The 47932-nt window shown below is 40.8% G+C and carries 46 protein-coding genes (1 of these 46 running past the window's edge); 10 read left to right on the top strand and 36 right to left on the bottom strand.

The genetic code is table 11. The annotated features are described in order from the left end of the window. Positions 1–79 precede the first annotated feature (79 nt). The 7 genes from PR725_RS20090 to PR725_RS20060 all read right to left on the bottom strand — a co-directional run bounded on the left by PR725_RS20090 (position 80) and on the right by PR725_RS20060 (position 7103). Positions 80–790, bottom strand: coding sequence for an ArsR/SmtB family transcription factor (locus PR725_RS20090; protein WP_109913266.1), 711 nt, complete (start codon positions 788–790; stop codon positions 80–82). Next, positions 771–1178 (bottom strand): amino acid-binding protein, encoded by a 408-nt coding sequence (locus PR725_RS20085; RefSeq protein ID WP_109913267.1) that lies wholly within the window; start codon positions 1176–1178, stop codon positions 771–773. Before PR725_RS20085 ends, PR725_RS20090 begins: the two co-directional genes overlap by 20 nt. After that, positions 1171–1494: an antibiotic biosynthesis monooxygenase family protein gene (locus PR725_RS20080; RefSeq protein WP_109913268.1), complete on the bottom strand. Its 324-nt coding sequence runs from the start codon at positions 1492–1494 to the stop codon at positions 1171–1173. The genes PR725_RS20085 and PR725_RS20080 overlap by 8 nt, the downstream gene beginning before the upstream one ends. A 118-nt stretch (positions 1495–1612) precedes the next feature. Continuing rightward, on the bottom strand, positions 1613–1945 hold the full coding sequence (locus PR725_RS20075) for a YfiM family lipoprotein (RefSeq protein WP_184957451.1): 333 nt from the start codon (positions 1943–1945) through the stop codon (positions 1613–1615). 67 nt (positions 1946–2012) lie between these two features. Beyond that, the gene (pssA, locus tag PR725_RS20070; RefSeq protein WP_109913270.1) at positions 2013–3368 is read right to left on the bottom strand and encodes a CDP-diacylglycerol--serine O-phosphatidyltransferase; all 1356 of its coding nucleotides are present in this window, start codon (positions 3366–3368) and stop codon (positions 2013–2015) included. 159 nt (positions 3369–3527) lie between these two features. Next, positions 3528–6173 (bottom strand): bifunctional acetate--CoA ligase family protein/GNAT family N-acetyltransferase, encoded by a 2646-nt coding sequence (locus PR725_RS20065; RefSeq protein ID WP_164529097.1) that lies wholly within the window; start codon positions 6171–6173, stop codon positions 3528–3530. Between the two features lie 228 nt (positions 6174–6401). After that, positions 6402–7103: a tRNA-uridine aminocarboxypropyltransferase gene (locus tag PR725_RS20060; RefSeq protein ID WP_109913272.1), complete on the bottom strand. Its 702-nt coding sequence runs from the start codon at positions 7101–7103 to the stop codon at positions 6402–6404. Between the two features lie 169 nt (positions 7104–7272). On the opposite strand from PR725_RS20060, the gene PR725_RS20055 reads away from it, so the two are divergent. Further along, a complete protein-coding gene (locus PR725_RS20055) occupies positions 7273–8367 on the top strand; it encodes a tRNA/rRNA methyltransferase (protein WP_272570206.1) in 1095 nt (364 codons plus the stop codon). 151 nt (positions 8368–8518) lie between these two features. On the opposite strand, the gene emrB is transcribed toward PR725_RS20055, so the two are convergent. From emrB to nrdH, 11 genes are all read right to left on the bottom strand, one after another. Continuing rightward, entirely contained in the window at positions 8519–10057 is a 1539-nt protein-coding gene (gene emrB, locus PR725_RS20050) for a multidrug efflux MFS transporter permease subunit EmrB (RefSeq protein WP_109913274.1), read from the bottom strand. Between the two features lie 14 nt (positions 10058–10071). Beyond that, a complete protein-coding gene (emrA, locus tag PR725_RS20045; RefSeq protein ID WP_109913275.1) occupies positions 10072–11253 on the bottom strand; it encodes a multidrug efflux MFS transporter periplasmic adaptor subunit EmrA in 1182 nt (393 codons plus the stop codon). Between the two features lie 216 nt (positions 11254–11469). Continuing rightward, positions 11470–11985: a transcriptional repressor MprA gene (mprA, locus tag PR725_RS20040; RefSeq protein WP_109913276.1), complete on the bottom strand. Its 516-nt coding sequence runs from the start codon at positions 11983–11985 to the stop codon at positions 11470–11472. Between the two features lie 662 nt (positions 11986–12647). Further along, on the bottom strand, positions 12648–13847 hold the full coding sequence (locus PR725_RS20035; protein ID WP_109913277.1) for an MFS transporter: 1200 nt from the start codon (positions 13845–13847) through the stop codon (positions 12648–12650). A gap of 130 nt (positions 13848–13977) precedes the next feature. Further along, on the bottom strand, positions 13978–14973 hold the full coding sequence (gene proX / locus PR725_RS20030; protein WP_109913278.1) for a glycine betaine/L-proline ABC transporter substrate-binding protein ProX: 996 nt from the start codon (positions 14971–14973) through the stop codon (positions 13978–13980). Between the two features lie 102 nt (positions 14974–15075). Then, a complete protein-coding gene (proW, locus tag PR725_RS20025) occupies positions 15076–16251 on the bottom strand; it encodes a glycine betaine/L-proline ABC transporter permease ProW (RefSeq protein ID WP_109913279.1) in 1176 nt (391 codons plus the stop codon). Further along, positions 16244–17443: a glycine betaine/L-proline ABC transporter ATP-binding protein ProV gene (proV, locus tag PR725_RS20020; protein WP_272570199.1), complete on the bottom strand. Its 1200-nt coding sequence runs from the start codon at positions 17441–17443 to the stop codon at positions 16244–16246. Before proV ends, proW begins: the two co-directional genes overlap by 8 nt. 728 nt (positions 17444–18171) lie before the next feature. Further along, positions 18172–19143: a class 1b ribonucleoside-diphosphate reductase subunit beta gene (nrdF, locus tag PR725_RS20015; protein WP_004908884.1), complete on the bottom strand. Its 972-nt coding sequence runs from the start codon at positions 19141–19143 to the stop codon at positions 18172–18174. Positions 19144–19155: 12 nt separating this feature from the next. Then, complete coding sequence (gene nrdE, locus PR725_RS20010; RefSeq protein ID WP_272570197.1) at positions 19156–21288, bottom strand: class 1b ribonucleoside-diphosphate reductase subunit alpha; 2133 nt, start codon at positions 21286–21288, stop codon at positions 19156–19158. Positions 21289–21299: 11 nt separating this feature from the next. Further along, the gene (gene nrdI / locus PR725_RS20005; RefSeq protein ID WP_115167758.1) at positions 21300–21713 is read right to left on the bottom strand and encodes a class Ib ribonucleoside-diphosphate reductase assembly flavoprotein NrdI; all 414 of its coding nucleotides are present in this window, start codon (positions 21711–21713) and stop codon (positions 21300–21302) included. An 8-nt stretch (positions 21714–21721) separates the two neighbouring features. Continuing rightward, positions 21722–21949, bottom strand: a complete 228-nt coding sequence (nrdH, locus tag PR725_RS20000; RefSeq protein ID WP_210840372.1) for a glutaredoxin-like protein NrdH — start codon at positions 21947–21949, stop codon at positions 21722–21724. Positions 21950–22237: 288 nt separating this feature from the next. Between nrdH and PR725_RS19995 the strand changes: the two genes are divergently transcribed. Further along, the gene (locus PR725_RS19995) at positions 22238–22696 is read left to right on the top strand and encodes a methylated-DNA--[protein]-cysteine S-methyltransferase (RefSeq protein WP_004908893.1); all 459 of its coding nucleotides are present in this window, start codon (positions 22238–22240) and stop codon (positions 22694–22696) included. A 216-nt stretch (positions 22697–22912) separates the two neighbouring features. Further along, a complete protein-coding gene (gene cspE / locus PR725_RS19990; protein ID WP_004257099.1) occupies positions 22913–23122 on the top strand; it encodes a transcription antiterminator/RNA stability regulator CspE in 210 nt (69 codons plus the stop codon). A gap of 133 nt (positions 23123–23255) precedes the next feature. On the opposite strand, the gene lipA is transcribed toward cspE, so the two are convergent. From lipA to rsfS, 9 genes are all read right to left on the bottom strand, one after another. Further along, a complete protein-coding gene (gene lipA / locus PR725_RS19985) occupies positions 23256–24221 on the bottom strand; it encodes a lipoyl synthase (RefSeq protein ID WP_004908904.1) in 966 nt (321 codons plus the stop codon). A gap of 123 nt (positions 24222–24344) precedes the next feature. After that, positions 24345–24908 carry a lipoyl(octanoyl) transferase LipB gene (lipB, locus tag PR725_RS19980; protein WP_442959443.1) on the bottom strand — a complete coding sequence of 188 codons (564 nt, stop codon included), beginning with the start codon at positions 24906–24908 and terminating at the stop codon, positions 24345–24347. Positions 24909–25299: 391 nt separating this feature from the next. Beyond that, entirely contained in the window at positions 25300–25563 is a 264-nt protein-coding gene (gene ybeD, locus PR725_RS19975) for a DUF493 family protein YbeD (protein ID WP_004908910.1), read from the bottom strand. A gap of 151 nt (positions 25564–25714) precedes the next feature. Then, positions 25715–26926, bottom strand: a complete 1212-nt coding sequence (gene dacA, locus PR725_RS19970; protein WP_109913210.1) for a D-alanyl-D-alanine carboxypeptidase DacA — start codon at positions 26924–26926, stop codon at positions 25715–25717. A 172-nt stretch (positions 26927–27098) separates the two neighbouring features. Next, positions 27099–28067, bottom strand: coding sequence for an endolytic peptidoglycan transglycosylase RlpA (gene rlpA, locus PR725_RS19965; protein WP_196723913.1), 969 nt, complete (start codon positions 28065–28067; stop codon positions 27099–27101). 13 nt (positions 28068–28080) lie between these two features. Continuing rightward, positions 28081–29193: a peptidoglycan glycosyltransferase MrdB gene (gene mrdB / locus PR725_RS19960; protein ID WP_109913209.1), complete on the bottom strand. Its 1113-nt coding sequence runs from the start codon at positions 29191–29193 to the stop codon at positions 28081–28083. Between the two features lie 37 nt (positions 29194–29230). Next, positions 29231–31120 (bottom strand): peptidoglycan DD-transpeptidase MrdA, encoded by a 1890-nt coding sequence (mrdA, locus tag PR725_RS19955; protein ID WP_004908921.1) that lies wholly within the window; start codon positions 31118–31120, stop codon positions 29231–29233. A gap of 32 nt (positions 31121–31152) precedes the next feature. Continuing rightward, a complete protein-coding gene (gene rlmH / locus PR725_RS19950; RefSeq protein ID WP_004908925.1) occupies positions 31153–31623 on the bottom strand; it encodes a 23S rRNA (pseudouridine(1915)-N(3))-methyltransferase RlmH in 471 nt (156 codons plus the stop codon). Positions 31624–31625: 2 nt separating this feature from the next. After that, complete coding sequence (gene rsfS, locus PR725_RS19945; RefSeq protein ID WP_080641496.1) at positions 31626–31952, bottom strand: ribosome silencing factor; 327 nt, start codon at positions 31950–31952, stop codon at positions 31626–31628. Between the two features lie 344 nt (positions 31953–32296). On the opposite strand from rsfS, the gene PR725_RS19940 reads away from it, so the two are divergent. Continuing rightward, positions 32297–32941 (top strand): DUF1722 domain-containing protein, encoded by a 645-nt coding sequence (locus PR725_RS19940; RefSeq protein WP_227024187.1) that lies wholly within the window; start codon positions 32297–32299, stop codon positions 32939–32941. Here the strand turns inward: PR725_RS19940 and nadD are convergent. The 8 genes from nadD to PR725_RS19900 all read right to left on the bottom strand — a co-directional run bounded on the left by nadD (position 32929) and on the right by PR725_RS19900 (position 41274). Beyond that, positions 32929–33594 carry a nicotinate-nucleotide adenylyltransferase gene (nadD, locus tag PR725_RS19935; protein ID WP_109913207.1) on the bottom strand — a complete coding sequence of 222 codons (666 nt, stop codon included), beginning with the start codon at positions 33592–33594 and terminating at the stop codon, positions 32929–32931. The two genes, PR725_RS19940 and nadD, sit on opposite strands and share 13 nt — an antisense overlap. Then, on the bottom strand, positions 33587–34618 hold the full coding sequence (gene holA / locus PR725_RS19930; protein ID WP_209101141.1) for a DNA polymerase III subunit delta: 1032 nt from the start codon (positions 34616–34618) through the stop codon (positions 33587–33589). The genes nadD and holA overlap by 8 nt, the downstream gene beginning before the upstream one ends. Beyond that, positions 34618–35157, bottom strand: coding sequence for an LPS assembly lipoprotein LptE (gene lptE, locus PR725_RS19925; RefSeq protein ID WP_004908937.1), 540 nt, complete (start codon positions 35155–35157; stop codon positions 34618–34620). The genes holA and lptE overlap by 1 nt, the downstream gene beginning before the upstream one ends. A gap of 30 nt (positions 35158–35187) precedes the next feature. After that, positions 35188–37770, bottom strand: coding sequence for a leucine--tRNA ligase (gene leuS, locus PR725_RS19920; RefSeq protein ID WP_004908941.1), 2583 nt, complete (start codon positions 37768–37770; stop codon positions 35188–35190). A 350-nt stretch (positions 37771–38120) separates the two neighbouring features. Continuing rightward, a complete protein-coding gene (locus tag PR725_RS19915; protein ID WP_004257041.1) occupies positions 38121–38846 on the bottom strand; it encodes an amino acid ABC transporter ATP-binding protein in 726 nt (241 codons plus the stop codon). Then, entirely contained in the window at positions 38843–39520 is a 678-nt protein-coding gene (gene gltK, locus PR725_RS19910; protein ID WP_109913215.1) for a glutamate/aspartate ABC transporter permease GltK, read from the bottom strand. Before gltK ends, PR725_RS19915 begins: the two co-directional genes overlap by 4 nt. A 4-nt stretch (positions 39521–39524) precedes the next feature. Beyond that, a complete protein-coding gene (locus PR725_RS19905) occupies positions 39525–40265 on the bottom strand; it encodes an amino acid ABC transporter permease (RefSeq protein WP_109913204.1) in 741 nt (246 codons plus the stop codon). A 115-nt stretch (positions 40266–40380) separates the two neighbouring features. Beyond that, complete coding sequence (locus PR725_RS19900; protein ID WP_004908948.1) at positions 40381–41274, bottom strand: amino acid ABC transporter substrate-binding protein; 894 nt, start codon at positions 41272–41274, stop codon at positions 40381–40383. Between the two features lie 582 nt (positions 41275–41856). Here PR725_RS19900 and PR725_RS19895 point away from each other — a divergent pair. From PR725_RS19895 to PR725_RS19875, 5 genes are all read left to right on the top strand, one after another. Beyond that, a complete protein-coding gene (locus PR725_RS19895) occupies positions 41857–42267 on the top strand; it encodes a hypothetical protein (RefSeq protein ID WP_042851762.1) in 411 nt (136 codons plus the stop codon). A 48-nt stretch (positions 42268–42315) separates the two neighbouring features. Next, positions 42316–44388 (top strand): protein-disulfide reductase DsbD family protein, encoded by a 2073-nt coding sequence (locus tag PR725_RS19890; RefSeq protein ID WP_109913203.1) that lies wholly within the window; start codon positions 42316–42318, stop codon positions 44386–44388. Then, on the top strand, positions 44385–45116 hold the full coding sequence (locus tag PR725_RS19885; RefSeq protein ID WP_004908958.1) for a DsbA family protein: 732 nt from the start codon (positions 44385–44387) through the stop codon (positions 45114–45116). Before PR725_RS19890 ends, PR725_RS19885 begins: the two co-directional genes overlap by 4 nt. Positions 45117–45502: 386 nt before the next feature. After that, positions 45503–46003, top strand: coding sequence for a protein disulfide oxidoreductase (locus PR725_RS19880; RefSeq protein ID WP_004908960.1), 501 nt, complete (start codon positions 45503–45505; stop codon positions 46001–46003). 110 nt (positions 46004–46113) lie between these two features. Beyond that, positions 46114–46641 carry a protein K gene (locus tag PR725_RS19875; RefSeq protein ID WP_117162198.1) on the top strand — a complete coding sequence of 176 codons (528 nt, stop codon included), beginning with the start codon at positions 46114–46116 and terminating at the stop codon, positions 46639–46641. A 48-nt stretch (positions 46642–46689) separates the two neighbouring features. Here PR725_RS19875 and PR725_RS19870 read toward each other — a convergent pair whose 3' ends face one another. Further along, positions 46690–47403: an NUDIX hydrolase gene (locus tag PR725_RS19870; RefSeq protein WP_004908966.1), complete on the bottom strand. Its 714-nt coding sequence runs from the start codon at positions 47401–47403 to the stop codon at positions 46690–46692. A gap of 151 nt (positions 47404–47554) precedes the next feature. Here PR725_RS19870 and PR725_RS19865 point away from each other — a divergent pair, with 151 nt between their 5' ends. Continuing rightward, positions 47555–47932: the beginning of an SPFH domain-containing protein gene (locus PR725_RS19865; RefSeq protein WP_272570191.1), read on the top strand. Its footprint extends 642 nt past the window's final position; only the first 378 of its 1020 coding nucleotides appear in the window; the start codon lies at positions 47555–47557; its stop codon lies off the right edge, out of view.

The raw sequence follows: 47932 nt of genomic DNA, 5'->3' as shown, positions 1-47932 counted from the left end.
TCGAAGCCTCGTGATGAAAATCGCGAGGCTTTTTTGTATTGATAACATACTGAATTTTATCGATAATGCCTATTTTAGGTTAACCGATATTAATATCAAAAATACGTTTTAAAGCTTTTTTACCATTGGAAGTAAAAGTAATTTCTCTATAGCCTTTTGCTTTATCTATCCATCTATTTTTTTCAAAGAATTGTAGTAGCAAGGCTCCTGCAAGTCCTCCTAGGTGCATACGCCTTTCACTCCAATCCAAGCAAGCGCATGCTATTTTTCGTTTTGTATGAGGAATAATATCTATCCCAAATTTTTTAAATTGCGCCATACCAATATCTGATAACTTGTTTTCTTTAGCGGTAAACCAACCATTTTTATCCATAAATTCGTAGATCTGAACAGCAACTTCCCCTGCTAAGTGATCATAGCAAGTACGTGCTTTTCGCAGATGAATAGGTGTTGCTATTGTTGGGGTATACTCTAATTTAATGGATACCCCCATTAATGTTTCTAATAATTCGGCAATATCTGAGCCTGCAAGTCGGTAATACCGGTGCCTTCCTTGAGATAGACAGCTAATTAAGTGGCTATTTAATAGCTTAGTGAGGTGTGCGCTCGTTGTTGATGGTGCTATATCTGCAACTGCACTTAATTCTGTTGCTGTCCATGCCCTACCATCCATTAATGCACACAAAATGCTGACTCTTGAAGGGTCAGCAATCGCAAATGCAACTTTTGCGATAGATTTCTCTAATGGTTCTTTTTCTTCAATGAGAATACTATTTTTGCTTGGTATCATATGGTAGGTTTTCCCACTTCTTTGTAACTTCAGTAGTTAATATATTATTGTCTGTTATTAATATTAGCCTGTTATTATGGTCGCTATATTGGACTAAGATATTAATTTGGTGGCGTGCAAGCAGAGAAACAATTTCTCCAAGTTCGCCTGGGCGTTCTTGTTTTAATTTGCGGATCACAGGTTTTGAAATACTTTCAATCTTCAGCCCTACTGTAGCCAGAGCATTGCTTGCTTTTTCTGGCTGGGTGACGAGAAAGTGAGCATGGCTTTTTCCTTCGATAGAAAAAACACCACCACCTTCAAGGCCAATACCATGTTTCCCTAATGTTGTCGCCAATAGTGCTAAAGCACCCACTTGGTTTTCAATAATCACATGAATATCATACATTAAAATTATCCTCTTTATTGAATGAGTAATCCTTTAGGGTATTAGCAATTCGAATTCTATAATGAGAAAAAATGGTTTGTTGTCCTTCAACTTGTGCTTCAATATGCATGAAATGTTTTTTCCAATTTTTTACGGCTTCTTCTGTTTCCCACCACGAAAGTGAGAGAATTTTTCCTTCAGTGGTTATACTTTGAAAACGTTCAACCGAAATAAACCCTTCTATGCGCATAAGTTCAGATTTTAGTTGACCGGCTAGTTCAAAATAACGATTTTTTTGTTCTGGTACTGGGATGGCTTCGAAAATCACTGCGATCATGAGTCTCTCCTTAATATTGAGAGCTCAACTATAAAGGGTTAATTAAGAGATACTTCGATGGTGAGCGAAATATTGAAAATAGCAGGGGAATTTAAAAGAATGGGAAGTAAGGAGAGGGTTACTTTAAGGACTGATATAAACTATAACCCGCTATTGACCCTGCAACATCATAGGCAAAATCATGCCAACTCCACCCCGTACCAGCAGGCCTGCTGTCATAAAGCTCTTTTGCTGCGCCAAGAGAAACTGAGAATAGAATACCGAATATGGCAGCATCGCGGTGTTGTATATTTTGTTTGTCTGCATAAGCGTTACCCGATGCAGCCATAGCGGCTGAAAATGCAAAATGTTGTGCTTTATCTTTGCCTTGCCAATTGTCATTGGACCAATGAAAACCACTGCATCCTGTGATGGAAAATATAAGTAAGCTAAAAATTAATGGCTTAAACATATTAGGTATCATTATCCAGATGATGAATGTAAAAAGCGTCACTTAAGTGACGCTAAATTGAGATGTATTATAAAATCCGACTAATTAACCGATCCACTCGTATTCGACGTAGACGTCGGATTAATTTTTTCACTTTAACAGGATAGGTTTGAATACTGTCTAATTCACGAAAATGGCTAACAACCTTAGTATGAGTTCGAATACACTCTAGCTCGTGATTGCGTTGCTCTTGCAACTGTTGTTTTGGGTCGTGAATTAATACTGCGTTTTCAAGATCTAACCCCCAAGCGCGTGGGTTTAAGTTGTTACCCGTGATCAATTGCCAGTGATTATCAACCCACATTCCCTTTAGATGATAGGTATTGTCTGCGTCTTTCCAGAGCCTAACTGTTAACTGCTGGCTATCAATAAAGCGTTGCAAGCGACTAACAAAACGGCGCAGATTGATCTCATAAAGGTATGGTAACGCACCAATTATTTTAAAGGGTTCTTCAGGTGGGATGTAGAAGTCATTGGCAGTTTTGTCGCCAATGATAATTTCTACTTGTTTGCCATCACGGAGTAACCGACTAATAACTCTGACTAACACCGCAGGTAAATTAAAATAAGGCGTGCAGATTGTTAGTTTATTATTTGTTGCACCCATTAAATGAGTGATAACACGGTTTAAATCGTTTTTCTTGCCGAGGCCAACAAAGGGAGTGACAGACAACTCATCATTTGATGCGTTTCCTGAAAATTGATAGGACGCTCCCCGTAAGCCCAAACGAAATTGCTTAATTAGGTGCTTAAACTCAGCTGTTTTTGGCCGATTCGGTGTATTTAATAGATGAATGGCATCAGACTGTAGTAATGCGTCATCAATAAATTTTTTCATTGATGCGGTAAGTTGGCTGTTTTTGATAAGGTGATAACGGTCATAACGGTATTTATTATGACGCTGTAAATAGACGTCATTAATACTTGCACCGCTATAGAGCAGAGTATCATCAAATAAAAAGCCTTTTAGGTGCAGAACACCTAGTGCTTCCCGTGTATTTACAGGAATACCGTAGATAGGAATTTCAATTTCAGGGTAATGTTTTGCAACATCGTAATACCAATCGGCGTTTGTGGCATTTGCAGCAGCCCCTATCCGGCCTCGTTGAGCACGGTGCCAGTCTACGAGAATTTTGATATCCAATGATGTATTAGCTTGTTTTGCAGCATATAGAGCATGAAGTACGTCTTTACCTGCATCGTCTTTCTCTAAATACAAAGCCGTTATGTAGATAGTATTTTGAGCCTGAGAGATTTGTTTAAGCAGTTCATCACGAAAATCTTCTGTCTTATATAGCGTTTTTACATCAGCAATTTCTTGAGATAGTTTTGGCAAACTGACCAAATATTGTTGATGTTTTGCTTGTTTTAATTTTGACAACATCACAGTGTGAATTTTCTCTTATTAGTCTAATAGCAACTCGCTTTGCGCACATTTTTAAGCGAATGATCTATGGATGATAGCATATTTAGCCAAACCATTTAGTATAAATTGACGACTTGTTTAATTACTATACAAGTTGAGCCGTATTCTTGGATATTTCTATAAGTGCAGTGTCAGATTAACTACTCCATCTTCAAACTGAACGTCAATTTCAAAGCCGAGTTTTTTCGCTAGGCTAATCATATTACGGTTTTCAGGCATGGTTATTGCCGTCAGTTTTTTAATGCCGTGGCTCCGAGTATAGTTAAGTAACTTTTGCATCAGTTGATAACCGAGCGTTTGCCCCTTCATGTCGGAACGAACCAGTACTGCAAATTCAGCTTCTTGGTTATCAGGATCCGCCATAGCCCGTGTTACACCTATAATTTCAGGAGCTGTATTGGGGTTTCTTACCGCAACAAAAGCCATTTCCCGATCATAATCAATCTGAGTCATATTGGCGAGATCATCATGGGTAAACTCACTAATTTCGCTAAAGTAACGATAATAAAGATCCTCTTTAGTAACTTGTTCTATAAAGGATTTTAGCAAAGGCTCATCTTCAGGGAGGATCGGACGTAGTAAACAGGTAAGGTCTTCTTTTAAATGAATCGTTTCTTCGAGTTCACTAGGGTAAGGGCGAATTGCCAGCCTAGATGTTGTTGCATCATCTGTTGGGCTTAGAGTCATGGAGACATCAAGTAAAGTGAATTCATCCCCTGAGGCAAGTAATGGGTGAATGTCTAACCTTGTAATATTTGGGCAATCAATAATTAAATTTGAAACGCGCACTAATAAAGCTGACAACCCTATGATATTTAAAGGTTCTAAAGCACTTCGAGATTTGATTTTGTAACTTTTGATGGCATTGATAACTTGGTAGCGAGCTAAAGCCATATTTAGCGGGGGAAGAGCGACAGCAGCTTGGCTCTCTTGTTGCCACTCAATACCACCTTCTCCTAACATGATGAGAGGGCCAAAAACAGGGTCTAGCTCAACAGCGATTCTGAGTTCTTGAGCGCCAGCTCGATTGGCCATACTTTGTACCAACAGGCCTTCAATTCGTGCATTAGGGAAATTTGTTGAAACACGTTCCATAATCGCTTTAGCTGCATCTTCTACCTCTTTAGCATTGCGTAAATAGAGCATGACCCCTTGTACTTCTGACTTATGAACAATATCAGGAGAGCGTAATTTCAAGGCGACGGGATAGCCAATTTTTTCTGCAATTTCAATGGCTTCATTACTAGAGTGTGCTATCCATGTGGGTAAGCTATTTAACCCGTAGGCTTTTAAAATAGGTTGAACTTCATGTGTATCCAAGTGTAGCTTATTATTTTCCAGTGCTTGTTGAATATATTCATGAGCTTGTTGAGTATTCGCTGTAATACCAATAGGTAAAGCCGGAGTTTCTTTGAGTTGTTTTTGGTTACGGCGATATTCCACCATATGCATGTATGCTGTGATTGCCCCTTCTGGAGTACGGTAGGTTGGGATCCCTGCTTCACTAAATAGCCTGCGAGATTCTTGAGATGAATATTCTCCACACCAGTTGGTTAAGATGGTTAGCCATTTCCCTCGTGGGTGCTGCTTAATCGTTTTAATAATTTTTTCTGCCATGGCTTTACTTTCCGTTATCGCACTGGGAGTGTGGATAAGCAATAAAGCGTCATGGTCGTGGCTGTCGAGCATTTTGTTCAGTACATTGATGTAGCGCTCAACAGTGGAATCATCCCCCAAGTCAATCGGGTTTTTCGTCGATAAATCAAGGGGTAACAGGGAGCTTAATTCATTTTCTGTTTCAACACTTAACGTTGCAAGTTTGCCACTACGCAAGAGAAGTTCGTCTAATGCCATCGCTGCGGGTGCAGAACCGTTGCTCATAATAGAGAGGCGTTCACCGCGTAATGGTGTCATATAGCTTAATGTTTCAACCGCAGAAAACATTTCGTGAGTATCTTGCACGCGAAGTAGCCCAGCACGTTGGATAGCGGCGTCATAAGCGGCATCTAGGCTCGGTTTATCGCCTAGAAGTTCTTGTGCTTTGCGGGTTCGACCGCTTTTTATTACTAATATAGGTTTATTACGTGAAGCACTGCGAGATGAGGATAAGAAACGTCGCGCATCACTAATACTTTCGAGATACAGCAAAATGGCACTGGTTTTGCTATCACGGGCTAAATAATCGAGTAAATCGTCAATATCAATATCGATGCTATCACCAAGGGCAATAAAATAAGAAAAACCGATGTCTCGGTGCCTTGCCCAATCCAGAACGGTATTTGATACAGCAGCAGATTGTGAGATAAACGCGAGTTTCCCTTTTAAGATTGGAATCGGGGAGAAACTGGCATTCAATCCTTGCCATGGGGCGAGAAAACCGAGGCTATTCGGGCCTAATAGGCGAATTTGATATTGCTGGGCGACTTTTTTTAATTCATTAAACTGAATGGAAGGGGATGATAAAATAATAACCACTTTACAGCCGGCTTCCCCTAATTGCTGTAAACAGGCGATATTACGTGAGTAATGCGTGCAGATAACGGCAAGGTCGGGTTTGAGTGGCAATTTATCTATGGAAGGATAAGCAAGTACGCCAAGGACAGAGTTTCGGTTTGGGTTAACAGGTAAAATAGGGCCTTTAAAGCCGCTGGTAAGTAGGTTTTTCATCATCACCGAACCTGCACGGCCAGGATTTTCAGATGCTCCAACGACAACGATAGACTTTGGCCTGAATAAAGATTCTAACTGACTGACTAAACCCATAGTTGATAACCCTTTGCTTTGCTGAACGAGATAAGCGTTCAATAGGTAAAAAGTGGCTGAGTGATACTTATGAATACTATGCCTTATCTTTGCGATTGCGCTAGTTTATCTGGTGAGTTTAATTAATTTATACAAGCACGTTCACGTTTTATCAGCACGATTATCTAAAAGTTATCATTTAATGGTACTAGGCTCGAAAAGAAAGAGAAAAATAGTACCAATAAATAGTTAGAGATGAGATTCAGTGAGTAGCATCTGTGCGATAGGGTGATGCGGCTTTCCTTCAAGATATTTTTGACGGAACAAATTGAAATGGCTAAAGAGTTGTTGTGAAGCGTTTAAATCTCCCGCTAATTCTAAAACGGTAGCTGCAACTTCAGCGGTACAATGTTGCTCTTCCCTTGATGGTGTACGTAGTAAGTAATCACTCCTTGCTTTGGTATTAATTGAAAGCATTGGAATATCATTAAGATAAGGGCTTTTCCGAAACATTTTACGTGCTTCTGGCCAGGTCCCATCGAGTAAAATAAATAAAGCGGGTTTATCCGACAAAGTAGGCTCGTTGACTACGACGCGTTCATTTTGAGCGTAGCTTTCTGGGAAAATGAGGTAAGGTTGCCTTGTGGTGTCTTGTAATGCTGCCAGTAGCTGCGCATCAGGCTCTGTCCTTGACCACTGAAAGGCCAAAGTGTTGGGCAAAACATCCGCAATCAATTTTCCCGTATTACTTGGCTTAAATACTTCACCATCAAACATAATCAAGCAGAATTGACTTTTTGCTTGTGACGATACGGTATCTTGGCACAGGCATTGTGGGATAGGTAACAAGCAATATTGGCAACGTTTTACTCGGCAGCCTCGCGCTTTAAATGGTTTAGTTGATAATGCGAGGCGCTGTTGACGCAAGTGATAAACGGCATTCGAAGTCATGTTGAGTGATATTTTTTAGGTCTAAAATGAAGGCACATATTGTACGCAAAACGATTTCTATGCGATAGAAGTATATTCAATAACTTTTAGATGAGATAATAGTGTGAATCGGTAGCGTAGCCATGCAACATCATGTAATCTTCGCGCCATAGCTTAGTAGGGGATAGTGATGAACGACTCGAATGATTTTAGTGGTAAAAACGGCAAAGTAAAAGTGATGTATGTCCGCAGTGAAGAGCAGGACAATAATAAAGGTAATGACAAACGCCGAGGCGGTGGCCGTGACGATAGGCGTGGTAATGACAAGCGTGGTGGCGATAGACGAGAGGGGGCCCGTCAAGATCGTGGTGGCTGCTCAAATCGCCCTGAAGGAAGTCGTGAAGGGCGTCGCTCCGATAACCGAAATGAGGTATCTCGTGAACGTTCGCCATGGCGCACTGTTTCAAAGCCAGATAGCGAAGAATTAGCGAATGACCACGGCGGAATTGTTGGCAAGAGTCAAATAGATCCTGAACAACTACGTAAGCAGCGCCAGGAAGAAACTCGTATCTATGGTGAGAATGCCTGCCAAGCTATGTTTAAAAACCGCCCTGATGCGATTGTTCGTGCATGGTTCTTACAATCCGTTACGCCGCGTTTTCGAGACGCGTTAAAATGGATGGCGGCAAATCGCAAGGCTTACCACGTGGTAGATGACGAAGAGTTATCGAAAGCATCAGGAACCGAACATCATGGTGGTGTCTGTTTTATCATCAAAAAACGTGGTGGAATGAGTGCGGATGCGTATTTACAACAAGCCGCAGAAAAAGATTGCGTATTGGCACTTGAAGATGTGGGGAATCCACATAATCTAGGTGGAATGATGCGTAGTTGTGCCCACTTTGGCGTAAAAGGCGTTATTTTACAAGATGCTGGCATGTTGGAGTCAGGTGCAGCAATTCGTACCGCAGAAGGTGGGGCTGAGCATATTAAGGCGATTGATGCTGATGGGCTGACTGACACTTTGGATAAATTCCGTAAAGCAGGCTACACCATTGTGACGACTTCCAGCCATAAAGGCAGTCAAGATCTCGCAAAAGCGAAGTTACCCGCCAAAATGGTACTAGTTTTAGGCCAAGAGAGTGATGGTTTAAGTGATAGTACGTGGGATCAAGGCGATATGAGTTTGTATATCGGTGGAACAGGTAAAGTGGAAAGCTTGAATGTCTCTGTTGCAACGGGAATTATGTTGGCCCAGTGGTGGCAACAAAACCAAGTTAAATAATCCTTACGTTTTATAAGAAAAATAAAGCCATACATAAAGGATGCATATCCCAGTTGTATGGCTTTTTTATTTCTGTCATGAAGACAACTTACTGAATCAGTAAGAGTATTTTGCCAATAGCCTCCCATAAAATTATATGGGGTTGGGCTGATTAATGAGCACCACCGCCGTCTTTCGAACCTGCCCCAAATGGTGGCTTAGCGAACCAGACAATGACCATTAGTAGGATGAAAATTCCAGCTGAGAGCCAAAATATCTCATTTGCTGACATAATCAGTCCTTGGTCAGTGATCGTTTTAGCGAGGTATGCCGAACTTTGCTGCTCATTCATACCAATTTTTGCCAGCTCGCTGTACATCTGTTGGGCATTTGGGTTGTATGGGTTAACAAATTCAGTGAGGTTTTCATGATGCATTGACTCTCTTTGGGTCCACATGGTCGTTGTGATTGATGTCCCGATGGCTCCAGCTAAGGTACGAGTGAAGTTAGATAAACTGGATGCAGAGGCCATTTTTTCTGGTGGTAGGCCAGATAATGTAATGGTTGTCAAAGGCATAAAGAAACAAGCGATAGCTAAACCTTGCACAAATTGCGGCCAAGCGGCCTCGGCAAAACTCATTCCAGGTTCGAATGTATAAGCACGCCAATAGTAACAAACTGCATAGATAATAAAGCTGAATGTCACTAAATAACGCATATCAATTCGGTTACCAAAACGCCCTATAATTGGCGTAATCAGTAGCGGTAATAACCCTACAGGAGCAGAGGCTAGCCCTGCCCAGGTCGCAGTATAGCCATAAACCTCTTGTAGCAATTGCGGCAGTAGTACAATCGTCCCGAAATAGAGCATGTAAGCCAAACTTAGGGATAAACAGCCAATCGTAAAATTGCGTTCTTTAAACAGGGATAAGTCGATGACGGGATGGTCATCGGTGAGTTCCCAGACAATTAAGAAGGCGATAGCGACAACGGCAATAACGGTTAGGACGATAATTTCAGTCGAGTTAAACCAATCCAGCTCTTTGCCTTGGTCAAGCATGATTTGTAAAGCACCAATACCGACAACCAATAGTACCAAACCAATAGTATCAATACGCTGAATAGATATTTTAGTTTCACGGCCTTTTAAGGTACGCATGATGGCAAAGATGATTGCAATACTAAATGGCACATTGATAAAAAATATCCAGCCCCAATGGTAATTATCACTAATATAACCACCAAGAATCGGTCCGCAAATAGGTGCAATAACGATAGTCATTGACCAAAGGGCGAGGGCCATGTTGCGCTTGGCAGGAGGATAATTATTAAGCAGTAGGCTTTGAGACAAAGGAATGAGAGGCCCTGCGACTAAACCTTGTAAAACACGAAATAAGATCAACATCTCTAGGCTGCCAGAAATACCGCACAGCCATGAAGTTAAAGCGAACAAGCCAGTGGACCATAAAAATAGCCTGACTTCACCGATTCTACGCGCTAACCAACCAGTAACAGGGATGGAAATTGCATTAGCAACACCGAAAGAGGTTATTACCCATGTTCCTTGTGAATTGGAAGCCCCTAAATTTCCAGCAATGGTCGGAATAGCTACGTTAGCAATTGTAGAATCAAGAACTTGCATAAATGTTGCCAATGAAAGGGCAATCGTCATCCATGCGAGTTTAGATCCCGTTAAAGGTGCTGTCGTCACGATTGCACCTCCACCTATTGATTCTCTAGGTTATTATTAATTATCTCAGTAACTATTTTGTCTGCAGGAGACATATCCACAGCTAATGCAGCAGTATGATAAGCAGGAGTAGCGCGCATCCCTTTAGAAAGCACTTTGCCGTTTTTATCTAATGTATCAACCGTAACTTCGGTGGATAAACCGATACGTAGTGGATGCTCTTCAAGCTGAGTTTCATCTAAGGCAATACGCACGGGGAGGCGTTGGACTACCTTGATCCAGTTACCACTGGCATTTTGTGCAGGTAATAAAGAGAATGCGCTACCTGTTCCCATATCAAGCCCAACGACAGTACCGTTAAACACGATATCTTTACCGTAAAAATCAGTCGTGACTTTCGCAGGTTGGCCGATACGCATGTCCGCAAGTTGTGTTTCTTTAAAGTTCGCATCAATCCACATACCATTGGAAGGGACAATGGCCATTAATGGTGTTGAAGGGGTAATTTGTGAACCCACTTGCACACTGCGACGTGAAACATAGCCATCAACAGGGCTGACGATTTTTGTCCGTTGTAGGGTGAGCCAAGCGTTTCTAACTTGTGTCGCGGCCTGTTCTACTGCGGGTTGTTTTTCAATTGCGGTATTCAAAACAATGGCTTGATTAGCATTATATTGTTCTATTGCCATGTCTAATGCTGCTTTTGCACTGACAACGGCTTCTCTCGCGTGTTGTAGTTCTTCTTTACCGATGACATGGCTACTGCCTAAAACTTCGCGACGTTTTAAATCATTCTGTAAGCGGTTTAATTCAGACCGTTTTACGTCAATATTGGCTTGTAGCTGGCGGCTATTAACCATGTGCTGGCGAGTCTGGCGTACACTGTTCGCTAATTCTGTTTTTGCTTTATCGAGTGTTAATTCTGCATCACGTGGGTCTAGTTCAACCAAAACAGTTCCACTTGTCACGAAATCGGTATTATCCACATTGACTGTCATAACGCTCCCAGAAACTTGGGATTGTATTTGTACTTGGTTACCCGCGACATAAGCGTTGTCAGTTGATTCATAGTGGCGAAGAACGAGATACCAGTAGACCACCCAGCCAACGCCTATAATAATAAATAATAGAGTCAAAAAGATAAGCGCACTTTTGCGTTGTCTTTTTTTATTTCGTTGGGGAGTTTGCGTTTGTTGCATTTCCTCAGGGGAACTCATACTCGTATTTCTCCACTTCTATGGATAAGGATCACGGTTGTTTCCAGTAGTTAGGTATTAACCACTGGAAACTGAGACTACAAATGATTTTGCTGTTTGATGGGATATCGTAAAGCATAAGGCTGAAAGGATAATGAAATATTATTGGCTGAAAAGTATTTTTTCAGCTTTGAGCTAAAGAATGGCTCAAATACATTAACCTTACAATTTCTGTGGTCAATCTTTTATAGTATCTAGTTTTGTCAGTAATTTACGCATCAGCGTGTCAAGCTGTTGTTTTTCATCAGTATCTAAAACAGACCAAATATCAATTAATGCGCTGTGTTGAGGTGGCAATAGACCATTTAAAAATTCAGTCCCTTTTTCTGTGAGGTGTAGATGAAGGCAACGTCTATCGTTGTGACTTTCTTTGCGTTCAATCCAACCATTTTTTTCCAGTTCATCTGCAATTCGTGTCGCATTGGTTCTTGAGGAACCAAGAGCAGCACTGAGTTCAGATGGCTGAATACTGCGGGAGTCTTTTGTATCAAGGATCATGAGTGCCATAAACAGTGTTTCATTGATACCTTGAGACCTTAACATATTATTCCGAGTTTCAAGTAATTTTCCATGAACATGCATGCATAAGCGTGTTAGCAGAATTTCTTGATACGGAATAGGACTTTCATGTGAATCTTGTTGTTCTACACGAGCATTGAGTAGCTCTTCAGTCGGTGTAAATGAACTTTCCATTATTGGGATACCTTATTAGTTTCAGTTGGTAAGATTACAACTGTCATCAACCATCTAAATGGTATATTAAAAGATAGAATTAGCAATTATACTTAATTAATATCGCCGATTTTATTTTGATAATGATACATGATTCATAAATTTTATGAATGTAATTCGCCAGTTTTAGCATAGCCTATCGACTATTTCACTCAGAGTGCGTTAATTTTGACTATAAAACAACCAACCTAATACTAAATTAAAGGCTAATTCCAATCATACAAAACAATATATAATCACATGACATTAACTCAATACCATTTTTTAGTTACCCAATAATTACAAGTTAGATAGATATTTTCAATGCGTAGGTGTAATTACTTATTTTTGTATAATTAAAACATTATTTGATGAAACAGTAATTTAATTTATTAACAGGAATACTACCTTTTTATCGAGTCATTGTATTTGTTTAACTGTGTCATTCACTAATATTTACTTTGTTTACTATTACAGTTGATAACTATCAGTTCTGTGATGGGCTGTTTATTTATTCAATATTCAACGTATTGGATGGATAAAATTGAACCGTATATTTTTAATGCATTATAACTTTTTATATATTGATGTGTGGGCTCATTAATTTTTATCTAAAAACGTATTGATATCGGTATGAGTCATATTTAGTCATCAGTTGTGGTGATGACGGGATCAAAGCGAATCCCTATAGACCAAATAATTAAACTTATGGTGGTCAAGATTGCACCTGCAACCGCAACACCCTCCCAACCCGCATGTTCATAGGCATAACCTGAAAGGAGAGACCCTAGAGCGCCTCCAATAAAATAACTGGTCATATAGCCAGCGGTTAGGCGGTTACGAGCTTCTGGTAATATACGATATAACGTACTCTGACTAGTGACATGGACGGCTTGCACTGCAAGGTCTAACACTAATACACCAATGATAAATGCAACGAGGGAATATTTAGCTAAGCCGATAGGTATCCAGGACAATAGTAATAATACCAATCCAATAGTCGTAATGCGCTTTCCTTTTCCTTTATCGACAAGATGCCCTGCTTGGGAAGCCATAAGTGCACCTGCAGCACCGACTAAGCCAAATAAACCAATAGTCCCTTCGGAATAATTGAATGGCGGGCTGGCTAACAAGAAAGCCATTGCGGTCCAAAGTAAACCAAAATTAGCAAATGATAGTGCACCGAGAGAAGCGCGTACCGCGAGCACTGGAGTGCCGAAAAATAGCCGGCCAATAGAGCAAATCAGCTGAAAGTAGTTTAAGTTAGTTTTTTGATGATAACGTGGAAGTTTAATGGCTAGAACAATCATTAATAGCATCAATAGCGCAAAGGCCACCCAATAGATAGCACGCCAGCCACCGACCATAGCAACAGCACCCGATACAGTTCTCGCAAGTAAAATACCTAGCAATAAACCACTCATAATCATTCCTACCGCTTTGCCTCGTTTATGTGGCTTAGCAATAGATGCCGCGAGAGGGATCAGAACTTGTGCAACAACAGAAAATAGCCCTGTAAGGGCGGTACCTAAAAGGATTTGCCAAATATTATTTGAAAGCGCTGTAATTAATAACCCTAATGCAGAAAGAAAGGTCATGGTTAAAATTAAGCGTTTACGCTCAAATAAGTCGCCCAAAGGGACTAAAAATAGTAAACCTGCGGCATAACCGAGTTGGGCGGCGGTGACAATAAACCCAGCCATATTGGTTGTTAAATTAAACTGCCCCGCAATGGTCTCTAAAAGCGGTTGAGCATAGTAATTACTGGCAACGACAAGGCCAGTGGCAATGGCCATTAAAATAGTGAGGCCCGTTGTCAGCTCTGCAGTTTGGGTCTGTTTCATGAGGATTACCTATTATTAGCTAGGTGACTACTATAAACAAAATTTATTACCTTGGTTTATTTCTTTTTGTCATTGATGCAAAAAAGCCACCGGTTAGGGTGGCTGAGGTTATTAATCGGTTTGTTTATTTTTACTTAGCGGCTGCTTGCGCTTCCTTTACCCAACCATCAAAAGTGGATTGATGGGCTTTGATCCACGCATTTGTGTGGCGTTGAATATCCGATTGTGAGGCTTCACCATTATGCATTCTTAAGTTCTGTGCATTGATATCGGCAATAGGTAGCTTCATCACTTCAAATAATTTTGCTGCTGCTGGGTTATCCGCAGCCCATTTTTTATTGGCGACGATATGCATGGTATTTGGTGGGAAACCATAATTTTTTCCGTTAGGTAATGTGGTGTCTGTTTTTTCACCATTTGGCATTGAAGAGAATGGCACTTCTAACCAAACTACATCACGACCCGGCTTGAGGACATCACTTATCCAATAAGGCGTCCACGTATAATATAAAATAGGCTTACCTTCTTTATATCGGGTAATGGTGTCAGCCATCATCGCCGCATAGTTACCTTGGTTATGGTCGACCGTTTTTTCTAGGTCATAGGCTTTTAAATGGTTATTGATGGCCGCTTCACAGCCCCAACCTGGGTTGCATCCCGTTAAATCCGCTTTACCATTGCCATTTGAATCAAAGAGCTTGGCAATTTTAGGATCTTTGAGTTGTTCAACATTGGTAATATTGTATTTTTCAGCCGTTTTTTTGTCGATGAGGTAGCCTTGAGCCGCATTAACAACATAATTCCCTTGACGATAGAATACATTATCGCCGCCAGCAGCGTCATATTGTGCGTTATGTAAAGGAACCCAGCTGGTGGCTAGGTAAGTCGCATCGCCGTTCGCAATGGATGCGTAAGCTACGTTATAGTCGACTTCTTTGATAGGCTGAACATCATAGCCAAGTTCTTCAAGGGCTTTCGCCACAATCAGTGTTTGGAATGTTTCTTCACTGATCGTGCTTTGCACTGGGTTAATTTTGATTCCTTTACCCGGCAGGTCGTTAGCACCGGCAAATGGAACGGCAAACATGGCTGTTAGTGCAGATGCAAGAATGATTTTATGTTTCATTATATTGTTCCCTCTGTTTTTTCGCAGCGAGCTTGGCTTTCATGCTAAGTGCCAAGTTAGGTGCCATATGAATGGCACTCAGGTGAATGGAGGATGTTTTGATTAATGGTTTTTTTTACAAAATGGGCGCATAACTAACCCAATAGGCCCTTTTTGGTACCAGCGGCATGATGTTTTGCCACGAGTATCTTGCCCTAAAGATTGGGTAAAACGGTCTAAGATGATAGCTAGAATAACAATACCGACCCCTCCGACAGATGCGAGCCCCATATCAAGTCGACCAATACCCCGTAAGACCATTTGGCCTAAGCCCCCAACAGCAATCATTGAAGCGATAACGACCATTGACAGTGCTAACATCAAGGTTTGGTTGACCCCAGCCATAATGGTTGGCATCGCTAATGGTAATTGCACTTTAAACAACATTTGGCGAGGGCTTGCACCAAATGATTCAGCGGCTTCAATTAAATCAGCTGGAACTTGTTTGATCCCTAAAATGGTCAAACGAATGATGGGCGGTAAAGCAAATATAATAGTGACGACAACACCAGGTACATTACCGATACCAAATAACATAACAATCGGGACTAAATAGACGAATGCTGGTGTGGTTTGCATCGCATCAAGTAATGGACGAATAACTTTAGCGGCTCTATCACTACGTGCCAGCCAAATACCCAGAGGCAATCCTATGACAATACAAAACAGCAAAGAAGTGAGAACCAGAGACAGAGTCACCATGGCTTCTGACCAAGCACCAATTGCTCCGATGGCTATCATCGAAACAAATGTGGCCACCCCCATCGCGCGTCCTGCTAATTGCCAAGCGAGTAATGCGAAAATGATAATGGCAACAGGGGATGGTAGCGAGGTGAGGAATTGTTCAAACCCACTTAGAATAAAATCAATGGGGGCACGAATTCCTTGGAATACAGGACGAAAGTTAAGTACTACCCAATCGATAGCATGTGCAACCCACGAATCAAGAGGGATCAGTGTGTGCTGGAAGGGATCCATAATATTAAACTGATCGGGGATGATGCTATCTGTTGGAGTGGCATCAAGCCAATCACTTGAACTGGTGTCAGCAGGTGTGGTTGTGTCTGATGCATTTCCCCAAGGATCATCCCCAGCGGTATTTGTTTCGCTAGAGCTTGTTGCTGCCCATGGGTCATCCGCCGGTATATTCTCAGTACCTTGTGTTGGCGTATTCGTGGCTTCAGTATCCGCCCACGGGTCTTGTTGGGTATTCGTTGCTTCTTGATTCTGCTTACTCATTTGGTGTCTCCTTATCCAGCGCCTGTAACAGCATTCCTTTTGAAATTACGCCCAAATAGCGGTTTTTTTCGTTAATAACCGGAACAGCACAAGGGGCTTGTGCCACGGTAGAAATAACTTCATTTAAGGATGTATCACCTTGAATTGGCTCGATATCAGTTAATATTGCAGCTTCAATACCAGCTTTTTCATGGAGTGCTTTTTCTAAGGATTCAACAGAAACCACACCGGCAAAGGTATGTCCTCGAGAAATTAAATAACCGTGATAGCGGTCTTCATCGTTGAGGACTTTTAGCGCTGAACGAGGGCCAAAACCCGGTGCGATATGCAATAGTGCATTAGGCCGTCTGCGTGCAATGTCCTTCGCACTGAATACTTGGCTGATATCTACACCGCGGAAGAAGGTCTTAACATAGTCATTTGCTGGATTATTGAGAATTTCATCAGGTGTGCCGACTTGAACGACAACGCCTCCTTGCATAATGGCAATACGGTCGCCAATTCTCATAGCTTCATCAAGATCATGAGAAATAAAGACAATCGTGCGTTGTTTATCCCCTTGTAAGGATAGCAATTCATCTTGCATTTCAGTACGAATGAGTGGGTCGAGAGCGGAGAACGCTTCGTCCATTAACAGAATATCAGGGTCATTAGCTAGCGCTCTGGCTAACCCGATACGTTGACGCATCCCACCAGAGAGCTCATCTGGGTATGAATTAGTCCATTTTTCAAGATTAACTTGCTCAAGCGCACTCATGGCTTTTTTATGGCGTTCTTCTTTTGGAATGCCAGAAAGTTCCATACCAAAAGCAGTGTTATCGATCACGTTCATATGTGGCATCAGCGCAAAGGATTGAAACACCATACTAATTTTTGTTCGCCTAACTTCGCGCAGTGCTTTGTCTGAAATATTGGAAATATCCTCTCCATCTATCATGACTTGCCCGCTGGTCGGTTCGATCAGGCGATTGAGGAGGCGCACCAAGGTCGATTTTCCTGAGCCAGAAAGTCCCATGACAACAAAGATTTCGCCTTCTTCAATCGTCAGATTAACATCTTGAACACCTACGGTAAGGCCTGTTTTTTCAAAGATATCATCTTTATTCATACCTGACTCTAATAGCTTAAATGCTTGATCAGGATTGTCCCCAAATATTTTATATAAATTTTTAACTTGTAATTTTATTGCCATATATTATTTACCCAATTTTCAATCAACAAGGAAGACAAATTACCTATATTGAAAGTGATGAATTCTATAGTGATAGTTAACATTATGTTTCCTATCTATGATTATCCTTTGAAAATTATTAGGGCAGAGATTCCTGTATTCGGTTTAATGGGTTAGTTAATTATGGATTAAATTCAAATTTCTCCATTTGAGTTATTAGTAAAATTTGCAAGCAATAAACCCTAGCATAATAAAATCAGCTGACAACCCTAGGTTAAGTATAATTAATCAAAAATAATAGAGATGAAATGTGATGCGATTAATGTAAATAAAAACGATGTTAAGTTATATGATGATAGCTTTTATAGTTTCTATATTAAAGTTAACTTACTGTTGGGATTGAATTTAATTGAAAATAATTCACACTAATTTAATCAATATGCGAGTTGCCGATTTTATTCGATTTTTATGTGGAATAAATGCTTGGTTGATAGATGAAAAAATAGAAATTAATATCAAATTCATTAAATAAATTTATGTAAAATAAGGTGATAATTGATTGAATTAAAAATAATTGCCAGATTAACTCATTAAAAATGAGCAATTAAACAGATATACATATAAAAAACGAATTAATTCGGCTGTTTTTTGAGCGAAAAAATACCATGACAAATAAAATTATTATAATTCATCATGGTATGGATTTGGTTGTGAGTGATTCTTATTGATAAATTAAATTAACAGTTCAATTAGAAGTTCCAGTCATCATCTTCGGTACTGACTGCTTTACCAATAATATAAGATGAACCGGAGCCCGAAAAGAAATCATGATTTTCATTTGCATCAGGAGATAAAGCCGATAATATCGCTGCACTTACATCGGTGACGGTATCAGGAAATAAGGCTTCATAACCTAAATTCATTAATGCTTTATTGGCATTGTAATGAAGGAATTTTTTGACATCTTCCGACCAACCTACTGTGTCATAAAGTTCTTGTGTATATTTCACTTCATTTTCATATAAATCGAATAATAATGAAAAAGCAAAATCCTTAATTTCTTTCTGAGTATTTTCATCATATTGGGATAATGACTTTTGAAATTTATAGCCAATATAATAGCCGTGTATGGCTTCATCTCGAATAATTAAACGTATAAGATCTGCGGTATTGGTTAACTTTCCTCTACTTGACCAATACATTGGTAAATAGAAACCCGAATAAAACAAAAATGATTCTAAAAAGACACTTGCGATCTTTTTCTTTAAAGGGTGTGAATCACAATAGTAAGATAGGATGATCTTAGCTTTATTCTGTAATGCAATATTTTCTTCACTCCAGCGGTATGCATCATCAACATCAATCGTTGAACAGAGAGTTGAAAATATTGAGCTATAAGAGCGCGCATGTACTGCTTCCATAAAGCTAATGTTCGATAAAACGGCTTCTTCGTGAGGTGTTTGTGCATCTGGCATTAAGCAAGGCGCACCCACTGTATTTTGAATCGTATCTAGCAGGGTAAGGCCAGTAAATACACGTATTGTTAGCTGTTTTTCTGCAGCAGTTAAAGTATTCCAAGAAGGAATATCATTAGATAATGGCACTTTTTCGGGAAGCCAAAAATTACTTGTTAATCGGTTCCATACTTCTAAGTCTTTATCATCCTGAATACGGTTCCAGTTAATGGCTTTTACTGGTGTGCTAGATGTGCTGGTGGTCATAATATTTTCCTATTACAAAGTGCAAGATACGCAGCCTTCGACTTCAGTTCCTTCGAGGGCAGTTTGGCGTAATCGGATGTAATACAATGTCTTGATTCCTTTTCGCCAAGCATATATTTGCGCTCGGTTAATATCTCGCGTGGTGGCATCATCTTTAAAAAATAGAGTCAAAGATAAACCTTGGTCAACGTGCTGAGTTGCCATGGCATAAGTATCAATAATTTTTTCAGGCCCGATTTGGTAAGCATCTTGGTAATATTCCAAGTTCTCATTCGTCATGAAAGGAGCAGGGTAGTAGACACGACCAATCTTACCTTCTTTACGAATTTCAATTCGTGAAACAATGGGGTGAATGCTTGATGTTGAATTATTGATATAAGAGATAGACCCTGTCGGAGGTATCGCTTGCAAGTTTTGGTTATAAATTCCATAGGTAATAACAGACTGTTTTAAGGCTTGCCAGTCTTCACGAGTTGGAATTTCGATACCCGAACGTCGGAATAATTCCTGAACGGCTTGTGTTTTTGGCAGCCAAATATTGTTGATATATTTATCAAAATAATCACCAGAGGCATAAGTTGAATGTTCAAAACCAACAAATGCAGTTTTTCTTTCAATAGCTAATTGATTGGATGTTTTTAATGCGTAATAGGTGACGGCATAAAAATAGATATTGGTGAAATCGAGCGCTTCTTCTGAACCATAATAGATATGTTCTCTTGCCAAGTAGCCATGTAAATTCATTTGCCCTAACCCAATCGCATGTGATTGTCGGTTACCTTCGGCAATGGAAGGGACAGAACGAATGTTACTCATATCTGAAACCGCACTCAGTGCTCTAACGGCAGCCGCTATTGATTGAGCGAAATTCGGTGAATCCATCGTTTTAGCAATATTCATGGAGCCTAAATTACAGCTAATATCTTTACCAATTTGTTGATAGCTTAAATCGTCTTCATAAACACTAGGGAGATTAACCTGCAGTATTTCTGAGCACAGATTGCTCATATTAATGCGCCCTGCGATAGGGTTGGCTCGATTCGCGGTATCTTCAAATAAAATATACGGATATCCTGATTCAAACTGGATTTCAGCTAAAGTTTGGAAAAATTCCCGAGCATTAATTTTGTATTTTTTTATCGCTTTGTTATTGACCATTTCATGGTATTTGTCTGTCACACTGATTTCAGACATAGGGACACCATAGGTGCGTTCAACATCATATGGTGAAAACAAATACATGTCCTGGTTATCTTTCGCTAGCTGGAAAGTGATATCAGGAATAACTACCCCTAAAGACAGTGTTTTAATCCGTATTTTTTCATCTGCATTTTCACGCTTCGTATCAAGAAAACGCATGATATCAGGGTGGTGAGCGTGCAAATAAACGGCACCGGCACCTTGCCTTGCGCCTAATTGGTTGGCATAAGAAAAAGCATCTTCTAACATTTTCATAACAGGAACAACGCCAGAAGATTGATTTTCAATTAGTTTTATTGGGGCACCTTGCTCTCGTAAATTGGTCATTAAAAAGGCAACACCGCCCCCGCGTTTGGATAACTGCAAAGCAGAATTGACTGAGCGACCAATGGATTCCATGTTGTCTTCAATTCTTAAAAGAAAACAAGAGATTAACTCACCACGTTGTTTTTTACCGCAGTTAAGGAAGGTGGGAGTTGCAGGTTGAAAACGACCTGTAATAATTTCATCGACATACAACTTAGCAAGGGATTCATCCCCTTGAGCAAGGGTTAAAGCAACCATACAGACGCGATCTTCATAGCGTTCGAGGTAGCGTTTACCATCAAAGGTTTTCAGCGTATAGCTAGTATAATATTTAAAGGCACCGAGAAACGTTTGAAAACGAAATTTGTGTGCGTATGCCTGTTTAAACAGTGCTTTGATAAATTCAAAGTTATATTGTTCTAATACACTGTTTTCGTAATAGTATTCTTGTACTAAAAAGTCTAACTTTTCTTTTAAATCATGGAAAAATACGGTGTTTTGGTTCACATGCTGTCGAAAATAGTGATGAGCCGCTTCTTTGTCTTTATCAAATTGAATACGGCCTTCGTTATCATATAAATTCAACATCGCATTGAGCGCATGATAATCCACATCTGATATATTTTGCATTTTATCCATTTGGAATAACTCTAGTTGTTTGTACGTTGCCAAAACGTTTTTAGGCCTCGTTGAACGGATTGAACATCTTTATCAGTACCAAGAAGTTCAAACCGATATAGGTAGGGAATATGGCATTTTTGCGCGATGATATTTCCAGCTATCGCATAGGCATCACCAAAATTGGTATTACCCGCAGCAATAACACCACGGATAAATGCGCGATTGCCTTCAATATTAAGAAATTGAATCACTTCTTTTGGAACAGCCCCTTTTGTACCACCACCACCATAGGTTGGTAGTAATAAAACATAAGGTCTTGTCGCAATTAGGCTACTTTCGTGGTTGCCAATAGGTAACCGTGTTGCAGGGATACCGAGCTTTTCAATAAAGCGATGGCAATTTTCTGAGCGACTTGAAAAATAGATGAGTGATTCCGTTTCCATGACATCACCTAAGCGGCTAATAGGCTAATCATGTCAGGTCGAAAACCGGCCCAATGTTTGTCACCTGCAATAACAACAGGGACTTGTTGATAACCTAATTTTTTTACGAGTTCAAGGGCTTGGCTATCTTCAGTAAGGTCAATAATTTGGTAGGAAATAGATTTGCGATCTAAGGCTTGATAAGTAGCATTACACTGAACGCAGTTAGGTTTACTATAAATGGTAATCTCAGTCATGTTATTTACCTTTTGAATGTTTATTCGCATTAAAAATAAGGCATGTGACACATAAATACTATATATGGATTTTAAATTTATCAACCATACAATATGTAGTGAATATGAAATATTGAATGATAATCATTCTAATTGTTGGCTAGGTGGTTATTAACATTGAAAATAAAAAAATATCGTATTAGATGATTCAGATAGACACTCTAAGAAAAAAGATCATTGCAAAGTGGAAATAATTTACTCTATAACTGTATATACAATCAGGTAATTGAGTCCTTTTGAGGAGATACTATGTACCATCAATATTTAGCGACACCGGATAAATTTCCTAAACCGTGGGTCCATATTACGGCTGATGACAACGGAATAACGAGCCTTTATTTTGTTGATGAAAAAACAGAAAAAGAAACGAAGAATGAGCATTCGAAGCTTTGTGTGAAAGAACTAAAGGAATATTTTAATCACAAAAGAACCGTTTTTACGGTGGCATTAAATCCACAAGGTACAGAATTTCAGAAAAAAGTCTGGAAACATCTTTGTGGGATACCTTATGGGGAACGCTGGAGCTATAAAGATTTGGCTTTAAAGTTAGGCTCAGCTAATTATTGTCGCGCAGTCGGCATGGCAAACTCACGTAATCCAATCTCATTAATTGTTCCTTGTCATCGTGTACTTGGACATGATGGGAAATTAGTGGGGTATACAGGGGGCTTAGATATCAAAGACTGGCTACTTTTACATGAGAAGTAAAAACTAAATAATTAGCTATAGATAATACTATTGGTTGTGATAATTGCTATTGATAAGAATTATTGTCGAAATCAGAACCTATTCTATCGATAAATAATATTTTTTTATCTTTTTAGTCCATTTTCGTGATCTAGGTTGTAGACAAGTAACTGAGAAATCTGATGTACTGAGCTTGATACAGATGGTGTGTCTATTTTATTTTAAAGGTAATATTTGATGTCTAAAGTTAAAGGTAACGTTAAGTGGTTCAACGAATCTAAAGGTTTTGGTTTTATCACTCCAGAAGATGGTAGCAAAGATGTATTTGTTCACTTTTCTGCGATTATGGGCGATGGTTTCAAAACCTTAGCTGAAGGCCAAAAAGTGGAATTTGAAATTACTGAAGGTGCTAAAGGCCCATCTGCTGCTAACGTTATTCCTCTGTAATTTTTATAATTAAGATTAAAACGAACAGCTGAAAACTCGCGCTAGTTATCTAGGGCGAGTTTTTTTATCTATTGCAATAAAAAATGCCTGATGAAAATCAGGCATTTTTTGTTTATACGTAAAATAGTGGAGGCTATTTAACTTCCTCACCTTTAGCTTGTAAATCAGCATGGTAAGAAGAGCGAACGAATGGGCCGCAAGCTGCGTGAGTGAAGCCCATTGCCATGGCTTCTTCTTTCATCTCATCGAACTCCGCAGGGCTGACATAGCGTTTGACGGGTAAGTGATGACGGCTTGGTTGTAAGTATTGGCCTAGTGTAAGCATCGTTACGCCATGGCGACGTAAGTCGCGCATAACTTCGATAATTTCTTCATTGGTTTCACCAAGACCAACCATTAACCCTGATTTAGTTGGGATATCGGGATGGGCTTCTTTAAATTTTTCGAGCAATTTTAAAGACCATTCATAATTAGCACCAGGGCGAACTTGACGGTAAACACGTGGTACATTTTCAAGGTTATGGTTAAACACATCAGGTGGTGTCGCGGTTAAAATTTCTAATGCGCGATCCATACGGCCACGGAAATCAGGAACTAGTGTTTCAATTTTAATCGATGGGCTTTTTTCACGAATAGCGCTAATGCAATCAGCAAAGTGCTGTGCTCCGCCATCACGTAGATCATCTCGGTCAACTGACGTAATAACGACATAGCGTAATGCCATATCTTTAATGGTTTGCGCTAATTTTTCAGGCTCGTTGGCATCCGGTGCATTTGGACGACCATGAGCAACATCACAGAATGGGCAGCGGCGGGTACAGATAGCGCCTAAAATCATAAAGGTCGCAGTACCATGGTTAAAGCACTCAGAGAGATTAGGGCATGAAGCTTCTTCACAAACAGAATGCAGCCCATTTTTGCGCATGGCTGCTTTAATGCCTTGAATACGAGTGGAGTCAGCAGGAAGCCTAATTTTCATCCAGTCAGGTTTACGTAGAATTTCTTCTCGTTCAGTCACAACGTTTTTGACAGGGATCAGCGCCATTTTGTCGGCGTCACGATATTTAATTCCGCGTTCTATCTGAATTGGTTTACTCATAATATGACGGTTCCAGTTATCTTTTATGCTGATGGATAAGTGATAATTCTAAATAAAACCAAATGAAGACTGTTATCCATTCATTAAAATATTTTTTAAAAATGTTAAAAAATTATAGCATTATTATTGAACAATATGAAATCCCAGTGTGTCACAGAATTGACGAATTAGCACAGGTTGAACATCAGATAATGACACATTGGGAGCAAGATCACTAACCTGAGTCATCTTTAATTTACTGTAACCACAAGGGTTTATGCGATTAAAGGGTTCAAGATCCATACTAATGTTCAAAGCGAGACCATGAAAAGAGCAGCCTTGCCTTATGCGTAATCCAAGAGAACAAATTTTGTCGCCATTCACATAGACACCGGGAGCATCAGGGCGAGGATACGCTGCTATATTAAAGTGGGCAAGGGTATTCACGACGGTATTTTCCAGTGCGGTGACGAGTTCTCTAACACCAATTTTGTTGCGCTTTAAGTTGAGCATCACGTACATCACTTGCTGTCCTGGCCCATGATAGGTGACTTGACCACCTCTATCACTTTGTATAACAGGGATATCACCGGGGGCTAGTACATGCTCTGCTTTCCCTGCTTGACCTTGAGTAAATACGCGAGGGTGTTCAACTAGCCATACTTCATCACACGTATTTTCAGTGCGCTCTTCAGTAAATTGATGCATCGCATCGGATACTTGCTGGTACGGCGCAAGGCCTAATTGACGTATGATTATCGTTCGTTCTGACAATGTTTTAACATCCACCTGAAAAAATTGAGTACTTAGTATAACGCTGGTAGGGGGGGAGTGCTAGTTTTGTCATGTTATGAATATGTTAACGCGATTTTTTTGAGTGAAATATGAAAAAGGTAAAAATTTGGGGACGTTTATATTTTTAGGTTTGGGAATTGATATGAAAAGTTATTTCTCATTAGGCATTTTGATGAAAAACTTATTTTATTTGTACTATCAGCAAGAAAAAATAATTATAAGGCTCTGTAGTGCAGAATAAATAAAAAACTACACCTTAATCGGTTATGGTTAACCTTTGGGATGTAGTTTATTTTTACAGAAATTAAAGTACAACTTTAACTAATTCTAATGCACCTAATTCGCTATACAAAGTTTCCACTTGTTCAATATGGGTGGCATTGATAGTTATAGAAACGGAGTGATAATTCCCCTTGCTGCTCGGTTTTACGTCTGGAGAGTAATCCCCCGGAGCATGACGTTGTATCACTTCAATCACTTGATCAACCAATTCAGGCTGTGCCAAACCCATGACTTTGTAAGTTAATGGGCATGGGAACTCAAGCAGTTCACCTAATTTCGTTTTCATGGGCACTCCTAATTTTTAAATTGGGCTGCTGGCTGAAAAAGATTGGCTGGTATTAAACCAGCCAATGAGATGTATTCATCCAACAAACATTTCGATACTTACTCTATTTCGATATTTACTATATGGGGATGACTTATTTTAGTTTCAAGTCTTAACCAAACCAACGGTGGAAGAGTAATTTAATATAGTCAATTAACCGACTGAAAAAGCCACCTTCTTCAACATCTTTTAATACTGCTAAAGGGTGCTGTTCGATAATTTTACCATCAAGTTGGAAGCTAATAGTACCGACTTGCTGCCCTTTGGTTAATGGGGCTTCTAGCTCAGTTGTAGATAGCTCATAACTGGCTTTTAAATCTTTTAAGCGACCTCGTGGGATGGTGAGGTATAAATCTTCAGTGACACCTAATTTTACTTCATTTTCATCACCAAACCAGACTGGCACACTGGCAAAATCCACATTGGCTTGTAATGGTTTAACGGTTTCATAAAAGCGGAAACCGTAAGTGAGTAACTTTTTACTTTCGGCATCACGGCCTTTGCTGCTTTTACCTCCCATAACAACGGAGATCAGGCGCATATCACCATCGGTTGCGGAGGCGACAAGGTTATAGCCAGCGGCATTAGTATGGCCTGTTTTGATGCCATCAACAGCAAGGCTCTTATCCCACAATAGGCCATTACGGTTTGTTTGGCGGATATTGTTAAAGGTAAATTCTTTTTCTTTATAGATTGCGTACTCATCAGGCACATCACGTACGAGTGCTTGCCCAATAAGTGCCATATCACGGGCTGAGCTGTATTGGCCTTCGGCATCTAAACCATGAACGGTTTGGAAATGGGTATTTTTTAGCCCTAATTTGTTTACATAGCCATTCATTAATTGAACAAAGTTGGCTTGGTCACCCGCAATGTAGTCGGCCATAGCAACACAAGCGTCGTTACCTGATTGCAAGTTAATACCACGAGTTAATTGAGATACGCTAACGCGGTCGCCAGGTTTTAAGAACATCAATGATGAGCCTTTAAACACCGGGTTACCGGTAGCCCACGCATCATTTCCGACCGTGACGATATCATTTTCACCAATTTTACCTGACTTAATTGCTTGACCAATAACATAACTGGTCATCATTTTTGTCAAACTCGCAGGATCGCGGCGTTGGTCGGCATTACTTTCAGCGAGAACTTTCCCTGAATTATAATCAATTAAGATATAAGCTTCTGCATCAATAGCAGGTGCTGCAGGAATTGATGTATTCGGGAAGGTTTCATTAGCATTCGCAATATTAGCAGTCATAAGAAGGAGTGCGGAGCCCAGCACAGTATGACGCACGATGCGTGATGGAGCGACATTATTCATGGTTTTACCATTACATCCGAAATTCGGTTAACACAAGGAGGCGCAGTTTAGCAAAAGAATGGGATAAGAAAAAAGCCACTTTTGCACTGTACCAATGATTTTTTTGTCAGTTTAACATTGCCTAACTTTAGGTTGCATCAAATGTAATGGAGCAACCTAAAGCTACGTTGTACTAAGGCGCAACGACCATTGACGATTGATTTTTTTCAGACTGTAAACGGCCTTGAACCTCAACGGCTTGTTGCCTTGTACTAAATGGTCCTAACTGTACTCGGTAAATGCCATTATAGGGTTGTAACCGCCCAGGAACATTAAACTGTGTTTTCAATTCATTCAGCATATTTTGTGCATTGGTTTGGCTACTAATGGCGCCTGCTTGAACGAGAAAACCACGCTCAGGAACCACTTCTTCCGTTGTTGTTGGTGGTGGCGTTGGTGTTTGTAAGCTCATGTCAGGCATCGTAGGCTGCATCGGCTCTTTTGGTTGCTGAACGGGCAATGTATTTTCTGGCGTTGGCAAGTTCTCCATCACAGGGGTACCCATTGGGCCAGAACCTAATTGCGGGCGCCCCGGCAATGCATAGCTTTGTTTCACAAAATTAGAGCCAACGGTTCCAGTTCCTGACAAAGTGCCGTCTTGAGCGACTTGAATGGCATCAATTTTAATTTTTGTCGTTGGCATTAAATTCAGGCGGTCAGCGGTTGCACGTGACACCGCAATACTTTTTCCTGGCGTATAAGGCCCACGATCATTAACACGCACGACCATCATCCGGCCATTCATCATGTTGGTGATGCGGACATAGCTAGGGATCGGTAACGTTGGGTGAGCTGCAGTTAATTCCACTGGATTAACACGTTCACCAATCGCAGTCATATTTCCTGCAGACTCCGCACCATAAATAGACGCATAACCCACTTGGCTAAATTGTGACGGGTCGCGTACGATTTGGTACTGTTGACCATTACGTGAGTAATCATTATTGGCAGTTGGATGATACGGCTCATAATGAGGCTCTGCACCTAATACATCTTGAGTGGGTACATTGGTTGGCACTTGGGCTGGTTGTTTAACTTCGTCTGCCACACAGCCACTAAGTAGCGCGGCGGTGACGCCAAGCATTATCCATTGTAAACGCATACTAAGCCTCATTTTATAAACTTTTGGAAAGGAATTTTCGGTGTGTATGTATCGACATGATAATACCGAATCCAGCCATTAAAACAATCAAAGCGGAGCCCCCGTAGCTCACTAAAGGGAGGGGAACACCAACCACTGGTAATATACCACTGACCATACCGATATTCACAAATACATAGACAAAAAGGATTAAGATCAAACCACCAACCATAACCCGACCAAAAGTATTTTGTGCGCTAGCAGCAATATAAAGCCCACGAATAATCAATAAAAGGTATAAACCAAGTAAAATAAGCACACCGACTAAGCCAAGTTCTTCTGCTAACACGGCAAAAATAAAGTCGGTATGTCTTTCCGGTAAAAATTCAAGTTGTGATTGTGTGCCATGTAGCCAACCTTTACCCATTAATCCACCAGAACCAATCGCAATTTTTGATTGGATAATATGGTAACCAGCGCCTAGTGGATCAGTTTCTGGGTCTAATAACATCATGACACGGGCTCTTTGATAACCATGCATTAAAAAGAACCACAGTAGTGGAATAAAGGCGGCGAGCGCAATGGCGGCAACAGCAATAAGCCGCCAACTCATTCCGGCAAGGAACAAAACGAATAGGCCTGAAGCTGCAACTAAAATCGAGGTACCAAGGTCAGGCTGTGCAGCCACTAATAATGTTGGTACAAAAATCAATACGAGTGCAATTAATGTATTTTTGAATGAAGGAGGGCATAGGTCTCGGTTCATGAAACGAGCGACCATTAAAGGGACGGCAATTTTTGCAATTTCAGAGGGTTGGAACCGAATAAAACCCAAGTCTAACCAGCGCTGTGCCCCTTTACTTATCTGCCCAAAAACATCAACAAAAATCAGTAAAATAACGCAGAAGATAAACAGGTGAGGCGCCCAATTTTCATACATTCTAGGGGGGATCTGCGCCATTACTATCATAACGACGAAGCCTGTCGCTATCTGCCCTAATTTACGCTCCATCATTTCAGGATCTTGGCCGCTAGCACTCCACATAATAAATGCGCTGTATGCAAGCAACGCGATAATAATTAGCAGCATAGGCACATCTATATGCAGACGTGTGGATAACGAAATTTTTTTCTTATCGTCTGTCATATTCTTTATAGCTCATTGTTATTATTAGGATTATGCATCAGCGGTCTTCTCCTGCATTAGTTGCTGACACCGCGACTTCAGTACGGTTATCACCAAGAAGAACGTGGTCAAATATTTGCCGCACAATGTCACCGACTGCTGGGCCCGCGCCCCCGTTTTCCAGAATAATTGCAACGGCAATCGTGGGTTTATCATACGGAGCATAAGCAATCATCAATTTGTGGTCGCGTAGGTGCTCAGCAAGTTTACTGGCATTATAGGTTTCATAGCTGAAGACCTGCGCAGTACCTGATTTTGCTGCCGCTTTATAAGGGGTACCAATGAAACTACGGCGTCCAGTACCATTCGGTGCATTAGCGACACCGTACATTCCATGCTTCGCTAGCTCCCAAAAACCGGAATTGATATCGCCAATTTGTTTGGTTTCTTTGTCTTCATAAGGCACCATGGCATTACCCAATTTTGTGCCGTAAAGCAAATGTGGGGTTTTAACTTGGCCATCATTGATTAATGTCATTAATGCTTTTGACATTTGAATTGGTGTTGCTGTCCAATAGCCTTGCCCAATCCCAACTGGAATGGTATCGCCTTGATACCAAGGCTTTTTATAGCGTTTTTGTTTCCATTCACGGGTCGGCATGATACCAGAACGTTCTTCTGCAAGGTCAATTCCGGTATAATCACCAAAACCAAAACGCCCCATCCACTCAGAAATACGATCAATCCCCATATCATAAGCCACTTGATAGAAGAAAGTATCCGCTGATTCAATGATTGACTTTGAAACATTCAGCTTGCCGTGCCCCCAGCGCTTCCAGTCACGGTAACGTTTTTCGGAGCCCGGCAATTGCCACCAACCAGGGTCAAAAATGGTCGTATTCGGTGTGATGACCTTTTCACTTAATGCCGCAACAGAAATAAAGGGTTTTACTGTCGATGCAGGGGGATATAACCCTTGAGTTGTTCGGTTAATCAGCGGTCTGTCAGGATTATTTAATAACGCTTGGTAATCTTTATTTGAGATGCCGTTTACAAACAAGTTAGAGTCATAACTTGGATTAGATACCAGAGCCAAAATTTCGCCATTACGTGGGTCAGTGACCACTACGGCTGCACGGCTGGTGGTTAACAGTTTTTCGATATAAATTTGTAATTCAAGGTCAATAGTGAGGTAGATATCTCGACCTGCTTGCGGTGGTTGCTCATGCAATTGTCGAATAACGCGACCGCGGCTATTCACTTCCACTTCTTCATAGCCGGTTTTACCGTGTAAGACATCTTCATAATAACGCTCAATACCTAATTTACCGATATCATGACTAGCAGCATAATTAGGTAATAAACCTTCTTTATCAAGACGTTCAACATCTTTGTCATTGATTTTTGCCACATAACCAATCACATGGGTTAATGCTGAACCATATGGGTAAGAGCGTCGTTGGTAACTTTTGACTTCTAAACCGGGAAAACGGTACTGATTAACGGCAAAACGAGCAACTTGAACTTCGTTGAGCTGGGTTTTCAATGCAATAGAGGTAAACCGACGTGAGCGCTTACGCTCTTTTTCAAAATTAGTAATGTCTTCGTCAGTTAAATCTACTACATTACGAAGGTTATCTAAGGTTTCTTGCAGATTACTGACTTTTTCCGGCACGATTTCTAGCTGGTAAAACGTGCTATTAAGGGCGAGTTGAGTCCCTCTGCGGTCATAAATAATCCCACGGCTTGGTGCAATAGGCACCAATTTGATTCGGTTATCATTTGACCGTGTTTGGTAATCTTCGTGGCGGACAATTTGTAAGTGATACAAATTGGTCACAAGAATAGACGTTAAAATGACAATCACACCGAAGGCGATAAGCGCTCGGCGGATAAATAAAACTGATTCAGCGGTATGGTCGCGAAAAGGGGTGCGTTGTGTTTTCATCCCATTGCCATTTTGAACATATTTAAACCTGACTATTCCCTGTGATAAGGGTGGTTAGTCGTAATACTCCATGCGCGATAAAGACTCTCGGCAACAAGAACACGAACCAGTGGATGAGGTAGCGTTAGTGGTGATAGTGACCAACTTTGCTCTGCCGCCGCTTTACAAGCAGGTGCAAGGCCTTCGGGACCACCGATTAATAAGCTGACATTACGGCCATCTTGTTTCCATTTATCGAGTTGTACGGCAAGTTTTGGGGTGTCCCAACGATCGCCTGGAATATCCAAGGTGACGATGCGATTTCCTTTACCTACAGCTGCGAGCATTAATTCGCCTTCTTTTTCTAGAATGCGTTTTATATCTGCATTTTTCCCGCGTTTTCCTGCAGGGATTTCCGTTAATTCAAATGGCATATCTTTAGGAAAACGGTGGAGGTAATCCATAAAGCCGGTCTGGACCCAGTCCGGCATTTTTGTTCCAACGGCGATGAGCTGTAATTTCAAACTCAGCTCCAGAGCTTTTCTAATTCATACATACGACGACTCTCATCTTGCATAATATGAACAATGGCATCGCCAAGGTCGACGACTATCCAATCAGAAATACCTTGCCCTTCAACACCTAATGGCATTAAACCATTTTTACGGCAAGCTTCGATTAACCTGTCAGCGACTGACATCAAATGGCGGCTCGATGTCCCTGTACAGATGATCATCTGATCGGTAATACTTGATTTCCCTTGAACATCGATAGTAATGATATCTTCTGCTTTAGCATCATCAAGCTGATCGATAATAAATTGTTGGAGTTCAGTTCCTTGCAAAAGGTTCACCTTTTATTCAAATAAACAGAATATCACGTTAAACACTGTTTGTAGTTTGTAGATAAAATAATCGCTGATAACAAAGTAAACATATTAACAGCCCTGCTATTTTACCCTAGATTTTAAGAAAAATCGGCTAAATTATTTTTTATTCATCGTGGAGTGAAATTTATAGGGATATCCGTACATTTGAGCAAGAAGTTTGTGCTAACTTTACAAAATAACGCTAAAAACTGTACTCCTGACAAATATTTTAGAATGAGACGTGTATTGTGCAAATAATTAAACCAAAAGTTTTTATATTTGAAGGAATTAATCATCTATCCGCTAATATTCATCCACAGGTGAATTCTATGGTTGAATTTGTAACGAACCTCACCCATGAGCGGATGCAAAATAAAGTTAATGGTATTATTTGCTCTAGACAGCAACTTGTTAAATTACAAGGATTATTCCCTGCGAATATTCCGATATTAACGGATGATAAGCTACAAGATATAGCGTTGTGGGACTGCTTTTTAACGAAATTGTATACGATAGAAAGATTAGATGGTTTATATAACGATTTAACACATCACAACATGATTCAATTTCATAGTTGCCATAAATATCTCATCATGGCGTATTCACCTATTGGCTATCAGTATACAGGGCGTTTAGTGGCGAGTATTAAAAGTAGTACCGATCTTGTGTGTTTTTTTAATCAATATAAAGCCTGTTTAATGGAAATATTGGCGGCAGTGCCAGCAAAAAACATTGAAGTTAATGCGTTGAGCCATATGCAAGGCTATTTCAAACATAAAGCCACGAAAGATGAGAAAAAACGCTTATTATGGCTGATTAATGACTATTTAGCGGGTAATTTACCACTAAACAGGCCATTAGAGATGATGAAGCAATTGCTTGTTCAATACCCAGACAGCTATTTAATGGAGCAAGTTATTTTTGAGCCATATCCTAATAGTTGTTCAATAAGAGAGCTCCCTTATTGTTGGTAAAGGTGCTGTTGATGAATATATTGCAAAACCGCATCTGGAATTAATTCGTGACAAGAGTCGCCCGAGCTTAATTTTTCGCGGATCTCTGTTGCAGAGATATTTACCAATGGGGTATCCCCAATAAAAATGTACCCATTGGCCGTTTGATTTAAAGCAATCGGGTCTGTTGTTTGATGTTCTAACAGCCAGTTTTGCATTATAGGGTCGGAAAATTGAGTGGCATACCCCGGACGCGAACAGACTAATAGATGACAGTTATCTAAAATTCGATCCCAACCGTACCATTTATTAATCGACAATAAAGAATCTTGACCAATAATAAACGCAAGGGGCTTTTCTGGCCCAATTTCTTGACGTAGTTCAGCGAGAGTTTCTATCGTATAAGAAGGGCTATTTTTCGCTAATTCACGCGTATCGATAGCAAATAAAGGGTTATCCTGTATTGCTAACTTCACCATTTCTAAACGTTGTGATGGAGTTGCTTCTGGTTGTGGGCGATGGGGGGGAACGTGGTTTGGTAGCAAGATCACTTTTTCGAGCCCAACTTGCTGAGCAAGGGCTTGCACAGGGCGTAAATGGCCAAAGTGAATGGGGTCGAATGTTCCACCGAATAACGCTAGTAAGTTATGCTGTTTTGAAAATGAATTACTCATGAATAAAATTCTCTGCAAATGCTTTGCCGCATAATAGCATAGACAGTGATTGCAGGTCAGGCCATGGAGAATGGCTAAAATCTTGTTTTATATTGATTTCTGCTTGCGTTAATAACATTAATGCGGATTGCAATTGATGCAGTGTTAAGCGTTGTAAGGCTTCAGTGAGCACACCTCGGCGGTTTTGCCAAACTTTGTGCTGATCAAACAATGTTTTTAATGGGGTTGTTACAGATTGGCGTTTCAATGTAATTAGCAGCATCAGATCGCGTTGGATTGAGCGCAATAATATAACGGGCTCAACATCCTCTTGTTGCAGTTGCTCTAAAATATGCCAAGAACGGCGCGATTTACCAGCCAATAGGGCATCAACCCAATGATAGGGCGTAAAATGCGCAGAATCATTCACGGCACTTTCGACACGAGGGTAGGTGAGTTTACCATCAGGATAAAGAAGGGATAGCCGTTCAAGTGCTTGCGCTAAGCCAAGTAAATTCCCTTCATAACAATAGCAAAGTAGTTGGTTAGCTTCGGTTTCTAAAGAAAGCCGCATACTGTAGGCGCGTTTAGAAACCCATTGTGGTAACCGTTGATATTCAGGGGTCAGGCAACTGATATAAATGGCGTCTTGGCTAATCGCTTTAAACCAAGCACTGTTTTCTTGTGCTTTCGTGAGTTTATGGCCGCGTAACACAAGAAGTAGGTCTGAATGGAGTAGCTGCGCCAGTTGATTCAACTTTTCTGCCATGGCAGCGTTAGGGCCATTTTCAGGCAACAGCAGAGTGAGTGTTTGGCGGCTAGCAAACAGGCTTAAAGCTTGACAGAGACTAAAAATTTCATCCCAGTCAGTATTTTGCTCAAGAGAAAACGAAAAATGTTCCTCAAAGCCTTGTTCTTGTGCCGCTTTGCGGATGGCATCTTGGCTTTCTTGAAGAAGAAGGGGCTCATTGCCCCATATGAAATAGCGGCCTCTTAGAGACTCTTGTAACGAAGAGGCCAGCTGTTCAGGGTAGATACGCGTCATTATGGTTGAGTATTCGCATCAGCCGCTTGGTTTTTTGCCTTCTCAAGTTCTGCTGAATGAACAAGCAATAATTTACGTACAATATTACGTGCAGCTTGTTCTTGCATTTCTTGTCTTACAATTTCTTTTTCAGCATCTTTCGCAAGCGCTTCTAAAGGGTTGTCGAAGAAAGTGCGTTCAACACGGCTTTGTAAAGGATAGATAGCTCCATCAGGCATCAACACTTGCACATTCATTACCAGTGTTAATTGTTTCTCTGCCGCTTTACCATCTTGATAAACGGACACAGTTTCAGTGTTTTCATTAGAGCTCAAAACTTTCAAAATGGGGACACCGGCTCTTCCCGTTTCGAGAATGGTCACGTTATTGAGCCGCAGTTGCTCCCTAAGCGCCCTTGTAAGGTAGCCATATGGGTCACTTGAACTTAGCTGCAATGTTCTCAGTTCCTCAGGAATTTGAGTTGTTCCTTGAAGACGAAAACCGCAACCTGCGGTGACTAGTACCGCTAAGCTCAAAAATAAAGTTATCAGATAACGCACCTGGCCTCCTTATCAGCCAATAACCTAATATTAACCTACAACAAGGTTAAGCAATTTGCCTGGGACATAGATTACTTTGCGGATGCTAACACCTTCAAGGTATTTCGCTACGCTCGGTTCATTTTTTGCCATATCTAGGACAAATTCTTGGTTTGCATCAGCCGGAACGGTAATGCGACCACGAACCTTGCCATTAACTTGAACGACAACCAGTTTGGTATCGTCAATCATGGCTGTTTCATCAGCAACTGGCCATTGTGCGAAATCGATGTCTGTTTGGTGACCGAGCGCTTTCCACATTTCAAAGCAAGCATGTGGAATGATTGGAGATAGCATCAGTGTGATTGCTTCGAGAGACTCTTGTACTAATGCACGGTCTTGCTCAGTTTCCTGTGGTGCACGAACTAATTTGTTCAAGAACTCCATGATAGCGGCAATCGCAGTGTTAAATGCATAACGACGACTGAAATCATCGGAGACTTTCGCGATTGTTTTGTGCAGGTCACGACGTAAGTCTTTTTGTTCTGGTGTTAATGTGCTGATATCTAGAGGTGAAGTTGCACCTTTTTGTGAATGCTCATGCACTAAACGCCAAACGCGACGCACGAAGCGGTTAGCCCCTTCAACGCTGGATTCTTGCCACTCAAGGGTTAACTCTGGTGGAGCAGCAAACATCATAAACAGACGAACAGTATCCGCACCGTATTTTTCGACCATTAATTGAGGGTCAATACCGTTGTTTTTCGACTTAGACATTTTGCTCATACCGGTATACACCAGTTCATGACCTTCATTGTCTACCGCTTTAGTTATACGGTTTTTGTCGTCACGTTCAACAATGACATCGGCTGGGGAAACCCAAACACGTTGGCCATCGCTACCTGTGTAGTAGAATGCATCAGCCAGCACCATGCCTTGGCACAGTAAGCGTTTTGCTGGTTCATCGGAGTTGACTAACCCTGCATCACGCATCAACTTATGGAAGAAGCGGAAATACATTAAGTGCATGATGGCGTGTTCGATACCACCAATATATTGGTCAACCGGTAACCAGTAGTTTGCTGCCTCAGGGTCTAACATGCCGTCGTCATATTGCGGGCAGGTATAACGAGCATAGTACCAAGAAGATTCCATGAAGGTATCGAAGGTATCGGTTTCACGTAATGCAGGTTGACCATTAATGGTCATTTTAGCCCATTCAGGATCTGCTTTAATCGGGCTTGTAATACCGTTCATTACGACATCTTCTGGCAAAATGACAGGTAACTGATCTTCAGGAACCGGAACCACAGTGCCATCTTCCAATGTTGCCATTGGGATTGGAGCACCCCAGTAGCGTTGACGTGAAACACCCCAGTCACGTAAGCGGTAGTTTACCTTGCGTTGACCAGCACCCAGAGCAACGAGTTTATCTGAAATAGCATTGAAACCCGCTTGGTGGTCTAATCCACTGAATTCACCTGAGTTAATCAGTGCATTTTTCTCAGTCATCGCTTCTTGGGATAAATCAGGCTCGTTGCCATCAGCATCGGCAATAACCGCTTTGATGGGTAAGTTGTATTTGTGGGCGAATTCCCAGTCACGTTGGTCGTGAGCAGGAACGGCCATAACTGCGCCAGTACCGTATTCCATTAAAACAAAGTTAGCGACCCAAATTGGCAGTTTTTCTTGGGTTAATGGATGAATAACGAATAAGCCGGTTGCCATGCCTTTTTTATCCATGGTCGCCATATCCGCTTCCGCAGTTTTGGTGTTACGGCATTCATCAATAAATTGGGCTAATTCAGGGTTATTTGTCGCGGCTTCTTTAGCCAGAGGGTGACCCGCTGCAACAGCCACATAAGTTGCCCCCATAAAGGTATCAGGGCGAGTGGTATAGACTGTTAAGGTTTCATCACGGTCTGCAACATTGAATGTGATCTCAGTCCCTTCGGAACGGCCGATCCAGTTGCGCTGCATGGTTTTGACTTGCTCTGGCCAGTCATCTAATTTGTCGAGGTCGTTGAGCAGCTCTTCTGCGTAGTCGGTAATTTTAATAAACCACTGTGGGATTTCTTTGCGCTCAACAGGGGTGTCACAACGCCAGCAGCAGCCATCAACCACTTGTTCATTCGCCAAAACAGTTAAGTCGTGAGGGCACCAGTTAACCGCAGAGGTTTTTTTGTACACTAAACCTTTTTCATACAGTTTAGTAAAGAACCATTGTTCCCAACGGTAATATTCAGGAGTACAAGTGGTGACTTCGCGATCCCAATCGTAACCGAAACCGAGCATTTTTAGCTGGTTTTTCATGTAATCGATATTGGCGTAAGTCCATGGCGCAGGAGCAGTATTATTTTTAACCGCAGCACCTTCAGCAGGTAGACCAAACGCATCCCAACCAATTGGTTGGAGAACGTTTTTCCCCAACAAACGTTGGTAACGAGAGATAACGTCACCCATGGTGTAGTTACGTACGTGGCCCATGTGTAGTCGACCAGAAGGGTAAGGTAGCATGGACAGGCAATAGTATTTTTCTTTGCTGTTGTCTTCTGTCACTTTGAAAGTTGCTTTTTCATCCCAGTGACGCTGTACTTTAGGCTCTATATCTTCTGGACGATATTGTTCTTGCATGGCACCGATAATCCTATGGTGAATAAAGGCTACATCTGTAGCGTGAATGTCTTTCTTAATTGAGATCCGCATAGCATAGCGGATCTACACCGAAAACAACAATAGTTGATTAGCTGAACCTAATAGGGGGAAGCTGGATATTGTTTTTCGGGGAACGGATCAGGATATTTAACGCTGATAACCAAACAACTTAACTAAAAAACCAGTGAAATGGTAGTGGTTTCGTGAACTATTTCAAATTCAGCAAGTTGTTGTTGATTTATTCGCTTAGGCAATACTCATAGTGCAACAATATTGTCCCGCATGAATGTGTGTTAAGGCTAGGGAGCCTAATGGCTCCCTGAGAAAGATTAATGGAGAATTTTTGCGAGGAAATCTTTTGCACGATCAGATTGTGGGTTAGCGAAAAAGTCTTCTTTTTTACTGTCTTCGACAATCTTGCCTTCATCCATAAAAATAACGCGATTAGCCACTTTTTTGGCGAAGCCCATTTCATGGGTCACCACCATCATGGTCATTCCTTCATTGGCGAGCTCAACCATAACATCGAGTACTTCATTGATCATTTCAGGGTCAAGGGCCGATGTTGGTTCATCGAACAACATGGCGATAGGATCCATACACAGCGCTCGAGCAATAGCGACACGTTGTTGTTGTCCCCCTGAAAGCTGAGCTGGGAATTTATTGGCATGACTGGATAAACCCACGCGTTCCAATAATTTCAAACCTTTTGCTTCAGCTTCTTTTTTATCGCGGTTTAATACTTTAACTTGCGCCAATGTCAGATTTTCAATAATCGACAAATGAGGAAATAGCTCGAAGTGTTGGAATACCATCCCAACTTTAGAGCGAAGTTTTGCAAGGTCAGTTTTTTTGTTATTAACTTGAATATCATTCACAAAAATCTCACCCTGTTGAATTGGTTCTAAACCATTCACTGTTTTTATTAATGTGGATTTACCAGAACCAGATGGCCCGCACACAACCACAACTTCACCTTTTTTAACTTCAGTTGTGCAGTCTGTAAGCACCTGAAACTGGCCATACCATTTGGATACATTTTTCAGGGTTATCATGAAACAGTCCTTTTCTTAAGATAATTCACTAACATAGAAGCGCCAAAACTGATAATAAAGTACACCAGACCCGCAAACAGTACCATCTCTACTTGTGTCCCATCACGCTCACCAATATTGGTGGCAGTACGGAAAAAGTCTGTCAAACTGAGTACATACACGAGTGATGAGTCCTGAAACAGAACAATTCCTTGAGTTAACAACAGCGGCACCATGGCTTTAAAGGCTTGCGGTAATACCACGAGCCGCATGGTTTGCATATTTGTCATTCCCAAAGCTAACGCCGCAGAAGCTTGTCCTCGTGAAATACTTTGAATACCCGCACGAATAATTTCAGAATAATAAGCTGCTTCAAAAAGAGAGAAGGCTATCATTGCAGAAATTAAACGAATATCATTTTTTGGTGATAAGCCTAGAACATTTTGTAATAAGCTAGGAACGATTAAGTAGAACCACAGCAAAACCATAACCAACGGAATAGAACGGAATGTATTCACATACAGGGCTGCAAACCAGCTGATTGGCTTGAATGTGGATAACCGCATCACGGCCAAAACCGTTCCCCACAAAATTCCCACCACTATCGCGGTCAGTGTAATTTTCGCAGTGACAATGAAGCCATCGATTAAAAAGGGCATACTCGGAGCAATTGAGCTCCAATCAAATTCATACATCATTTTATCGCCCTCCAATGGTGCCTGGTAAGCGAACTTTGCGCTCTAATAACGTCATCAAAATCATGATAATGACGTTAATACCGACATAAGCTAATGTAATTGCGGTAAAGGATTCCCATGCGTGAGCAGAATAGTCCAATAGCTTTCCTGCTTGTGCTGCCATATCGACTAAGCCAATGGTTGACGCAATGGCTGAGTTTTTAACCAAGTTCAACATTTCTGAGGTCATTGGTGGCAAAATGACCCGATAGGCATTGGGTAATAGAACGTAGCGATAGGTTTGTGGCAAAGTGAGCCCCATTGCGAGTGCGGCACTTTTTTGCCCTCTAGGCAGTGACTGAATGGCTGCACGTACTTGCTCAGTCATTCGTGCTGCGGTGAATAACCCAAGGCAAAGCATTGAGGAAATAAAGAATTGATAATTAGGATCCAATTCCATTTTAAACCAATCCCCGATTGAACGAGGGAGAAGTTCTGGAATAACTAAATACCAAGTAAAAAATTGTACGATAAGCGGTACGTTACGGAATAATTCTACGTAAGCGGTACCTAAAAAAGCTAAAAAGCGGTTAGGTACGGTACGTAAAATACCGAAAAATGAACCGACTAAAAATGCGATGATCCAGGCGCAAATAGAAAGTGTTACGGTGACTTCGAGGCCAGATATTAACCACCCTAAGTAGGTGGTATTCCCAAAAGGGGCTTCCTGAAGGAAAATCCCCCAATTCCAATTAATAGACATAATATTGACTTCCTGTGGGCAATGAAATTCCCGAATACTGTCGTAAAAGAGGATGCAAGGCGGGGAACGACCGCCTTGCAATTCTTACTTCAGTAATACCCTGTTTGTCTTTTTATTAGTTTAATGCTTTATCATTTGGTTCTTTAAATAAGGCTTTCATTTCATCGGATAACGTAAATTTCAGGTTCAGATTTTTCGGAGGAATAGGTTGGTTGAACCAGCGATCAAAGGATTTTTCAGCGACACCTGATGTTTGTGCATTCGCAATGGTTTCATCGATAAGCGCTTTAAATTGAGGGTCATCTTTACGCAACATACAGCCATAAGCTTCTTCGGTTTGCGGCTTGCCAACGATTTCCCAGATATCCGGTTTCTTCGCTTTTGCACGCTCACCTGCTAACAACGCATCGTCCATCATAAAGGCAACAGCACGACCTGATTCTAAGGTACGGAACGAATCACCATGGTCTTTCGCACTGATAATGCGCATTTTCATATTTTTTTCATCATTTAACTGATTCAACAGAATTTCAGAAGTTGTACCTGAGGTCACGACGACATTTTTACCGGCTAAGTCAGCAAAGTCTTTCACACCAGAGTCACCTTTAGTGAGTAAGCGCGTCCCAACCACAAAGATTGTGTTAGAGAAAGCGGCTTGTTTTTGTCTTTCTACATTATTGGTTGTTGAACCACATTCAAAATCAAATGTGCCATTTTGCAGGAGTGGAATACGGTTTTGTGATGTGATTGGAATGAGTTTGACTTGCAGATCAGGCATGTTTAATTTTTTCTTCACTGCATCAACAATGGCATTTGAATAATCCTGTGAGTAACCAACCACTTTCTGGCTATTATCATAGTAAGAGAAAGGTACGGAAGATTCACGATGACCAACAACTATTACACCGTTGTCTTTGATTTTTTTCAGGGTGCCGTTTAACTCCTCTGCTTGGACTGCGCAGGTTGCACCTAAAATCATCATCGATAATACAAGTTTACTTATACGCATAGTTACAACTCCTTTAGAACATCGGTGTAAACCCGTTGTAATTTTTAAGGTGCTATCGCGAGATAACGCCTGAATTACTGTGGTTTCGTAGTGTTGTGTTTGCAAATATTTCGCAGATTTAGACAATTCCGCGATTATCCGCTATATGTTTTATTGTTGTTAAAAAGTAATTAAATTTGTTAATTAATGAAAACGAATTGTTTCAATTTCGGGAGCTGTCTCGCATATTATTTGGGTAATTTTTGAATTACCGCACTAACATGGTGATTTACCATCTAAAATTGTCTTAAACTGATAATCATGCACTGTTAAGGTGCAAGTTATCTTCGTTTCATGCCATATATTAGATAAAGCAATTTGCGTGCCTAGTTTTGGTAGAACTGCATTTTTGTTTACTGAAAAAGAGGGTGATATTTGTAAAGTTAGCTGATGGCACTTGTACGGAATGTTTTGCTGTGTAAGATGTAACCTCTATTTAACTTATAGATGGGGTAACGGTATTAGTCAAAGATAGGTTTTTATCGTTATGGTTGTCAAAGTCGCATAATTAGTGTTATTTCAGGAAGTTATACCAAGATGCGCATGAACAGGCATTTAAAATTAGGTAAAGGATTAGTGATATTCGCCTGTCTGATGGTATTGGTTTGTATGAATCAACGTGCCGTCGGAGAGCGTTTGCTCGCCAATTTTTTTGTGCCAGATGTATTAGCGCAAGCACAAATTAACACGGGTACTCACGTTTCTTATATCGATCAATCACAGGTAAAACAAAGTGATAGCAGCGGTACACATCTTTCCAGCTGTGAACTGAGTGCTAAGTCATTAATGACTTTGCTACCTGCTGTTCTTGAACCATTCTTCTTCATGTTTCTTTCTTTGGCTGCGCTAACTTTATTTTGTACTAATCTATTTATATCTAGAGCAAATAATGAAGAGAAGCATGCCCCTCCAAGAGTCAGACGACACTTACAATTTTGTAATCTTCGGAATTAGCACACAACGGATAGGGACTCGTTTGTGTAATTTATTCTGGAGGAAACAATGCGTTTTTTAATTAATTCATTTTTTATATTTTTTGCACTATTTTCGAGCAGTTTATACGCTGCAGATACGGGGTGGTTGCAACCTGCGAATACGGGGTGGATGAATGACAACACTCCACGGCATGCGCAGGTCAGGTTATTAAGTTCGGCACAGGAAAATGGCAAAATCGACATTTTGCTCGATGTAAAACTTGATGACGGGTGGAAAACCTATTGGCGTTCGCCTGGCGAAGGCGGAGTCGCACCTGAAATTGTATGGTCGTCACCTGTTGAATCAACAGATTGGCAATGGCCAACACCTGGTCGCTTTGATGTCGCGGGTGTTTCAACTCAAGGCTATATGGGAGATATTGTTTTCCCCATTACAGTCACAAGTAATGAAAAGCTCGATAAACTTGCTGGAACACTCACGTTATCAACCTGCAGTAATGTGTGTATTTTAACCGATTACCCGTTTGAACTCGATTTAACAGAGCCAGCTCCTGCTGACTTTACTTGGGCATTTAACCAAGCCAAAGGGGCGGTTCCACCATCTAGTGGCTTAGTAGAGCAAACCAAAGTTGGCTTTACCAATGATAAGCTAATCATTGAATTACAAAAAAGTTCAGGAAATTCGTGGGAACAACCTAACATTTTTACTGATGTGGTTGAAGGTGCAGCATTAGGCGTGCCTGTAATAGAGACAACAGGCAATCATTTAACAGCAACAATAGATGTTGGTGATGATTGGGGAGGCGAGTCTCCCGATTTAACCGGTAAAACAGTTTCTTTTGTGGTTGCAGATGGCGAAATTTCGCAGCAAATTAGTCATCAAGTGAGTACATTTACTGGCACGATAGCATCAAAAGTGAGTGGTGCTTCGTTATGGCAGGTGATGCTATTTGCACTTTTGGGGGGCTTGATCCTTAATCTGATGCCATGCGTTCTGCCTGTGTTAGCGATGAAACTTGGCTCTGTATTGATGGTGCCTCATGGTGAGCAAAATACCATTCGCCGTCAGTTTTTATTGTCATCTCTTGGTATTTTAGTTTCCTTTTGGTTACTGGCGCTATTGATGACGTTATTACGAGTCGGTCAACAAGCTGTTGGTTGGGGTATTCAGTTCCAAAACCCATGGTTTATCGGTTTTATGGTATTGGTAACAGCGCTATTTACTGCAAATTTATTTGGCTTATTTGAAATCAACTTAGGTAGCAAGGCCAATACACGCTTGGCAACAGCTGGGGGGCATGGTAGCAGCGGTCATTTTTGGCAAGGGGTATTCGCGACATTATTGGCAACACCTTGCTCTGCACCATTTTTGGGCACAGCCGTAGCATTTGCACTGGCAGCGCCGATGGAAGAGTTGTGGTTGATCTTCACCGCATTAGGTATCGGTATGAGTTTACCGTGGTTACTGATCGCTGCTTTTCCGGCTATCTCTCGCTTACTACCAAAACCAGGTATGTGGATGCTGAAATTACGCGCCATACTAGGGTTAATGATGCTGGTATCTAGCTTATGGTTAATTAGCTTATTAATACCACATTTTGGTGTGCCTACTTCGACGGCGATTGCTGTCATTTTCTTAGTATTATTAGTTGTTTTTATCGCGATAAAACGAGGTGTAAGGGCAGCTATCTTGCCATTCATATTATTTGCCGTTTTTGCTGGTGGGTTTGTTTGGATGACGCAAGAACAGCATTCCGGCAGCCGTTCTCTCGTTAAAGATACCGTAAATTGGCAACCTTTGACTGAGCAAGCGATTACGGCTGCGCTGGCGGATAACAAGCGCGTCTTTATTGATGTTACTGCTGAATGGTGTGTGACTTGTAAGGCAAATAAATACAATGTACTACTGAGAGATGATATCCAACAGCTACTTAGTGAACCTGATGTTGTTGCTTTACGGGGTGATTGGACCAAACCTTCACCTGAAATTACGGCATTTTTACAAAAACGTGGGCAGGTCGCTGTTCCATTTAATCAAATTTATGGCCCTAACTTGGCCGAAGGCGAAGTACTGTCAACAATACTTGACCGTGAATCGCTAATATCCGTTATGAATCAGGCCAAAGGAGCCACAAAATGAAAAAAACAATCTTAGCCGTTTTATTTTCGTCGCTAATGATGGGGTCAGTAGCACAAGCGGCACCTTTAAGTGCAGACCAAGAAGCGCAAGTGCGTAAATTAGTGCGTGATACTTTGATTGAAAACCCAGAAATTTTGGAAGAAGCGATTGTTGCCCTGCAAGCTAAACAAGGGGAAAGACAACAAGCCCAAATGAAAGAAACGTTAAAAGCGGAGCACGATGCTTTGTTTAATGACCCAACTAGCCCGCGTATCGGTAAAAAAGATGCCAAGTTAGTTTTGGTTAATTTTACTGATTTTAACTGCCCATTCTGTAAGCGTTTCGACCCACAACTGATGGATCTTGTGAAAAAATACCCTGATGATGTGGCTGTGGTAATTAAATACTTACCATTTAAAGGCCAGACTTCAATGGATTCAGCTCAGTTAACCATGACGCTGTGGCAAGAAGACCCGAAAGCATTTGAAGCTCTACACCACAAATTTATGCAAAAACAAGGCATGCTATCAGATGCCAATATCAAAGATGCGCTTAAAGCGACAGGAAACGATAAACTGAAAGCCAGTGATAAGAGCCGTGATGGCATTCGCACCAATATGATGTTGGCAGAGAAATTGGGTGTGAATGGTACGCCAGCAACATTGGTAGGTGATGAGTTGATCCCAGGTGCTATTGATGCACAGCAGTTTGAGGCGGTAGTGAAGGAGCAGTTGGCTAAGCTCAAATAATCCTCGTTATCCTCGTCATATTTCGCGCTGTGGCGTTGTTGGCTGCTCTCGACTACGTGAGTCACATACTTGTGTATGCTCCCCACAATAGTCTCGTTTGCCGCCTAGCCACAACGCGAATTATTTAGAGGATAAAGATTAAATAATCCAAACTCTAAAATTAGAGGATAAAGATTAAATAATCCAAACTCTAGAATTAGAGGATAAAGATTAAACAATCCAAACTCTAAAATTAGAGGATAAAGATTAAACAATCCAAAACTCTAGAATTAGAGGATAGGAAAACAAATATTTAATTAAATGCTAAAGCATTCATTTTAAGTGGATGTTTTGGTTTCTTACATCATTGATTTGTACTATTTGATACCAAATAGGTAAGCAACTATATGAATAAAATAAAAAAATGGTCTAAAGAAATTATTGTTTTGGCAATTATTTTATTTATTGCCTTTACAGTGATGGATTTATGGCGCAAGCCACAAACCCTTGCGCCTGTATTATTGGAACAACACACTCTGGCCAACGGTGAGACGGTTTCATTGGCAGAGTTAAGTAAAGAAAAACCGATATTGGTTTATTTCTGGGCGACGTGGTGTGGGGTCTGTAATTTGACTTCGCCAACGGTATCAGAATTAAGCCAATCAGGTATGCCAATTATTTCGGTAGCGATACGTTCAGGTGAAACATCTCGCTTAATCAAGGGGATGGAAAACAAGGAGCTAACCTTTCCTGTGATCAACGATATAAGCGGGCAACTTTCCAATGCGGTTGGGGTCAGTGCGACTCCCACTTTTATGGTGATTGATAACGGTGAGCTAGTCAGTTTTACATCGGGTTGGACGAGTTCTTATGGCTTAAAAATGCGTATGTGGTTGGCATCTTTTTAGTTTTCTATCATCCCCTTTGGGCTAAAAAAGGGGATTTTTCTGCCTATAAGTTTAATTTATCATTATGGTAAACTCATTCGGCTATATAAATAATAAAATAGGTGAATGGGATGGCTATGTTTAAAAAAGTGGTTGGATTATTTTTAGGTGTGATACTAATCGCGGGATGTTCCCCTGAGGTGGAAGAGAAAACAGTACCGGAACAACCGTCAGGAACGATCGAAAATTCACAAATAGAACAGCGTTATGATGAAATAAAAGCTAATTCAACAGAAGATAAAATTAATGCCTTTAATGCTAAAGGAGATGATGACCCAACGATGTTACGGGGCATTTTTCTGTCTGACATGGCAGAATCATTACCTATGCTGATTGATGATGTGACTCTATTGACTGAAGTCACCGCGAAAAATGGCATGTTATTTTACCAATACACCATCAAAGGGATCCCTGATAACGTATTGGAAGGCGATAGCTGGCAGCAAAATATGCGTGAAATTTTGAACCGCAACTACTGCGGTAAAAATGCAGGTATGGATATTTTGCATGGAATGTTCCCTGAAGGCATTACGCATAATTACCATAAGTCTAACAAACTCATTTTTACTTATATTGTGACCCCTGCGATTTGCCAATAGCATTCATTGCGGTGCCTGATAATATTGATTTATCAGGCAGTTCAAAAATTAAAATTCCAAATTACGAATAAAACGGTAATCCGCTGATTGTGGTTTTAAGCGATATAAATTAGCAGGGCGACCGCGCTCATGGCGTTTCTCTCCAGTATCAATCAACAAATCCGCTTGTTCAAGTCGGCGCCTAAATGATTTATTTTGCAGGGGCTTACCAATCAGAACTTCATGGACATGTTGAAGTTCAGCTAAGGTAAAAACTTCAGGTAATGCAAAGCCTGGAACTATCGAATAAAGTGATTTTTGCTTTAGACGTTCTCTCGCTTGTTGATAGAGTTTAAAATGGTCGAACGCAAGAGAAAGCTGATCTATTTCATCAATAGAGACCCACCTGACAGAATCTACTGTATCAATATGGGCTTCACAGGCTTGGTAAGCAATTAGAGCGGTATAACAAACAGTGACAGACCAACCGCGTGGATCACGTTGGTGGTTTCCAACTGTACAAAGCTGCTCAATATAAGGGGGGATCACGCCTGTTTTTTCTTTTAGTTTACGTAAAATAGCTTCTTCTAAGGTTTGATCATGTTGCTCATCAATAAATCCTCCCGGCAAACCCCATTTCCCCTTTTCGGGGAAACTAGCTCGTTCAACCAGTAATACCTTCAACGTGTTTTCATGGTAAGCAAACAAAACGGCATCGACAGTGAGTAAAGGTGATAAATAATCCTTTCTGTCATAGCTAGCAAGAAATTCTTTTTCATTCATATTGTTACCACTCAAATTCAAAGGTGAAGTTTAGGGGGAAATCATACAGATAAAAATAGTTATTGTCATTAGGACATTTATTTCTTGACTTCTTTTTGTCTATAAGACAATAATAAATTAAAGTCTTAAGGACATTAATGAGGAGTGCACTATGTTTAACTTTAAATATTTCAAAGCAGACTCATCAACTTTTGTTATTCAATCAGTGAATGGAAAAGTGCGTAAACAAGGTAAGGGGCTCAGTTTTTGGTATAACTCGGATAAAACCTCTATTGCGGCGCTTCCATTGAATGCACAAGAAGCCCCCTTTATTTTTAATTTACAATCTTCTGATTTCCAAAGTTTACGTATTCAGGGACAAATTTCTTTTCAGGTAGTCGCTGCCGAAAAAACGGCGGATGTTTTAAATTTTAACTTAACTAAAGATGGAAAAAGCTATGCATCTGAAGATCCACTTAAACTGAGCGACAGGGTAGTGCGTGCGGCTCAAACTATTATCCAAGCTAAGATACAAACTACTTCATTACGA

The organism is Providencia sp. PROV255, from assembly GCF_028478065.1.
Lineage (GTDB): Bacteria > Pseudomonadota > Gammaproteobacteria > Enterobacterales > Enterobacteriaceae > Providencia > Providencia rettgeri.
Note: the sequence above shows the minus strand (reverse complement) of the source record. Positions and strands in the feature narration are given on the sequence as shown.

Excerpts from the sequence above, each read along its gene's own strand:
- PR725_RS19905 (WP_109913204.1), bottom strand. The coding sequence starts at position 40,265 with ATGTCTATTAATTGGAATTGGGGGATTTTCCTTCAGGAAGCCCCTTTT.
- proW (WP_109913279.1), bottom strand. The coding sequence starts at position 16,251 with ATGAGTAAGCAGAATCAAGAAGCAACGAATACCCAACAAGACCCGTGG.
- PR725_RS19880 (WP_004908960.1), top strand. The coding sequence starts at position 45,503 with ATGAATAAAATAAAAAAATGGTCTAAAGAAATTATTGTTTTGGCAATT.
- PR725_RS19885 (WP_004908958.1), top strand. The coding sequence starts at position 44,385 with ATGAAAAAAACAATCTTAGCCGTTTTATTTTCGTCGCTAATGATGGGG.
- PR725_RS19900 (WP_004908948.1), bottom strand. The coding sequence starts at position 41,274 with ATGCGTATAAGTAAACTTGTATTATCGATGATGATTTTAGGTGCAACC.
- PR725_RS19895 (WP_042851762.1), top strand. The coding sequence starts at position 41,857 with ATGAACAGGCATTTAAAATTAGGTAAAGGATTAGTGATATTCGCCTGT.
- leuS (WP_004908941.1), bottom strand. The coding sequence starts at position 37,770 with ATGCAAGAACAATATCGTCCAGAAGATATAGAGCCTAAAGTACAGCGT.
- PR725_RS19870 (WP_004908966.1), bottom strand. The coding sequence starts at position 47,403 with ATGAATGAAAAAGAATTTCTTGCTAGCTATGACAGAAAGGATTATTTA.
- ybeD (WP_004908910.1), bottom strand. The coding sequence starts at position 25,563 with ATGAAAACGAAATTAGGTGAACTGCTTGAGTTCCCATGCCCATTAACT.
- rlpA (WP_196723913.1), bottom strand. The coding sequence starts at position 28,067 with ATGCGTTTACAATGGATAATGCTTGGCGTCACCGCCGCGCTACTTAGT.
- PR725_RS20055 (WP_272570206.1), top strand. The coding sequence starts at position 7,273 with ATGAACGACTCGAATGATTTTAGTGGTAAAAACGGCAAAGTAAAAGTG.
- nrdF (WP_004908884.1), bottom strand. The coding sequence starts at position 19,143 with ATGACCACCAGCACATCTAGCACACCAGTAAAAGCCATTAACTGGAAC.
- PR725_RS20060 (WP_109913272.1), bottom strand. The coding sequence starts at position 7,103 with ATGACTTCGAATGCCGTTTATCACTTGCGTCAACAGCGCCTCGCATTA.
- PR725_RS20085 (WP_109913267.1), bottom strand. The coding sequence starts at position 1,178 with ATGTATGATATTCATGTGATTATTGAAAACCAAGTGGGTGCTTTAGCA.
- mrdB (WP_109913209.1), bottom strand. The coding sequence starts at position 29,193 with ATGACAGACGATAAGAAAAAAATTTCGTTATCCACACGTCTGCATATA.
- dacA (WP_109913210.1), bottom strand. The coding sequence starts at position 26,926 with ATGAATAATGTCGCTCCATCACGCATCGTGCGTCATACTGTGCTGGGC.
- PR725_RS19890 (WP_109913203.1), top strand. The coding sequence starts at position 42,316 with ATGCGTTTTTTAATTAATTCATTTTTTATATTTTTTGCACTATTTTCG.
- lipA (WP_004908904.1), bottom strand. The coding sequence starts at position 24,221 with ATGAGTAAACCAATTCAGATAGAACGCGGAATTAAATATCGTGACGCC.
- emrA (WP_109913275.1), bottom strand. The coding sequence starts at position 11,253 with ATGAGTTCCCCTGAGGAAATGCAACAAACGCAAACTCCCCAACGAAAT.
- nadD (WP_109913207.1), bottom strand. The coding sequence starts at position 33,594 with ATGAGTAATTCATTTTCAAAACAGCATAACTTACTAGCGTTATTCGGT.
- gltK (WP_109913215.1), bottom strand. The coding sequence starts at position 39,520 with ATGTATGAATTTGATTGGAGCTCAATTGCTCCGAGTATGCCCTTTTTA.
- mprA (WP_109913276.1), bottom strand. The coding sequence starts at position 11,985 with ATGGAAAGTTCATTTACACCGACTGAAGAGCTACTCAATGCTCGTGTA.
- nrdH (WP_210840372.1), bottom strand. The coding sequence starts at position 21,949 with ATGACTGAGATTACCATTTATAGTAAACCTAACTGCGTTCAGTGTAAT.
- lipB (WP_442959443.1), bottom strand. The coding sequence starts at position 24,908 with ATGCATCAATTTACTGAAGAGCGCACTGAAAATACGTGTGATGAAGTA.
- nrdI (WP_115167758.1), bottom strand. The coding sequence starts at position 21,713 with ATGGAAACGGAATCACTCATCTATTTTTCAAGTCGCTCAGAAAATTGC.
- nrdE (WP_272570197.1), bottom strand. The coding sequence starts at position 21,288 with ATGGATAAAATGCAAAATATATCAGATGTGGATTATCATGCGCTCAAT.
- holA (WP_209101141.1), bottom strand. The coding sequence starts at position 34,618 with ATGACGCGTATCTACCCTGAACAGCTGGCCTCTTCGTTACAAGAGTCT.
- PR725_RS19940 (WP_227024187.1), top strand. The coding sequence starts at position 32,297 with ATGGTTGAATTTGTAACGAACCTCACCCATGAGCGGATGCAAAATAAA.
- mrdA (WP_004908921.1), bottom strand. The coding sequence starts at position 31,120 with ATGAAAACACAACGCACCCCTTTTCGCGACCATACCGCTGAATCAGTT.
- PR725_RS19915 (WP_004257041.1), bottom strand. The coding sequence starts at position 38,846 with ATGATAACCCTGAAAAATGTATCCAAATGGTATGGCCAGTTTCAGGTG.
- PR725_RS19875 (WP_117162198.1), top strand. The coding sequence starts at position 46,114 with ATGGCTATGTTTAAAAAAGTGGTTGGATTATTTTTAGGTGTGATACTA.
- PR725_RS20075 (WP_184957451.1), bottom strand. The coding sequence starts at position 1,945 with ATGTTTAAGCCATTAATTTTTAGCTTACTTATATTTTCCATCACAGGA.
- proX (WP_109913278.1), bottom strand. The coding sequence starts at position 14,973 with ATGAAACATAAAATCATTCTTGCATCTGCACTAACAGCCATGTTTGCC.
- pssA (WP_109913270.1), bottom strand. The coding sequence starts at position 3,368 with ATGTTGTCAAAATTAAAACAAGCAAAACATCAACAATATTTGGTCAGT.
- cspE (WP_004257099.1), top strand. The coding sequence starts at position 22,913 with ATGTCTAAAGTTAAAGGTAACGTTAAGTGGTTCAACGAATCTAAAGGT.
- proV (WP_272570199.1), bottom strand. The coding sequence starts at position 17,443 with ATGGCAATAAAATTACAAGTTAAAAATTTATATAAAATATTTGGGGAC.
- PR725_RS20080 (WP_109913268.1), bottom strand. The coding sequence starts at position 1,494 with ATGATCGCAGTGATTTTCGAAGCCATCCCAGTACCAGAACAAAAAAAT.
- PR725_RS20090 (WP_109913266.1), bottom strand. The coding sequence starts at position 790 with ATGATACCAAGCAAAAATAGTATTCTCATTGAAGAAAAAGAACCATTA.
- PR725_RS20065 (WP_164529097.1), bottom strand. The coding sequence starts at position 6,173 with ATGGGTTTAGTCAGTCAGTTAGAATCTTTATTCAGGCCAAAGTCTATC.
- PR725_RS19995 (WP_004908893.1), top strand. The coding sequence starts at position 22,238 with ATGTACCATCAATATTTAGCGACACCGGATAAATTTCCTAAACCGTGG.
- PR725_RS20035 (WP_109913277.1), bottom strand. The coding sequence starts at position 13,847 with ATGAAACAGACCCAAACTGCAGAGCTGACAACGGGCCTCACTATTTTA.